The organism is Pseudomonas sp. PGPPP1 (assembly GCF_002255865.1).
GTDB classification, from domain to species: domain Bacteria; phylum Pseudomonadota; class Gammaproteobacteria; order Pseudomonadales; family Pseudomonadaceae; genus Aquipseudomonas; species Aquipseudomonas cremoris.
Genome location: NZ_NKIG01000019.1, coordinates 1 through 56414, shown reverse-complemented (window position 1 = coordinate 56414; position 56414 = coordinate 1). Strand labels below are relative to the sequence as shown.

The 56414-nt window shown below is 60.8% G+C and carries 53 protein-coding genes and 1 pseudogene (1 of these 54 running past the window's edge); 25 read left to right on the top strand and 29 right to left on the bottom strand.

Annotated features, from left to right (window positions below; translation table 11 throughout):
• The 4 genes from CFE47_RS20275 to aspA form a co-directional block, all read right to left on the bottom strand.
• On the bottom strand, window positions 1–3157 hold the 5' portion of the coding sequence (locus CFE47_RS20275; RefSeq protein WP_286839821.1) for a hypothetical protein. Its footprint begins 1445 nt before the window's first position; only the first 3157 of its 4602 coding nucleotides appear in the window; the start codon lies at window positions 3155–3157; its stop codon lies beyond the left edge, outside the window.
• A gap of 116 nt (window positions 3158–3273) precedes the next feature.
• Window positions 3274–4251 (bottom strand): asparaginase, encoded by a 978-nt coding sequence (locus CFE47_RS20270; RefSeq protein ID WP_286839818.1) that lies wholly within the window; start codon window positions 4249–4251, stop codon window positions 3274–3276.
• 77 nt (window positions 4252–4328) lie between these two features.
• Window positions 4329–5774, bottom strand: a complete 1446-nt coding sequence (locus CFE47_RS20265; protein ID WP_286839815.1) for an alanine/glycine:cation symporter family protein — start codon at window positions 5772–5774, stop codon at window positions 4329–4331.
• Between the two features lie 380 nt (window positions 5775–6154).
• Window positions 6155–7579 (bottom strand): aspartate ammonia-lyase, encoded by a 1425-nt coding sequence (gene aspA / locus CFE47_RS20260; protein ID WP_017739004.1) that lies wholly within the window; start codon window positions 7577–7579, stop codon window positions 6155–6157.
• Window positions 7580–7761: 182 nt separating this feature from the next.
• Between aspA and CFE47_RS20255 the strand changes: the two genes are divergently transcribed.
• The 5 genes from CFE47_RS20255 to CFE47_RS20235 all read left to right on the top strand — a co-directional run bounded on the left by CFE47_RS20255 (window position 7762) and on the right by CFE47_RS20235 (window position 11575).
• On the top strand, window positions 7762–8670 hold the full coding sequence (locus tag CFE47_RS20255; RefSeq protein WP_286839811.1) for a LysR substrate-binding domain-containing protein: 909 nt from the start codon (window positions 7762–7764) through the stop codon (window positions 8668–8670).
• A 348-nt stretch (window positions 8671–9018) separates the two neighbouring features.
• Window positions 9019–9510 carry a 5-(carboxyamino)imidazole ribonucleotide mutase gene (gene purE / locus CFE47_RS20250; RefSeq protein ID WP_003176980.1) on the top strand — a complete coding sequence of 164 codons (492 nt, stop codon included), beginning with the start codon at window positions 9019–9021 and terminating at the stop codon, window positions 9508–9510.
• A gap of 11 nt (window positions 9511–9521) precedes the next feature.
• A complete protein-coding gene (locus CFE47_RS20245) occupies window positions 9522–10607 on the top strand; it encodes a 5-(carboxyamino)imidazole ribonucleotide synthase (RefSeq protein WP_122485249.1) in 1086 nt (361 codons plus the stop codon).
• Window positions 10608–10712: 105 nt separating this feature from the next.
• Window positions 10713–10958 (top strand): GlsB/YeaQ/YmgE family stress response membrane protein, encoded by a 246-nt coding sequence (locus CFE47_RS20240; RefSeq protein WP_017253508.1) that lies wholly within the window; start codon window positions 10713–10715, stop codon window positions 10956–10958.
• Between the two features lie 80 nt (window positions 10959–11038).
• Window positions 11039–11575: a DUF3299 domain-containing protein gene (locus CFE47_RS20235; RefSeq protein ID WP_050784921.1), complete on the top strand. Its 537-nt coding sequence runs from the start codon at window positions 11039–11041 to the stop codon at window positions 11573–11575.
• Window positions 11576–11695: 120 nt separating this feature from the next.
• Here CFE47_RS20235 and CFE47_RS20230 read toward each other — a convergent pair whose 3' ends face one another.
• Together CFE47_RS20230 and CFE47_RS20225 are read right to left on the bottom strand one after the other, a co-directional pair.
• A complete protein-coding gene (locus CFE47_RS20230; protein WP_286839804.1) occupies window positions 11696–12595 on the bottom strand; it encodes a D-hexose-6-phosphate mutarotase in 900 nt (299 codons plus the stop codon).
• Between the two features lie 57 nt (window positions 12596–12652).
• Window positions 12653–13057 carry an acyl-CoA thioesterase gene (locus tag CFE47_RS20225; RefSeq protein ID WP_003176975.1) on the bottom strand — a complete coding sequence of 135 codons (405 nt, stop codon included), beginning with the start codon at window positions 13055–13057 and terminating at the stop codon, window positions 12653–12655.
• Between the two features lie 404 nt (window positions 13058–13461).
• Here CFE47_RS20225 and CFE47_RS20220 point away from each other — a divergent pair, with 404 nt between their 5' ends.
• The 10 genes from CFE47_RS20220 (at window position 13462) to CFE47_RS20175 (ending at window position 24471) form a co-directional block, all read left to right on the top strand.
• Window positions 13462–14751 (top strand): MFS transporter, encoded by a 1290-nt coding sequence (locus CFE47_RS20220; RefSeq protein WP_286839801.1) that lies wholly within the window; start codon window positions 13462–13464, stop codon window positions 14749–14751.
• Window positions 14752–14929: 178 nt separating this feature from the next.
• Window positions 14930–15916 (top strand): phosphate ABC transporter substrate-binding protein PstS, encoded by a 987-nt coding sequence (locus CFE47_RS20215; protein WP_185710011.1) that lies wholly within the window; start codon window positions 14930–14932, stop codon window positions 15914–15916.
• A 385-nt stretch (window positions 15917–16301) separates the two neighbouring features.
• Window positions 16302–18335, top strand: a complete 2034-nt coding sequence (locus CFE47_RS20210; RefSeq protein ID WP_286839927.1) for an ABC transporter permease subunit — start codon at window positions 16302–16304, stop codon at window positions 18333–18335.
• Window positions 18336–18350: 15 nt separating this feature from the next.
• Window positions 18351–20021 (top strand): phosphate ABC transporter permease PstA, encoded by a 1671-nt coding sequence (gene pstA / locus CFE47_RS20205; protein WP_286839798.1) that lies wholly within the window; start codon window positions 18351–18353, stop codon window positions 20019–20021.
• 177 nt (window positions 20022–20198) lie between these two features.
• Entirely contained in the window at window positions 20199–21032 is an 834-nt protein-coding gene (gene pstB, locus CFE47_RS20200; RefSeq protein WP_185710009.1) for a phosphate ABC transporter ATP-binding protein PstB, read from the top strand.
• 70 nt (window positions 21033–21102) lie between these two features.
• Window positions 21103–21864 (top strand): phosphate signaling complex protein PhoU, encoded by a 762-nt coding sequence (gene phoU, locus CFE47_RS20195; RefSeq protein WP_010207581.1) that lies wholly within the window; start codon window positions 21103–21105, stop codon window positions 21862–21864.
• 166 nt (window positions 21865–22030) lie between these two features.
• Complete coding sequence (locus CFE47_RS20190; protein ID WP_185710008.1) at window positions 22031–22939, top strand: response regulator; 909 nt, start codon at window positions 22031–22033, stop codon at window positions 22937–22939.
• A 186-nt stretch (window positions 22940–23125) separates the two neighbouring features.
• Window positions 23126–23449 (top strand): type II toxin-antitoxin system RelE/ParE family toxin, encoded by a 324-nt coding sequence (locus CFE47_RS20185; protein ID WP_286839793.1) that lies wholly within the window; start codon window positions 23126–23128, stop codon window positions 23447–23449.
• A gap of 4 nt (window positions 23450–23453) precedes the next feature.
• Window positions 23454–23753: a helix-turn-helix domain-containing protein gene (locus tag CFE47_RS20180; RefSeq protein WP_286839790.1), complete on the top strand. Its 300-nt coding sequence runs from the start codon at window positions 23454–23456 to the stop codon at window positions 23751–23753.
• A 55-nt stretch (window positions 23754–23808) separates the two neighbouring features.
• Window positions 23809–24471 (top strand): M23 family metallopeptidase, encoded by a 663-nt coding sequence (locus tag CFE47_RS20175; protein ID WP_286839787.1) that lies wholly within the window; start codon window positions 23809–23811, stop codon window positions 24469–24471.
• Window positions 24472–24474: 3 nt separating this feature from the next.
• Here CFE47_RS20175 and CFE47_RS20170 read toward each other — a convergent pair whose 3' ends face one another.
• From CFE47_RS20170 to phoB, 3 genes are all read right to left on the bottom strand, one after another.
• Window positions 24475–25815, bottom strand: a complete 1341-nt coding sequence (locus CFE47_RS20170) for a hemolysin family protein (RefSeq protein WP_185710004.1) — start codon at window positions 25813–25815, stop codon at window positions 24475–24477.
• Between the two features lie 169 nt (window positions 25816–25984).
• Window positions 25985–27271 (bottom strand): phosphate regulon sensor histidine kinase PhoR, encoded by a 1287-nt coding sequence (gene phoR, locus CFE47_RS20165; RefSeq protein WP_198913737.1) that lies wholly within the window; start codon window positions 27269–27271, stop codon window positions 25985–25987.
• 93 nt (window positions 27272–27364) lie between these two features.
• Window positions 27365–28054 (bottom strand): phosphate regulon transcriptional regulator PhoB, encoded by a 690-nt coding sequence (phoB, locus tag CFE47_RS20160; protein ID WP_003176964.1) that lies wholly within the window; start codon window positions 28052–28054, stop codon window positions 27365–27367.
• 153 nt (window positions 28055–28207) lie between these two features.
• Here phoB and CFE47_RS20155 point away from each other — a divergent pair, with 153 nt between their 5' ends.
• Window positions 28208–28585 (top strand): COG4315 family predicted lipoprotein, encoded by a 378-nt coding sequence (locus CFE47_RS20155; protein ID WP_286839781.1) that lies wholly within the window; start codon window positions 28208–28210, stop codon window positions 28583–28585.
• Window positions 28586–28704: 119 nt separating this feature from the next.
• Here CFE47_RS20155 and ubiA read toward each other — a convergent pair whose 3' ends face one another.
• Together ubiA and CFE47_RS20145 are read right to left on the bottom strand one after the other, a co-directional pair.
• On the bottom strand, window positions 28705–29595 hold the full coding sequence (gene ubiA, locus CFE47_RS20150) for a 4-hydroxybenzoate octaprenyltransferase (RefSeq protein ID WP_185710001.1): 891 nt from the start codon (window positions 29593–29595) through the stop codon (window positions 28705–28707).
• Window positions 29595–30158 (bottom strand): chorismate--pyruvate lyase family protein, encoded by a 564-nt coding sequence (locus CFE47_RS20145; RefSeq protein ID WP_286839779.1) that lies wholly within the window; start codon window positions 30156–30158, stop codon window positions 29595–29597. Before CFE47_RS20145 ends, ubiA begins: the two co-directional genes overlap by 1 nt.
• A gap of 198 nt (window positions 30159–30356) precedes the next feature.
• Here CFE47_RS20145 and CFE47_RS20140 point away from each other — a divergent pair, with 198 nt between their 5' ends.
• From CFE47_RS20140 to CFE47_RS20125, 4 genes are all read left to right on the top strand, one after another.
• The gene (locus CFE47_RS20140; protein ID WP_003213373.1) at window positions 30357–30524 is read left to right on the top strand and encodes a rubredoxin; all 168 of its coding nucleotides are present in this window, start codon (window positions 30357–30359) and stop codon (window positions 30522–30524) included.
• A gap of 37 nt (window positions 30525–30561) precedes the next feature.
• On the top strand, window positions 30562–31710 hold the full coding sequence (locus tag CFE47_RS20135; RefSeq protein ID WP_286839776.1) for an NAD(P)/FAD-dependent oxidoreductase: 1149 nt from the start codon (window positions 30562–30564) through the stop codon (window positions 31708–31710).
• A gap of 191 nt (window positions 31711–31901) precedes the next feature.
• On the top strand, window positions 31902–32177 hold the full coding sequence (locus CFE47_RS20130; RefSeq protein ID WP_095014020.1) for an HU family DNA-binding protein: 276 nt from the start codon (window positions 31902–31904) through the stop codon (window positions 32175–32177).
• 261 nt (window positions 32178–32438) lie between these two features.
• The gene (locus CFE47_RS20125; RefSeq protein WP_010207528.1) at window positions 32439–32813 is read left to right on the top strand and encodes a hypothetical protein; all 375 of its coding nucleotides are present in this window, start codon (window positions 32439–32441) and stop codon (window positions 32811–32813) included.
• Window positions 32814–32942: 129 nt separating this feature from the next.
• Here the strand turns inward: CFE47_RS20125 and CFE47_RS20120 are convergent, their stop codons facing one another.
• From CFE47_RS20120 to exbB, 6 genes are all read right to left on the bottom strand, one after another.
• A complete protein-coding gene (locus CFE47_RS20120; RefSeq protein WP_286839770.1) occupies window positions 32943–34343 on the bottom strand; it encodes an aminoacyl-tRNA deacylase and HDOD domain-containing protein in 1401 nt (466 codons plus the stop codon).
• Window positions 34344–34420: 77 nt separating this feature from the next.
• Window positions 34421–36496 (bottom strand): ATP-dependent DNA helicase RecG, encoded by a 2076-nt coding sequence (gene recG, locus CFE47_RS20115; protein ID WP_185709997.1) that lies wholly within the window; start codon window positions 36494–36496, stop codon window positions 34421–34423.
• A gap of 8 nt (window positions 36497–36504) precedes the next feature.
• Window positions 36505–37425: a hydrogen peroxide-inducible genes activator gene (locus CFE47_RS20110; RefSeq protein ID WP_286839768.1), complete on the bottom strand. Its 921-nt coding sequence runs from the start codon at window positions 37423–37425 to the stop codon at window positions 36505–36507.
• A 230-nt stretch (window positions 37426–37655) separates the two neighbouring features.
• Window positions 37656–38405, bottom strand: a complete 750-nt coding sequence (locus tag CFE47_RS20105; protein WP_286839766.1) for a TonB family protein — start codon at window positions 38403–38405, stop codon at window positions 37656–37658.
• Window positions 38402–38827: a TonB system transport protein ExbD gene (exbD, locus tag CFE47_RS20100; RefSeq protein WP_135289310.1), complete on the bottom strand. Its 426-nt coding sequence runs from the start codon at window positions 38825–38827 to the stop codon at window positions 38402–38404. Before exbD ends, CFE47_RS20105 begins: the two co-directional genes overlap by 4 nt.
• Window positions 38828–38833: 6 nt before the next feature.
• Window positions 38834–39793: a tonB-system energizer ExbB gene (gene exbB / locus CFE47_RS20095; protein WP_286839764.1), complete on the bottom strand. Its 960-nt coding sequence runs from the start codon at window positions 39791–39793 to the stop codon at window positions 38834–38836.
• Between the two features lie 188 nt (window positions 39794–39981).
• Here exbB and CFE47_RS20090 point away from each other — a divergent pair, with 188 nt between their 5' ends.
• Window positions 39982–40833 (top strand): SDR family oxidoreductase, encoded by an 852-nt coding sequence (locus CFE47_RS20090; protein WP_286839761.1) that lies wholly within the window; start codon window positions 39982–39984, stop codon window positions 40831–40833.
• 160 nt (window positions 40834–40993) lie between these two features.
• Here CFE47_RS20090 and CFE47_RS20085 read toward each other — a convergent pair whose 3' ends face one another.
• The 6 genes from CFE47_RS20085 to CFE47_RS20060 all read right to left on the bottom strand — a co-directional run bounded on the left by CFE47_RS20085 (window position 40994) and on the right by CFE47_RS20060 (window position 46291).
• Window positions 40994–41737 (bottom strand): hypothetical protein, encoded by a 744-nt coding sequence (locus CFE47_RS20085; protein WP_185709993.1) that lies wholly within the window; start codon window positions 41735–41737, stop codon window positions 40994–40996.
• Window positions 41738–41794: 57 nt separating this feature from the next.
• A complete protein-coding gene (gene ridA, locus CFE47_RS20080) occupies window positions 41795–42175 on the bottom strand; it encodes a deaminase RidA (protein WP_003176922.1) in 381 nt (126 codons plus the stop codon).
• A gap of 24 nt (window positions 42176–42199) precedes the next feature.
• The gene (gene spoT, locus CFE47_RS20075) at window positions 42200–44305 is read right to left on the bottom strand and encodes a bifunctional GTP diphosphokinase/guanosine-3',5'-bis pyrophosphate 3'-pyrophosphohydrolase (RefSeq protein WP_058424246.1); all 2106 of its coding nucleotides are present in this window, start codon (window positions 44303–44305) and stop codon (window positions 42200–42202) included.
• Window positions 44306–44365: 60 nt separating this feature from the next.
• Window positions 44366–44629: a DNA-directed RNA polymerase subunit omega gene (gene rpoZ / locus CFE47_RS20070; protein WP_003176920.1), complete on the bottom strand. Its 264-nt coding sequence runs from the start codon at window positions 44627–44629 to the stop codon at window positions 44366–44368.
• Between the two features lie 167 nt (window positions 44630–44796).
• On the bottom strand, window positions 44797–45417 hold the full coding sequence (gmk, locus tag CFE47_RS20065; RefSeq protein WP_185709992.1) for a guanylate kinase: 621 nt from the start codon (window positions 45415–45417) through the stop codon (window positions 44797–44799).
• Between the two features lie 10 nt (window positions 45418–45427).
• Window positions 45428–46291 carry a YicC/YloC family endoribonuclease gene (locus CFE47_RS20060; RefSeq protein WP_185709991.1) on the bottom strand — a complete coding sequence of 288 codons (864 nt, stop codon included), beginning with the start codon at window positions 46289–46291 and terminating at the stop codon, window positions 45428–45430.
• Window positions 46292–46488: 197 nt separating this feature from the next.
• Between CFE47_RS20060 and rph the strand changes: the two genes are divergently transcribed.
• Together rph and CFE47_RS20050 are read left to right on the top strand one after the other, a co-directional pair.
• Complete coding sequence (gene rph, locus CFE47_RS20055) at window positions 46489–47211, top strand: ribonuclease PH (protein ID WP_017735760.1); 723 nt, start codon at window positions 46489–46491, stop codon at window positions 47209–47211.
• A 22-nt stretch (window positions 47212–47233) separates the two neighbouring features.
• Window positions 47234–47602 carry a DUF4870 domain-containing protein gene (locus tag CFE47_RS20050; protein ID WP_286839754.1) on the top strand — a complete coding sequence of 123 codons (369 nt, stop codon included), beginning with the start codon at window positions 47234–47236 and terminating at the stop codon, window positions 47600–47602.
• A gap of 58 nt (window positions 47603–47660) precedes the next feature.
• Here CFE47_RS20050 and crc read toward each other — a convergent pair whose 3' ends face one another.
• Window positions 47661–48440 (bottom strand): catabolite repression control protein Crc, encoded by a 780-nt coding sequence (crc, locus tag CFE47_RS20045; RefSeq protein WP_003195493.1) that lies wholly within the window; start codon window positions 48438–48440, stop codon window positions 47661–47663.
• Window positions 48441–48522: 82 nt separating this feature from the next.
• On the opposite strand from crc, the gene pyrE reads away from it, so the two are divergent.
• Entirely contained in the window at window positions 48523–49167 is a 645-nt protein-coding gene (gene pyrE / locus CFE47_RS20040) for an orotate phosphoribosyltransferase (RefSeq protein WP_003195489.1), read from the top strand.
• Between the two features lie 100 nt (window positions 49168–49267).
• On the opposite strand, the gene argB is transcribed toward pyrE, so the two are convergent.
• The 4 genes and pseudogenes from argB to coaBC form a co-directional block, all read right to left on the bottom strand.
• Complete coding sequence (gene argB, locus CFE47_RS20035) at window positions 49268–50173, bottom strand: acetylglutamate kinase (RefSeq protein WP_016975925.1); 906 nt, start codon at window positions 50171–50173, stop codon at window positions 49268–49270.
• 19 nt (window positions 50174–50192) lie between these two features.
• Window positions 50193–51614: pseudogene (locus CFE47_RS20030) on the bottom strand (phosphomannomutase/phosphoglucomutase); the annotation flags it as partial.
• Between the two features lie 240 nt (window positions 51615–51854).
• Window positions 51855–52310 (bottom strand): dUTP diphosphatase, encoded by a 456-nt coding sequence (gene dut, locus CFE47_RS20025; RefSeq protein ID WP_110620471.1) that lies wholly within the window; start codon window positions 52308–52310, stop codon window positions 51855–51857.
• A 5-nt stretch (window positions 52311–52315) separates the two neighbouring features.
• Entirely contained in the window at window positions 52316–53524 is a 1209-nt protein-coding gene (coaBC, locus tag CFE47_RS20020) for a bifunctional phosphopantothenoylcysteine decarboxylase/phosphopantothenate--cysteine ligase CoaBC (protein ID WP_016970585.1), read from the bottom strand.
• Window positions 53525–53676: 152 nt separating this feature from the next.
• On the opposite strand from coaBC, the gene radC reads away from it, so the two are divergent.
• Window positions 53677–54351 carry a RadC family protein gene (radC, locus tag CFE47_RS20015; protein ID WP_286839748.1) on the top strand — a complete coding sequence of 225 codons (675 nt, stop codon included), beginning with the start codon at window positions 53677–53679 and terminating at the stop codon, window positions 54349–54351.
• 50 nt (window positions 54352–54401) lie between these two features.
• Here radC and CFE47_RS20010 read toward each other — a convergent pair whose 3' ends face one another.
• Complete coding sequence (locus tag CFE47_RS20010) at window positions 54402–55994, bottom strand: ABC transporter substrate-binding protein (protein WP_286839745.1); 1593 nt, start codon at window positions 55992–55994, stop codon at window positions 54402–54404.
• Between the last annotated feature and the right edge of the window lie 420 nt (window positions 55995–56414).

Below are 56414 nucleotides of genomic sequence, written 5' to 3'. Positions count from 1 at the left end.
GCGGCTTTTGCGCCTGGCGTTGCATCTGTTCATGCACGGTGCGCCATTTGGGTGTGAAGCGGGAGAGAATCTCGCTCAGCGTGGCTTGGGTCAATTTGGCCTGGGCCTTGATGTAGCCCAAGGCCTTTGGCGCGTACTCCGCACTGGGCTCGTGCACATTCATTTCCTTGAGCATCTGCAGCGCCGACTCAAATTCCGTGCGCTGGTTTTGCAGCGTCTGGAGGTAGACCTGGCGGTTGGCGTCAATCGACGTAGAGGGCCCTGTATCCATCGTCTGGCGCGCGTGGTGCAGTGCTTCCTGGTTGGCTTTTTTCTGGTGTTCGAACGCTTCCAGTTTCCTGCGCAACTTTTCTGCCTCCTGCCGCGCCAGCGCCCGGGCCTTAGTGGTCATGACCTTGGGGCCACCTCCACGCAGGCGAAGGCGTATGTCGATAAACCATTGACCCTTAAGGTTGTGAATCAGCGGCGGGCCGGTGCGCGAAGGGCGTTGGGAGTCGACGATGACCACGGTTTCATTTTCATCCACCGTGACCTGAAACCAGCGGTCTCCCACCGGCGCATACCAATGCTGCCCGTCGCGATACAGGTCTTGCCACGGGCCGACTTCGCCATTGGCTTCTCCCAGCGTGTCGGGTTTGTTCACCTTGAAGCTGTCCAGTACGGTCGCCAGGCTAAGCGGTGTGCGGTTGATGGCACCACTGACGTGCAGAGGCTGCTCATGTGTGACCTGCGCGTTCGAGGAAATGGTCTCCAGTTGGCTGATCGTCACGGTTTCAGGGCGAGTCGGAGGTTCTGGCGAAGGCAATGGTTTGCTTCGTGGGGCCTGACGCGGTGCGCTGCGGCTGATGCTGTGCAGGGTGATTGCCATACCGATGTTCAGTAACAGGTCTGCGAGTGCGGCCCAGGGTGAGTCCTGTTCGGGGTGGGCCTGGGCGTCGGCCACTCGATCCAGCTGATCCATGATCTGCCAGATCCAGGCGGCGATGCCGGTCGTACGCCCCAGAAAGGGCAACGCCAGGTTGAAGATCAACCAGCCGGTGCGTTTGAAGGTGGCCCAGCGTGCCTCGGCGTTGGACACCGATTGCCGGTCGGCCAGGGTCACCAGGGCACTGGCATTGGCGTTGTAGAGTGCGTTGAACAGCTCGCCCGCGACCGGCTTTTGACTGAGTAGCAGCGGCCCACCCATCGTCCATACCTTGAAGGGGTCGGCCAGAAACTCCACCGCTGCCCAGGGCGAAGGCAGGTTCGCGGGGAACACATAGTGGGCGTAATCATCGCGCACGTCGTCGGGTAGCCAGGCCAGTACCGATTCGCGCAGGCTTATTGATTGCTGCAAGGCGTAGAGCAAATTGCTTGGCGCAGGGAACTGCGACAAGGGCTTGTCTAGCAATGGTCGGTACAGCAAGCATGGGCCCGCGGTCGGGTCCTGAGGGCCGATCACAAACATATTGGCCACCACGTCCGGCGTGTTGCCCTTGCGACGGGTCGGCACAAAGCCCAGTGGGCGCATGATGATCGGTTGGCCTTGTACTTGCCGATCATCGGGATCGGCCTGCATGGCCGCCCTCACATAGGCGTAGCCCTGTTCATCAATTGCGCCTTCGTCGAGCAACTTGCACTGCAGCGCCAGGAGCGGGAGTTGGATACGCAAGTGCTCGGCATAGAGTCGCTGACGGCGTTCGGTTTCCTGTGGGGTGCCTAGCAACGTTGTCTTGATCAATGCCGGGTAAGTATTGCCGATATCCACACGGCTGATCAGGCTCTCCAGGTAGTCGACGGTAAGCCATGGCGGCAGTGTGTGTTGGGCATTCTTGCCTATCGACTTGTTTCCCAGAGGCAAGGCGATCAAGTTTTGCAGGGCTAGCTCCGTCAGGCTGAACACCGTGGTCTCGATTTTTCCCGGTACTGTGAACAAGCCCCATATCACGGGGCTACGTACCACGATGTCAAGATCATCCAGCAGCCGAGCCTGTGCGTCGGGGTGGTCCTTGAGCATTTCGGCTGTCAGCCGTTCAAGGGTGTATGACCGGAGGGAGCTGATACCGTCGTCATAACTGCGGCCTTCATTGACACTGTGCAGGGTCGCCAGGTCCTTGAGATGGCGCGAGTACGCATCCTGGTCCGGCGCCGAGGCGTTGGTCAGCCAATCGGGGAGAGTGTGTATGTACATCTGCAAGGAAGGCGCATCGCGCTTGGTCCGAGGCGTTGGCGGTTGCGCCAGTCTGTGCTGAGACGCATCCGGCTCGTGCTGGCCGGAAAAGTCGATGGCGCCGATGTCCTTGATCTGGGAGCCGATAAAGGCGCTGGCCAGGTAATCGAAAAAATCACCTTCGGGCTCGATCAGGCGCCACTGCTGCTTTCCGTGTACCGACAGCAGCGGCAAGGCGTGGCCCAATTGGTCGAGGGATGAGTATTTTTTGAATCCTGTGAACAATGACTGGGTAATGATCACCTCATGGGCACCCTGTTTTCCGATCAGGACGCTGATCAGGTAACCATCAATGTGGTTGATCTTGCCAGTGGCATCGATGTAGTCGATATCGACCACGTAGGCGCGGGGGGCCTCAGGTCCCGTGAGCTTACGTGTCGAGGCGTCCGGCGTGAGAAACAGCTGACGTGCCATAAGGCAATCGTCCTGGGTCAGACCAGGCATTTGGTTCACGTCCCAGAAGTTGCGCAGCGCCTTCGACAGGGCATGCCAGCGTGGGCCGCTATCACCCTCGGCACCGTTCCAGTAATCAAGTTGCGCTTGTTGGTACGCCCGCAACATCACGGGGGCCAGAATGTTCAAGGCGTTGGCGATGTCGAGGATACGTACCGGCAGATGCACCGCCGGCTCAACGATTGGCAACTGGCTTAGAAAATGCTGGCCTTCAATGTACAACGCCGGCACTGCGGTCACGGCCTGCACGGCGAGGATATTGGTGAGCACTTGATAATCACGGCCGACAGGTACGACCTGGTCTTCGTGAATGTCCCACAGCGGAATGCCGACCACGACGGTGTTTGGGTCGATTTCAAGGGCGGGATAGAGCGCCTGCAAACGCTCACGTAACAACGTCGCGGCCACTTCGCGAAAGGCGGGGCCGATAGACATTTGCGCCATCAGCGCGTCAGTGAGGTTGGGTTGGGGGTCGGTGGTAGAGGATGTGGTCATGGCGCGTCCTGACAAGCGAAAGAATGGCAACGACCCCAGGGCAAACCTGGGGGGTTGTCATGCTAGGAAGCGTCGAGTCGGGAACGGTGGTGCTTATATAGAGTGGGCAGCAGCCTTCAGCGCAGCTCGCCGCACAGGTCGAGCTCTACCAGGCGGCGGACTTCCTGAGTACCGAGTCCCGCACCGATCAGTGCGTTGAGCTTGCCGAACGCCGCTTCGCGGGTCATGCCGCCACCGGACAGTACCCCGACGCCGCGCAGGCGGCTGCCGGCTTCGTACACGTCCAGCTCCACGCCGCCTTCATGGCATTGGGTGATCGCCACCACGGCAATCCCTTTGTCCTGCGCATGCTGCAGGCTGGCGAGAAATTCCGGGTTGTCGCTCGGCCCGGTGCCGCTGCCGAAGCATTCGAGGATCAGAGCCTGGATGCCACTGCCGATCACAGCGTCCAACTGTGCAGCGCCAATGCCCGGCACCAGCGGCAGTACACCGACATTGGCCAGGGCTTTGGGCTGGCGATAGTCCAAGGCTTGGGGAATGGCTTCGGCACGGGCTACGCCGCCCTGGCGGTTCAACGCCGCAAAAGGGTTGCGACCAAAACTGCGGACCTTCGCGCAGCGTGTCGGCGCGATCAATGCGCCGTGGAAGTGCAGGTGCACACCGGGCGCCAGGCCGTCGCCCAATGCGGCGAGCGCGCCGCTGACGTTTTCCCAGGCATCACTGTCAGGCACGCCAGCGGGCAGCATAGAGCCAGTGAACACCACCGGTGTCGGCAGGCCCAGCAGCTGGAAACTCATGGCCGCCGCGCTGTAGGCCAGGGTGTCGGTACCGTGCAGGATCAGCACGCCATCGCAGCCTTGGTCCACGGCGTCGATCACCGCCGTACGCAGGCGCTGCCAGTAGGCGGGGGTCATGTTGGCGCTGTCGATCAGCGGCGCCATTTCCTGGAATTTCCACGCGGGCAATGGCTGGTTGGCAAGTTGTTCGCGCATGCGCGCTTCGAAGCCGGACGCGGGGGCCAGGCCGTTGGCGCTGGCCTGCATGCCGATGGTGCCGCCGGTGTAGAGCACCATCACGTTGTTAGCTGATTGCATCGAGAAATCTCCTGAACGAAAAACGCCGCCGGGCCCAGAGCATGCCCAAGGCCGGGCGGCGTGTCATCTATCGATGTTTAGCGTTGTACTTGGGCGTTCAGCTCAGCCGAAGGAGCGGCTTGCGGCTTTACCGGATTGGCCGGCCAGGCCTTGCGGTCCAGGTCCAGGTCAGGGAACTGGCTGGAGTCGAACACCGGCGTCTTGATGCCTGCAGCGCGCTGGTTGTCGTAGTCGTTCAGGATGCGCATGGCGATCTTGAACAGGAACGCCAGGGCGAACAGGTTGACGAACGCCAACAGGGTCATGGTGATGTCGGCAAAGGCGAACACGGTGCTCAGGTTCTCGATGGAACCCCAGAAAATCAACGCCAGCACCAGCGCGCGGTAGCCCATCAGCACCTTGCGGTTGTTGCCGACCAGGAAACGCAGGTTGCTCTCGCCGAGGTAGTAGTTGTACATGATCGAGGTGAACACGAACAACGCCAGCGCCACCGAGATGAACATGCGGCCCCAGTCGCCAACTACAGCTGCCAGGGAGTTCTGGGTGAGGGCAATGCCGTCGCCTTCGAAGCCTGGGGTGTAGAAGCCGGAAAGCAGGATCAGCAATGCGGTGCAGGTGCAGATCACAAAGGTGTCGAGGAACACGCTGAACGCCTGCACTACGCCCTGGGCAATCGGGTGTTCTACGGAGGCCACCGCTGCCACGTTAGGCGCACTGCCCAAACCGGCTTCGTTGGCGAACACGCCGCGCTTCACACCCATGATGATCGCGCTGCCCACCAGGCCACCGAAGGCTTGGTCGAGGCCAAAGGCACTCTTGACGATGGTCGCGAGCATGGCCGGCACGTGGTCGAATTGCAGCACGATCACGTACAGGGTCACGGCGATGTAGACCAGGGTCTTGACCGGTACCAGCAGGTCGGCAATCGAGGCGATACGCTTGATCCCGCCGATGAACACCAGGCCCAGCAATACCGCCAGCGCCAAGCCGGTGTAGGTGGTATCCAGGCCGAAGGCGTTGTTCAGCGAGTGTGTCACGGCGTGGGCTTGCAGGCCGTTGAAGGCGAAACCGAAGGTCACCAGCAGCAGGAAGGCCATGACCATCCCCAGCCAGCGCTTGTGCAGGCCGTGCTGGATGTAATACGCCGGGCCGCCACGGAAGGTGCCTTCCGCGTCAGTGCGCTTGTACAGCTGGCCGAGGGAGCATTCGATAAAGCTCGACGACATGCCCACCAATGCGGTGACCCACATCCAGAACACGGCACCCGGGCCACCCAAGGTGACGGCGATACCGACACCGGCGATGTTGCCGGCACCCACGCGGCCGGCCAGGCTGAGCATCAGCGCCTGGAACGAACTGAGCTGATCGGAACTGTTTTTCAGGCTGTCGCGGAATACCGAGAACATGTGGAAAAAGTGACGCAGCTGTACGAAACGCGAGCGAATCGTGAAATAACCGCCGAGCCCGACAATGAGCACGATCAGTACTTTCCCTGAGAGGAAGTCGTTGATGACTTCGAGCATGGAGTGTTCCTCGCTGATTTTTCTAATGGCAAACGCAGGACGGTTCGACGCCATCGCTTAGCACCAGGCAGTGCGCGACAGTTCGACCCCAATCCTTTTGCGGGTTGTTATTCATGCGGTTTCGCGTGTGTATCCGGGCCTCGTTACCGACGGCCGCAGCGCGAAGAGGGGCGGCACTATACCTAGGCGAACGTGATCCGTCTGCCTGGGGCGATTAAAGGTTTCAGCAGGGTGGCGGGCTTGCAGGGCGATATTGGATTTTTTATGGGCTTCATTTCACAACCTTGAGGCAAAAAAAAGGGCCTGAAGAACGAGCCTTCAGGCCCTCAAAAGGTGAGAGGTGTCTAGTCCCTCAACCTGGTGAGCGGTGCAACAAACGCTTAGGCCTTGAGCGGGACCAAACGTGGGGCAATCATGTTTTCGGGGCGCAGGATGTCGTCGAGCATGGCGTCGTCGAGCAAGCCTTCTTCGCGCACCAGTTCCAGCACGCCACGGCCGCTTTCAAGGGCGATACGTGCGATGCGGGTGGCGTTTTCATAGCCGATGTACGGGTTCAGTGCGGTGACCAGGCCGATGGAGTGCTCCACCAGTTCGCGGCAGCGCGCTTCGTTGGCGGTGATGCCGACGATGCAGTGCTCGCGCAGCATGTCCATGGCGCGTTGCAGCAGGCGGATCGAGTCGAAGATCTTGAAGGCGATCAGCGGCTCCATCACGTTCAACTGCAGTTGGCCGCCTTCGGCTGCCATGGTCAGCGCCAGGTCGTTGCCGATCACTTGGAACGCAACCTGGTTAACGGCTTCCGGGATCACCGGGTTGACCTTGCCGGGCATGATCGAGCTGCCTGGCTGACGCGCCGGCAGGTTGATCTCGTTGATCCCGGTACGTGGGCCGCTGGACAGCAGGCGCAGGTCGTTGCAAATCTTCGACAGTTTTACGGCAGTACGCTTGAGCATGCCGGAGAACAGCACGAAGGCGCCCATGTCGGAGGTGGCTTCGATCAGGTCGGCAGCCGGTACCAGCGGCTGGCCGCTGATGGTGGCCAGGCGTTGTACGGCCAGGGCCTGGTAACGTGGGTCGGCGTTGATGCCGGTACCGATGGCGGTGCCGCCCAGGTTCACTTCGGTCAACAGCTCCGGTGCCAGGGTTTTCAAGCGGGCCAGGTCTTCACCGAGGGTGGTGGCGAAGGCGCGGAATTCCTGGCCGAGGGTCATCGGCACGGCGTCTTGCAACTGGGTGCGGCCCATTTTCAGCACGTGGCCGAACTCGACGCCCTTGGCGGCGAAGGCTTGGATCAGGCTGTCGAGGCTGGCCAGCAGCGCGTCATGGCCCAGCAGCAGACCCAGGCGGATCGCGGTTGGGTACGCGTCGTTGGTCGACTGCGCCATGTTCACGTCGTTGTTCGGGTGCAGGTACTGGTATTCGCCTTTCTGGTGACCCATGGCCTCCAGTGCAATGTTGGCGATGACTTCGTTGGCATTCATGTTGGTTGAAGTGCCAGCGCCGCCTTGAATCATGTCCACCACGAACTCTTCGTGGAAATCGCCGCGGATCAGACGGGCACAGGCTTCGCTGATGGCAGCGTGCTTGGCTTCACTGAGCTGACCCAGCTCGCGGTTGGCGTCTGCCGCCGCTTGCTTGACCATTGCCAGACCGACCACCAATTTCGGGTAATGCGAAATCGGAACGCCCGAGAGGCGGAAGTTGTTCACCGCTCGCAGGGTCTGGATGCCGTAATACGCTTGTGCAGGTACTTCGAGTACGCCAAGCAGGTCTTTTTCGGTACGGAAAGATGCAGCGGAGGACATGACGGAAATCATCTCGATATGGACCCGGAACTGGCCGGAACGCTGCGAATGCTAGGCTTGTGAGAGTTTTTGGGCCAATGCTGTTAAGCACTGGCCTATGCATAAACGGCATAATGTGCGTGTGACCCGGCTATCATGGCGGGCGTGTGTGCCAAAATGGTGCGTACCCGTGGGAGGAAGTAATGAACCTTGAGAGCAAATGGCTGGAAGACTTCAGCGCCCTGGCGGCTACCCGCAGCTTTTCCCAGGCGGCGGAACGGCGCTTTGTCACTCAGCCTGCATTTAGCCGACGCATCCGCAGTTTGGAAGCCGCGTTGGGCCTGACTCTGGTCAATCGCTCGCGCACGCCGGTCGAACTGACGGCGGCAGGGCAGTTGTTCCTGGTCACTGCGCGCACAGTGGTCGAACAGCTGGGTGAGGTGCTGCGCCATTTGCATCACTTGGAAGGCGGGCAGGGCGAAGTCATGCAAGTGGCCGCCGCGCACTCCCTGGCGCTGGGCTTTTTTCCACGCTGGATCGCGCAACTGCGTAACGAAGGCCTGAATATCGCGACCCGATTGGTCGCCACCAACGTCGGTGATGCAGTGCACGCCTTGCGCGAAGGCGGTTGTGATTTGATGCTGGCGTTCTATGACCCGGACGCGGCGATGCAGATGGATGCGGAAATCTTCCCGTCGCTGCACCTGGGCAACACCGAAATGCTCCCGGTGTGCGCCGCCGATGCCGATGGCAGGCCGCTGTTTGATCTGGAAGGCGAGGGCAGTGTGCCGCTGCTGGCGTACAGCGCTGGCGCGTTCCTTGGCCGCTCGGTACACCTGCTGCTGCGCCAACGCGCGCTGCGCTTTACCACCGTGTATGAAACCGCCATGGCTGACAGCCTTAAAAGCATGGCGCTGGAAGGTTTGGGCATTGCCTGGGTGCCGCAGTTGAGTGTGCGGGCGGAACTGGCGCGCGGTGAATTAGTGGTCTGCGGCGGGCCGCAGTGGCACGTGCCGTTGGAGATTCGTTTGTATCGCTGCGCATTGGTGCGCAAGGCGAACGTGCGGTTGTTGTGGCGCAAGTTGGAAGGTGGGGCGGCACAGAGCACCTGAGCGCGACGAAGTTCAAATGTGGGAGCTGGCTTGCCTGCGATGCAGACACCTCGATACATCAGGCCGTTTGAGGTGATGCTATCGCAGGCAAGCCAGCTCCCACATTGACCCAGTTTCCATGGGGAATGGGTGTTGGTTTCGCTGACCTGAAAGTCAATAAAACCGCCACTTTGACCCGCTAGACAGATGGTCATCCAAGGGGCTGTTTATCTGGATTATTACGGTATACTGCGCGGCCTTCGGCCGGTTCAACCGGCCTTAATTCGTACAACAAGCCACGCCGGATTTCCCGCGTGGCTTGTTGTTTTTTGACGCGCCTGCGGGCGCCCAGAGAGAAGAGGCACGACGATGAGTGCATTGGTTGGCGTGATCATGGGCTCCAAGTCCGATTGGTCCACCCTTAGCCACACCGCCGATATGCTGGAAAAACTCGGCATTCCGTATGAAGTGAAAGTGGTCTCTGCCCACCGCACCCCGGATTTGCTGTTCCAGTATGCCGATGAAGCAGAATCCCGTGGCATCGAGGTGATCATCGCCGGTGCCGGCGGTGCAGCGCATTTGCCTGGTATGTGTGCGGCCAAGACCCACCTGCCGGTGCTCGGCGTGCCGGTGCAGTCGGCGATGCTCTCGGGCGTGGATTCGCTGTTGTCCATCGTGCAGATGCCGGCCGGTATCCCGGTGGCCACCCTGGCGATCGGCAAGGCCGGCGCGATCAACGCCGCCCTGCTGTCCGCCAGCATCCTGGGCGCCAAGCACCCGCAGTTCCACGCGGTGCTGAAAAAATTCCGTGCTGAGCAGACAGACAGCGTGCTGGACAATCCAGACCCACGCATCGCCTGAGGTTGTTGACGATGAAAATCGGTGTAATCGGTGGCGGCCAACTGGGCCGCATGCTGGCCCTGGCGGGAACCCCGCTGGGGATGAACTTCGCTTTCCTGGACCCGGCGCCAGACGCCTGCGCAGCCGCGTTGGGTGAGCACTTGCGTGCTGACTACAGCGACCCGGACCACCTGCGTCAACTGGCTGACGAAGTCGACCTGGTGACCTTCGAGTTCGAAAGCGTTCCAGCCGAAACCGTGGCGTTCCTGTCGCAGTTCGTGCCGGTGTACCCGAGCGCGGAGGCCTTGCGCATCGCTCGCGACCGCTGGTTCGAGAAAAGCATGTTCAAGGACCTGGGCATTCCCACACCGGCCTTCGCCGATATCCAGTCCCAGGCGGACCTGGACGCGGCCGTCGCCAGCATCGGCCTGCCGGCCGTGCTGAAAACCCGCACCCTGGGTTACGACGGCAAGGGCCAGAAAGTCCTGCGTACTGCGGCTGACGTGGTGGGCACCTTCGCCGAACTGGGCAGCGTTGCCTGCCTGCTGGAAGGCTTCGTGCCGTTCACCGGCGAAGTCTCGCTGATCGCAGTGCGTGCCCGTGATGGCGAAACCCGCTTTTACCCGTTGGTGCACAACACCCACGACAGCGGCATTCTCAAGCTGTCCGTGGCCAGCACCGACCATCCTTTGCAGGCCCTGGCGGAAGATTATTCCAGCCGTGTGCTCAAGCAGCTGGATTACGTCGGCGTGATGGCGTTCGAGTTCTTTGAAGTTGACGGCGGCCTCAAGGCCAACGAAATCGCCCCGCGCGTGCATAACTCCGGGCACTGGACCACCGAAGGCGCCGAGTGCAGCCAGTTCGAAAACCACCTGCGGGCGGTTGCGGGCTTGCCGTTGGGCTCAACGGCCAAGGTGGGCGAGAGCGCCATGCTCAACTTCATCGGCGTGGTGCCAGCGGTTGAAAAAGTCATCGCCATCGACGACTGCCACCTGCACCACTACGGCAAGGCCTTCAAGGCCGGGCGCAAGGTCGGCCATGCCAACCTGCGCTGCAAGGACCGCGCAACGCTTGAAGCGCAGATCCTTAAGGTTGAAGCGCTGATCGCCGAGCAATAAGCCTGGGATCGGCGGGAACCATTCGGTAACCGCCATCCTCTGATTGCAGGATGCCAAAGCCTGACTAGGCTTTGGCATAGCTCACTTCATTCAGAGGGAAATGCCATGGGTATCATCGGAACCATCTTTATCGGCCTGATCGTCGGCCTGCTGGCGCGTTTCCTCAAGCCCGGCGACGACAGCATGGGCTGGATCATGACCATCCTGCTGGGTATCGCAGGTTCCTTGGTCGCCACCTATGGTGGCCAGGCCCTGGGCATCTACCAGGCGGGCCAGGGCGCAGGCTTTATCGGTGCACTGATCGGCGCCATCGTGCTGCTGGTAATCTACGGCCTGATCAAAAAGAAATGATCTAAGCGACAAAGCCCTCTGCGCTGCGCAGGCGCAGAGGGCTAGAATGCCGGCACTGTTTCCTTGCTGAGCTGCTCCCCATGCGTCGTCTTCTGTTGACTCTTCTTTTGCTGGGCTCCGGCCTTGCGCACGCCGGCGAATTGCCGGAAACCGACTGGCTCGACTTGATGCCGCTTTCTGACCAGAAAGCCCTCGAAGCCATGCCCGAAATCGACCACAACTCCCCCGAAGCCCAGGGCACCTTTACTGACAAGGGCGGGCTCAAGCAGAGCAAAGGCCTGCCGGCGGTGATGTATTCCACCAAGACCGTGGCCGCCATGAACGGCAAGAACATCCGCATCGGCGGTTACCCGGTGCCACTGGAAACCGACGCCAAGGGTCGTAGTACGTTGTTCTTCCTGGTGCCGTACCCAGGGGCTTGCATCCATGTGCCGCCACCGCCACCTAACCAACTGGTGCTGGTGCGTTATCCCAAGGGTTTGAAGCTGGATGATATCTACACGCCGCTGTGGGTTACGGGCACGTTGAAGGTGGAGAAGGTCAACAATGACCTGGCGGACGCGGCGTATGCGCTGGATGCGGGAAAGGTGAGGGTAGTGAAAGAGTCAGATCTCTAAAGTCTAGTAAAGATCAAATGTGGGAGCGGGCTTGCTCGCGAATGCGGTGGGTCAGCCAGCTCATCTGGTTCTGATACACCGCATTCGCGAGCAAGCCCGCTCCCACATTTTTAATTGGGTTTACAGGCCAGTACTTGTGATGCTCACACCCAGGGTATGGCTTTCACCCGGCGCCAACGCCACCACATCATCCAGCACATTCGCCGTCTCGATGCACAGCATGCCCGTCCAACCATCGTCTGCCATGTCATCGAAGGCCTTTGCGCGTTCGGTCCAAGGGTTCCAGATTACCGTGGACTTCGAGCCCTGGCTGGTGAGCTGGATACGGCGCTGCCAGTCCTGATCGATGATATTCAGTTGCGCTGGCGTGTCGAGGTAGATGCGGTCCGTCTCGGCAGTGAAGCTCAGCAGCCCAGCCTGTTGCTTGGTCGCCCAGCCATCGGCGGTATCGATGTAGGATCCACCGTCCAGCCCGTCAACCTGTACGTTGCGCACATCGCTCACGGCGAAGTAGCTATGCAGCGCCTGGCTGAGGGTGACGGTGTCGTTGCCACGGTTATGGCTGGTCAGGCGGATATGCAGCTGGTCGTCCAGCAGCAGGCTCAGGGTCAGATCGACCTGATGGGGCCAGCCGGGGAATCCACCTGCCGGCACAGGCAACACCAGGTCGATGCGCAAGGCATCGCCTTCAAGCTCGGTTCCGGCCAACTCCCATAGCGCAGTGCGTACAAAACCGTGGGCACCCGCCGGTTGTTCGCTTTGGCGCATCGCCTTGACGCTTTGCGGGTTGCGATCAAACACGCCAAACCACGGCCAGCACACCGGCACGCCGGTGCGAATGCCTTTGCCTTTCTTGAACACCGCTTCAGGGTTAGGCCAGATCAGCGGCTGCTCGCCATCACGCTGGTAACTGAAGATATGCGCACCCTGTTGGGCCACTTTCAATTCGGCGCCGTTGTGGCGGATACGCCAGCAGTCCAGCTCGTCGATTTTCACGGTTTCAACGTGGGGCGTAGGCATGGCAACACTCTTCAATGGCAGGCAATGGGGCAATTGACCGTCAAAACCCGGCGAGGTTTAACGTGCGCGCGACGGTACCGAACGCGTGCGGCCACTGCCATCGATGGCGACGAATACGAACACCGCCTCGGTGACCTTGCGCCATTCGCTGGACAGCGGATCGTCGCTCCACACTTCGACCATCATCTGGATCGAGCTGCGGCCGATTTCCAGGGCCTGAGTATAAAAGGAAAGCTGCGCGCCCACTGCTACCGGTACCAGGAACGCCATGCGATCAATGGCCACAGTGGCGACACGCCCGCCTGCGACCTTGCTCGCCATGGCGGTGCCGGCCAAGTCCATCTGCGCGACCAGCCAGCCGCCGAAGATGTCACCGAAACCATTGGTTTCGCGCGGAAGCGCGGTGATTTGCAAGGCGAGATCGCCTTGCGGGATAGGATCTTCTTGTTCGAGTTCGATCATGCCGAGGGTGCCTCTGACCCGTGACGCTTCATGGGTATTTCAAGTGGATAGCCGTCTTTGGAAAAACGTTTCAGCACCAACATACACCGCGTGATACGTTTCTCGTAAGGCGTACTAAAAGGGAAACTCTGCCAAATCGGCTGGATGGCACCCAACAGCGTTTTGGCACAGCAGCCCCTCAAGACTGGGGTTCTAGCGCTTGCAAGGGCCGAGTATATCGAGACCCTGGCGCCACGACGACCTCCTGAGGCTCATTTGGTCGGCATTTGGCCGCTGTATCGCGGCTTTTTATGGCAACTGTGCTTCTGATGTGCTTTTGCAAGCGATTTGCTATCTTGCCCAACCCGCTATGGCCCTGCCAACACCTCGGGCTTGCCGTTCTGACTAATAAGAGAAGCCTTGCCATGTCCTCCGTGCCTGCAAGCAGTGCGCAACCGTCGCGCCCGCTGACCCGCAACGACTACAAAACCCTGTCGCTGTCTGCCTTGGGCGGGGCGCTGGAATTTTATGATTTCATCATTTTCGTGTTTTTCGCCACCGTGGTCGGAAAACTCTTTTTCCCGGTGGATATGCCTGAATGGCTGCGCATGATGCAGACCTTCGGCATCTTCGCCGCAGGCTACCTGGCACGCCCACTGGGCGGCATCATCATGGCGCACTTCGGCGACCTGCTGGGCCGCAAGAAGATGTTCACCCTGAGCATCTTCATGATGGCCGTGCCGACCCTGATCATGGGCCTGCTGCCGACCTACGCGCAGATCGGCCTATGGGCGCCGATCTTGTTGCTGGTGATGCGCGTCATCCAGGGCGCAGCGATTGGCGGCGAAGTACCGGGCGCCTGGGTGTTCGTCTCCGAGCACGTGCCGCCACGTCATATCGGCTACGCCTGCGGCACCCTGACCAGCGGCCTCACCGCCGGCATCCTGCTGGGTTCGCTGGTGGCCACCGCGATCAACACGCTGTACACCCCAGCGGAAGTTTCGGACTACGCCTGGCGCATCCCATTCTTGCTGGGTGGCGTGTTCGGCCTGCTGTCGGTGTACCTGCGCCGCTGGCTGCATGAAACCCCGATCTTTGCCGAGATGCAGCAACGCAAGACCCTGGCCGCCGAGCTGCCATTGCGTGCGGTACTGCGCGACCACCGTGGCGCTATCGTGCTGTCGATGCTGCTGACCTGGCTACTGTCGGCCGGCATCGTCGTTGTCATCCTGATGACCCCGACCGTGCTGCAGACCGTCTACCACTTCACGCCGACTATTGCCCTGCAGGCCAACAGCCTGGCCATCGTCACCCTGAGCCTGGGTTGCATTGCGTCCGGTGCCCTGGCCGACCGATTCGGTGCTGGCCGCGTGCTGGTGGTGGGTTGCCTGCTGTTGCTGTGCAGTTCGTGGACCCTGTATCACAGCCTCATCGAACACCCGCAGTGGCTGTTCCCGCTCTACGCCCTGACCGGTTTGTTCGTCGGTACCATTGGCGTAGTGCCGTACGTCATGGTCAAAGCCTTCCCACCGGTGGTGCGTTTCAGCGGGCTGTCGTTCTCCTACAACGTCGCCTACGCCATTTTCGGTGGCCTGACGCCGTTGGCAGTGTCGCTGCTGATGAAGGAAAGCCCGATGGGCCCTGCCTACTATGTCGCTGCGCTGTGCCTCATGGGGATGGTCGTCGGCGGCTACTTGTGGAAGCGCTCCCGCTAGGTTTTTGATGATGATCGCTCCCGCGCCCTGCGTGGGAGCGATGGCAATTCCCCGCTTTATCCCTTCTCCCGCCGATAGTGGCCTTTCATCTAACTGTCACATTGCGGACATAGAGTGTTCACACGGCCTCCCGATACTTGGCCCCGATCCAACTATCCCTATCTGCTAGGAGCAAGGCATGAAACTGAAACGTTTGATGGCGGCAATGACTTTTGTCGCTGCTGGCGTTGCGACCGCCAACGCGGTGGCCGCTGGTGTTGACCCGGCAATTCCGGCTTACGTTAAGACCACTGGTGTGTCGGGCAACTTGTCCAGCGTCGGTTCCGATACCCTGGCTAACCTGATGACCCTGTGGGCTGAGGGTTACAAAAAGGAATACCCGAACGTCAACATCCAGATTCAGGCCGCTGGCTCCGCCACTGCACCTCCTGCACTGACTGAAGGCACCTCCAACCTGGGCCCGATGAGCCGCAAGATGAAGGACACCGAACTGGCAGCCTTCGAGCAGAAGTACGGTTACAAGCCTACCGCCATCCCGGTTGCCGTGGATGCCCTGGCTGTGTTCGTACACAAGGACAACCCGATCCAGCACCTGACCATGGAACAAGTCGACGCGATCTTCTCCTCGACTCGCCTGTGCGGTGGCAAAGCCGACGTAAAAACCTGGGGTGACCTGGGTGTGACCGGCGACCTGGCCAACAAGCCAGTACAGCTGTTTGGTCGTAACTCGGTATCCGGCACCTACGGCTACTTCAAAGAAGAAGCCCTGTGCAAAGGCGACTACAAAGCCAACGTGAACGAACAACCAGGCTCGGCTTCGGTCGTGCAGTCCATCAGCTCCTCGCTGAACGGCATCGGTTACTCGGGCATCGGCTACAAGACCGCCAGCGTGAAGACCGTTGCTCTGGCTAAAAAGGGCAGCACTGACTTCATCGAAGACAGCGAAGAAAACGCCCTGAACGGTAAATACCCGCTGTCGCGTTTCCTCTACGTTTACGTCAACAAAGCCCCGAACAAGCCTCTGGCCCCGCTGGAAGCTGAGTTCGTGAAACTGGTTCTGTCCAAACAGGGTCAGGAAGTTGTAGTGAAAGACGGCTACATCCCACTGCCAGCCAAAGTTGCCGCCAAGGCCCTGGCTGACCTGGGTCTGAAAGAAGGCAACTAAGTTGCCTGGGCGAGGCCGGTAAACCGGCCTCGCATCCCCCTTTTTTCACCCGCTGCCAGCTCTGCTACGCGGCGGCTTTGTTGCGTCACTGCATTGTCATCTTTCTGTCATACAGGATCGCTAGGGTGTGCGCATGAATGATCTGGCCAATTCCACCATGACGACGACTTCTCCCCCCAAGCGCATTGATTTCAATACGCCTGAGCTGCAACGCAAGCGCCGTATTCGCGCGCTCAAGGATCGCCTGACGCGTTGGTACGTACTGGTTGGCGGCCTCGCCGTCCTCGGTGCCATTACCCTGATCTTCTTCTTCCTTGGTTATGTGGTTGCGCCGCTGTTCCACGGTGCCTCGCTGACCAAGGAAGACACCCTGACGCCGGCCTGGATGCAAGACGCCGGCAAGCCCTTGATGATCTCCATGGAGGAGCAGAACCAGGTCGCCATGCGGGTTTCCGACAAAGGCCAGGCCCTGTTCTTTGCAGTCGATACCGGTGCTGAGCTCAAGCGTGTCGACCTGCCGCTTCCCGCCGGCGTGAGCGTTGCCTCCATCGGTGAAGACCAGCCGGGCAGCCCGCTGGTGATTCTCGGTTTGTCCAATGGCCAGTCCCTGGTGTTCCGTCACACCTATAAGGTGTCCTACCCGGACGGCAAGAAAACCATCACCCCGGCGATCGAATATCCCTACGGCGAAACGCCGATCGTGCTGGATGACGCCGGTCGCCCGTTGGAGCATGTCGCTCTCAACGCCACCGATTCCTCCCTGGTGGTCGCCGGTTCCGCCGGGTCGCACTTGAACGTGCTGTCGCTGACCCGCGAAGAAAACATGATGACTGGCGAGGTCACCAGCGAGCAAAAGCGCATCGACCTGCCGCAAATGACTGAACCGGTGAAGGCGATCTTCATCGACCCACGCCAGCAATGGCTGTACGTGATTAACGGTCGCGCCCTGGCAGACGTGTTCAGCCTGCGCGACAAGAGCCTCAATGGTCGCTACAAACTGCTGGAAGACGGCACTGCCGAAATCACCGCCAGCACCCAGCTGGTGGGCGGCATCTCGCTGATTGTCGGTAACTCCAAGGGCGGCCTGGCCCAGTGGTTCATGGCCCGCGACCCGGATGGTGAACAGCGCTTCAAGCAGATTCGTACCTTCCAGATGGGCAGCGCACCGATCGTGGAGATCACAGCCGAACAGCGCCGCAAAGGCTTCACCGCCCTCGATGCTTCCGGCAACTTCGGCGTGTTCCACAGCACCGCCCACCGCACGCTGCTGGTAGAACCGGTGGTCGACGGCCAAGGTGTGTTCGGCCTTTCGCCACGGGCCAACCGCGTGATCGTGGAAGCCGGTGGCAAGCTGCAACCGTTGCTGCTGGACAACCCGCACCCGGAAGTGTCCTGGAGCGCGTTGTGGAGCAAGGTCTGGTACGAGAACTACGACGAGCCTAAATACGTCTGGCAATCGACCGCTGCCAACACCGACTTCGAACCCAAGATGAGCCTGGCCCCGCTGACCTTCGGCACCTTGAAGGCCGCGTTCTACGCCATGCTGCTCGCCGCACCCCTGGCGGTTGCCGCTGCAATTTATACTGCGTACTTCATGGCCCCGAGCCTGCGCCGCAAGGTCAAGCCGGTGATCGAACTGATGGAAGCCATGCCGACGGTGATCCTCGGCTTCTTCGCTGGCCTGTTCTTGGCGCCTTATGTCGAAGGGCATCTGCCGGGTATTTTCAGCCTGCTGATGCTGTTGCCGATTGGCATCCTGGTGGCGGGTTTCACCTTCAGTCGTCTGCCTGAGTCGATTCGCCTGCGCATTCCCGATGGCTGGGAAAGCGCGATCCTGATCCCGGTGATCCTGTTTGTGGGCTGGCTCTCGCTGTACATGAGCCCGTACCTGGAAACCTGGTTCTTCGGCGGCGACATGCGCATGTGGATCTCCCATGACTTAGGGATTACCTACGACCAGCGCAACGCCCTCGTGGTCGGCCTGGCGATGGGCTTCGCGGTGATCCCGAACATCTACTCCATCGCCGAAGACGCCGTGTTCAGCGTGCCGCGTGGCCTGACCCTGGGCTCCCTGGCGCTGGGCGCCACGCCGTGGCAAACCATGACCCGCGTGGTCATCCTCACGGCCAGCCCGGGGATCTTCTCGGCGCTGATGATCGGCATGGGCCGCGCCGTCGGCGAGACCATGATCGTGCTGATGGCCACCGGTAACACGCCGGTGATGGAGATGAACCTGTTCGAAGGCCTGCGAACCCTCGCGGCCAACGTCGCGGTGGAAATGCCCGAGTCGGAAGTGGGCGGCAGTCACTACCGCGTGTTGTTCCTCTCGGCGCTGGTGCTGCTGCTGTTCACTTTCATCATGAACACCCTCGCCGAGCTGATTCGTCAGCGTCTGCGCAAGAAATACTCGTCGCTTTAAGAAAGGTAGAAGTCTGTGAAACAGAACTCCCTGAATGGATGGTTCAAGAGCGGCGCTCCCGGCGTCTGGATCAGCGGTGGCGCGGTGTCCATCGCGGTCATCATGACCATTGGTTTGCTGGCGGTGATTGCCGTGCGTGGCCTGGGCCACTTCTGGCCGGCCGACCTGATCCAGGCCAACTACAACGTGCCCGGCCAGGAAAACCATATCGTCATCGGCGAAGTGGTGCAGAAGGAAGAAGTGCCGCGTGAACGCCTGAAAAGCGCTGGCCTGCCGGTGCCGGACCAAGGCCCGGAATTCATGACCCGCGAGCTGATCAAGGTCGGCAACCGCGACCTGAACGGCAACGACTTCACTTGGATCGTCGGCGAGTGGTTGAAAGACCAGACCAAGCCTGCCGACCTGATGGCCATCGAGCGGCGTGAGTGGGGCAACTTCTACGGCACGCTGGTCAACGTGAAGCAGGATGGCAAGGTCGTCGCCGAAGGCGCAGCGGCCTGGCCGGAGCTGCAAGCCCGTGTCGAACGCGTGAACAAGCTGGCTGCCCAGTTGAAGACGCTTGAGAAGTCCGACATCGGTGCGATCAACGCCGGTCTTGAACGCATCCGCCTGCACGGTCGCAAGCTGGAGCTGGAAGGCAAGCTCGACGCCGCCGCCCAAGCCGACATGGATGCCGACCGTGCCGAGCTGAACGCCCGCTACCAGGACATCGAAGCACGCCTGACCGACCTGCACACCCAGTTCAACCGCGACGCGCTCACGGCCCGTGACGGCAATGGCAAGGAAGTGGAAATCGGCATCGGCAAAGTGGTGCACGCCTACCAGCCGAACGCCATGGGCACCTTCACCAAGATCGGCTTCTACTTCAGCAAGGTCTGGGAATTCCTCAGCGACGACCCACGGGAAGCCAACACCGAAGGCGGGATTTTCCCGGCCATCTTCGGCACCGTGATGATGACCCTGATCATGGCGATGATCGTGACGCCGTTTGGCGTGCTGGCAGCGGTGTACCTGCGTGAATACGCCAAGCAGAACGCCCTGACCCGCATCATCCGCATTGCGGTGAACAACCTGGCCGGTGTACCGGCTATCGTCTACGGCGTGTTCGGCCTGGGCTTCTTCGTGTATGTACTGGGTGGCTCGGTTGACCGCCTGTTCTTTGCCGAAGCCCTGCCGGCGCCGACCTTCGGCACGCCGGGCCTGTTGTGGGCCTCGCTGACCCTGGCGCTGCTGGCGGTGCCGGTGGTGATCGTGGCCACCGAAGAAGGCCTGGCGCGCATTCCGCGCACCGTGCGTGAAGGTTCCTTGGCACTGGGTGCGACCAAGGCGGAAACGCTGTGGAAGATCGTGCTGCCCATGGCCAGCCCGGCGATGATGACCGGCATGATCCTCGCCGTGGCACGCGCCGCTGGCGAAGTGGCGCCGCTGATGCTGGTAGGTGTAGTGAAGCTGGCGCCGTCGCTGCCGCTTGACGGCAACTACCCGTACCTGCACCTGGACCAGAAGATCATGCACCTGGGCTTCCATATTTATGACGTCGGCTTCCAGAGCCCCAACGTCGAAGCGGCACGGCCATTGGTTTACGCCACTGCACTGTTGCTGGTGCTGGTAATCGCCACGCTCAACTTGTCGGCAGTGTGGATTCGTAACCACCTGCGTGAAAAATACAAAGCGTTGGACAGCTAACGCGGTCCCCTGTGGGAGCTGACTTGCCTGCGATGGCATCACCGCGGGTTGAATGGAACACCGCGCCGCCCGCATCGCAGGCAAGCCAGCTCCCACAGGGGCCAGCGTCAAACACAAAATTTGAGTAGATCGCCCCGGCGGTTCAACACAACGAATTGGTAGCACAGGGAGCATCCCATGCAACACGACACCCACACCCACGGCATCAACATGTCTGCCCTGGGTCGCGACAAGCAGAGCCTGAGCCTGGCCCAGGAAACCGTGGCCATTGAAGTGCCGGGCCTGAGCCTGTACTACGGTGAAAAGCAGGCGTTGTTCGACGTCAGCATGAACATCCCCAAGCAGCGCGTGACGGCCTTCATCGGCCCGTCGGGTTGCGGCAAGTCCACGCTGCTGCGCACCTTCAACCGTATGAACGACCTGGTAGACGGTTGCCGTGTTGAAGGTGCCATCAACCTCTACGGCACCAACATCTATCGCAAAGGCGAGGACGTAGCCGAGTTGCGTCGCCGCGTGGGCATGGTGTTCCAGAAGCCGAACCCATTCCCCAAGACCATCTACGAGAACGTGGTCTACGGCCTGCGCATCCAGGGCATCAACAAAAAGCGCATCCTCGACGAAGCCGTGGAATGGGCGCTCAAGGGCGCGGCGCTGTGGGACGAAGTAAAAGACCGCCTGCATGATTCGGCACTCGGCCTGTCCGGCGGCCAGCAGCAGCGTCTGGTGATTGCACGTACCATCGCCGTGGAGCCCGAAGTCCTGCTGCTCGACGAACCTTGCTCGGCACTCGACCCGATCTCGACGCTGAAAGTCGAAGAGCTGATCTACGAGCTCAAGTCCAAGTTCACCATCGTTATCGTGACCCACAACATGCAACAGGCGGCGCGGGTTTCCGACTACACCGCGTTCATGTACATGGGCAAGCTGGTGGAGTTTGGCGATACCGATACCCTGTTCACCAATCCGGCGAAGAAGCAGACCGAAGACTACATCACCGGTCGCTACGGCTAGGAAGCTGTGGTTCTCATTGCACTGACGCTGCGGTTCTCCGCACCTTACCGGACGCTCCAAGGACGCCAACATGATTAGCAAAGAAGGCCTTACCCATCACATCTCCGCGCAGTTCAACGCCGAGCTTGAGGAAGTGCGCAGCCACCTCCTGGCGATGGGCGGGCTGGTGGAGAAGCAAGTCAACGACGCCGTCACTGCGCTGATCGAGGCTGACTCGGGCCTGGCCCAGCAAGTGCGTGAGATCGATGACCAGATCAACCAGATGGAACGCAACATCGACGAAGAATGCCTGCGCATTCTCGCCCGTCGCCAGCCGGCGGCGTCCGACCTGCGTTTGATCATCAGCATCTCCAAGTCGGTGATCGACCTGGAACGCATCGGTGACGAAGCCACCAAGATCGCACGTCGCGCCATCCAGCTGTGCGAAGAAGGCGAGGCGCCGCGCGGTTACGTGGAAGTGCGCCATATCGGCGACCAGGTGCGCAACATGGTGCGCGACGCGCTCGACGCATTCGCCCGCTTCGACGCCGAACTGGCGTTGTCGGTGGCGCAGTACGACAAGATCATCGACCGCGAATACAAGACCGCCCTGCGTGAGTTGGCCACCTACATGATGGAAGACCCGCGCTCTATCTCGAGGGTCTTGAGCATTATCTGGGTGCTGCGTTCCCTGGAGCGGATCGGCGACCACGCACGCAATATCTCGGAACTGGTGATTTACCTGGTCCGTGGCACTGACGTACGGCACATGGGCCTCAAGCGCATGAAGGCCGAAGTTGAAGGCTCGGCCGATCTAATCCCTAATGTTCCGGGCGAATCTGACGATAAGTAAGATTGCCCGAGAAAATAACGCCCGGCCTTTGGTCGGGCGTTTTCGTTTGTGGCAGCTGATTTTGCGTCTTGGGCTAAATAAAGTCCGAACGTGACTGCAGAGTTTTTGGCAAAATGCCATCAGTCAGGCGTAGTGCGTGCCGAGGTTTTTATAGGATGAAGGGTCGATGAGCAAAGTCAGTGTATTGGTGGTGGATGACGCCTCGTTTATCCGCGATCTGGTGAAGAAGTGCCTGCGCAACTACTTCCCCGGGATCAAGCTTGAAGACGCGGTGAACGGCAAAAAGGCCCAGGCCATCCTGATGCGCGAGAGCTTCGACCTGGTGCTGTGCGACTGGGAAATGCCAGAGATGTCCGGCCTTGAGCTGTTGACCTGGTGCCGCGAGCAGCCTCACCTCAAAGCCATGCCGTTCGTGATGGTGACCAGCCGTGGCGACAAGGAAAACGTGGTGCAGGCCATCCAGGCCGGGGTTTCTGGCTACGTCAGCAAGCCGTTCACCAACGAGCAGTTGCTGAACAAGGTCAAGCAGGCCCTGCACAAGATCGGTCGCCTGGACGCTTTGGTCGCCAGCGCACCGACCAAGATGAACTCCGCGTTCGGCAACGATTCGCTGAGCGCCTTGACCGGCGGCAAGCCCGAAGCCGTCAAGTCCGCCCCTGTGGCGGCCGCTGCTCCGGCACCCAACAAAGGCCTGCTCAACAGCCCGCCCGTACAGGCACCTGCGGTATCGCCAGCGAGTGGTCGTGGCCAGGGCCAGTTGCGCCTGTCCAGCGGTAACCAGCAATGCGTGATCAAAGGCTTGAGCATCAAGGAAGCGCTGCTGGTGGTGCGTCGCGGTGAAGTCCTGCCTCAGGTACTGGAAAGCGCCGTACTCGACCTTGAGCAAGGCGACAACGCCGAAGTCGCACGTCTCAACGGCTACCTGCACGCCGTTGTGGCCTACGAGCCCAAGCCCGACAGCGACTGGCTGCAACTGACCTTTCGGTTTATCGACCAGGATGCGCAGAAGCTCGACTACATCTCCCGCCTGATCGCACGCGGTACCGCACAGAAGCATTTTGTGCCGGGTGCGTAAGCCCTGAATATCGGGAATCAACCGGCGGTCTGATTCCCGGTGCTTAGCTTGATTTATATCTGTTTCGATATAGTCTTCCGATAACGCCTCTGCGTTATCGAGCCTTTGCTATGCCTTGAAACAAAGCCCCGATGCCTGTGGTTGAATCGTCGATTACGCTTTTTCTTTCCAGGAAAGGAGAAGCCGATGCCAAGGCACAAGGATGTGGTGTTTCTAGGAAGCTCGCTCAAGGATCTGAAAGCGTTCCCGCTTGATGCCAAAAGGGCAGCAGGTTTTCAGTTGGATCTCTTGCAGCAGGGTGAGCAGCCCTTTGATTGCAAGCCGATGAAAACCATTGGGCGGGGCGTCAGTGAGATTCGGATTACAGAGGAGTCGGGAGCGTTTCGTGTGTTCTATGTGGTCAACCGGCCTGAAGCAGTTTATGTGCTGCACGCGCTGCGCAAAACCACACAGAAAACCGCAGGGCGGGATATCGAATTGGCTCGCGCCAGATTGCAGGAGTTAGAGTAATTCCATGAAAAATCAAAAAATTGAAGGCGAACGCTTCAGCAACGTTTGGGATGCTCTGGAAGAGTCACCCGAGCAAGCCGCCAATATGCGGCTGCGTTCAAAACTGCTCCGGGAATTGTGCCAGACCATTCGTAGCTGGGAGCTTTCTCAAAAAGATGCAGCGTGCAGGCTGGGCATCAGTCAGCCCCGACTAAACGACGTCCTCACTGGCAAGATCGACAAGCTCTCTCTGGATGCCCTGGTCAATCTGTCAGCGGCTGCCCAAATGGACGTGGATATTTGTTTCAACGGGCTGCCGGCCTAAAGTTGTCATCAAACCTCGCTAACCTGCCGTTCAGTCATCCCGGCAGGTTTACGCCATGCTCATGCGCTTTTCGCTGTGTTGCGCACTGGTGATCGTCGCTACCACGACCCAGGCCATGACCCTCTACAAATCCACCGATGCCAATGGCGTGGTGTTTTTCAGTGACCGGCAAACGCCCGGCGCCCAGGCGTTCGTGATCCAGGAACGCAAGGTCCAGCGGCCTGTTTTCGACCGGCCAAAACCCGCTTATCCACAGCAAGCCTACCGCTACGCCTTTCCCTGGCGCGGCGGCCCTTTCCTCCTGACCCAAGGCCCCAACGGCAGCTTCAGCCACACCGATGCCAAGAGCCGCTACGCCATGGACATCGCCATGCCCGAAGGCACGCCGATCATTGCGGCACGCAGCGGCGTGGTGGTGAAAACCGAAAATGAACAGAGTGGGCGCGGCAGTGATGCGTCAGGGAATTTCGTGCGGGTGAAGCATGATGACGGCACCGAGGGCGTGTACCTGCACCTCAAGCAAGGTTCGGTCGGTGTCAGGGTGGGGCAGCGTGTGGCGGTAGGCAGCCCGCTGGGGTTGTCGGGTAATACCGGCAACAGCAGCGGGCCTCATTTGCATTTTGTGGTACAGCGCGCCACCGAGGCGGGGCTGGTGTCGATCCCGTATGAGTTCAACCAACCGGTGGGGGCACTGCCCAACTTTGCGTTGGGCAATTAAAGGTCAGTTCAGCAGCAGGACTTTGGCCAATACGATCTTCGGCCCTTTCATCTTCTTGATGATGATGCGCAAGCCTTCCACTTCCAGCACTTCCTCCTCTTCCGGCACCCGTTTCAGGGTTTCGTAGATCAGCCCGGCCAGGGTCTCGGCTTCGATGTGGTCCAGGTCGATGCCCAGCAGGCGCTCCACCTTGAACAGCGGCGTGTCGCCACGCACCAGCAGCTTGCCCGGCTGATAGGCCAGGATGCCGCGCTCGGCCTTGCGGTGTTCGTCCTGGATATCGCCCACCAGCACTTCCAGCACGTCTTCCATGGTCAGGTAGCCGATGACCTTGCCGTCGGCTTCTTCCACCAGGGCAAAGTGCGCGCCGCCTTTGCGGAATTGCTCCAGCAACTGCGACAACGGCATATGCCGCGACACGCGCTCCAGCGGGCGGGTCAGCTCGGCGAGGTTGAACGATTCGGGGATGTGATCCAGGGCCGCCAGTTCCAACAGCAGGTCCTTGATGTGCAGCAGGCCCACGAACTCGTTACGCACCGCGTCATACACCGGGTAGCGGCTGAATTTGTGACGGCGGAACAGCGCGAGGATTTCCTTGAGCGGGGCGTTGAAGTCCAGGGTCACCAGGTCTTCCCGGGAGTTGGCCCAGTCCACCACTTCCAGCTCGCCCATTTCCACGGCCGAAGCCAGTACACGCATGCCTTGGTCGCTCGGGTCCTGGCCACGGCTGGAGTGCAGGATCAGCTTGAGCTCTTCGCGGCTGTAATGGTGCTCGTGGTGCGGGCCAGGCTCGCCTTGGCCGGCAATGCGCAGGATGGCGTTGGCACTGGCGTTGAGCAGGTAGATGGCCGGGTACATGGCCCAGTAGAACAGGTACAGCGGCACAGCGGTCCACAGCGACAGCAGTTCGGGCTTGCGAATAGCCCAAGACTTGGGCGCCAGTTCACCAACCACGATGTGCAGGTAGGAAATCACGAAGAACGCCGCGAAGAACGACACGCCCTTGATCACCTCGGGCGATTCGACGCCCACGGCACCCAGCAACGGCTCAAGGATGTGCGCAAAGGCCGGCTCACCGACCCAACCCAGACCCAGGGAGGCGAGGGTGATACCCAGCTGGCAGGCCGACAGGTAGGCGTCGAGCTGGCTGTGTACGGTGCGCAGGATCTGCCCGCGCCAGCCGTTGGTGTGGGCAATGGCCTCGACCCGGGTGGAGCGCAGTTTGACCATGGCAAATTCCGCCGCAACGAAGAAACCGTTGAGCAGTACCAGGATCAGTGCAAAAAGAATCATGCCGAAATCGGCGAAGAGTGTAGCGAGGGTAATACCAGGGGAAGGGTCCATGATGGGGTTTTGCAGGTTCCGTGTGTTCAATAAGGGGTGACAGGAGGGCCTGAAAGGCAGGCGCAAGTCGGCCAATGTAGCGGCTGATGGGGCGCTTGCCTAGTGCCCACTGCTGGGCGGAGACAGCAAAGTATCAGCAGCCCCCACATTGGGTCGTCGTCACTTCAGGTTATTCATCATTCCCGACCAGCCGTGTGCGCGTCACCTGAGCTGGCGGAAAATGGCAGGTGAACGTACTGCCATGGCCCAGCACACTGCTGATTTCCAAGCGCGCGCGGTGGCGCAGCAGTACATGCTTGACGATGGCCAGGCCCAGCCCGGTGCCGCCGGTGTTGGAGTTGCGGCTGGAGTCGACGCGGTAGAAACGCTCGGTCAGGCGCGGCAGGTGCTTGGCGTCGATGCCGATGCCGGAGTCCTGCACGCTCAAGTGCGCGCCGTGTTCGTCGGCCCACCAGCGGATGCGGATATTGCCCTTGTCCTGGGTGTACTTCACTGCGTTGAACACCAGGTTGGAGAACGCGCTGCGTAACTCGCCCTCGCTGCCCTTGAGCAACACCTGTGGGTCGGCTTCCAGGGTGATCTGCTGGCCGCGCTGGCCGGAGAGGGCCTGGGCGTCGTTCTTGATGGTCTGCAACAGGCTTTGCACGGTCACCGGATGGTTGTCCGACGGGTAGTCCGTGGCTTCCAGCTTGGCCAGCAACAACAGGTCATTGAGCAGGGTTTGCATGCGTGAGCCCTGTTGCTGCATCTGCTGCAGGGCACGGCTCCAGCGTGGGTTGATCTCTTCGACGTTGTCCAGCAGGGTTTCCAGGTAGCCGCAGATCACCGTCAATGGCGTGCGCAACTCATGGGAGACGTTGGCGACGAAGTCTTTGCGCATCTGTTCCAACTGATGGATGCGGGTGACATCGCGTACCAGCATCAGGTGTTCATTGTTGCCGTAGCGCGTCAGGTATAGCTGGATGCGTACGCGGTCGTTGGTGGGCGAGGGAATTTCCAGCGCTTCTTCGTAGTTCTCCTGTTCGAAGTACTCCTTGAAGCGTGGGTGACGCACCAGGTTGGTCACCGGCTGGCCGCTGTCCTGGGGCGTCTTGAGGCCCAGCAGGGTCTCGGCGGCGCGGTTCCACCATTCCAGGTTGCCATCGCTGTCGAGCATGATCACCGCGTCTTTCAGCGCGGCGGTGGACTCTTGCACCCGGTCGATCACCGCTTGCAGGCGCCCGCGCACCCGTTGGTCGCGGCGCTGCAAGTGGTAGATGCTGTCGAACACCTCGCCCCACAGGCCGTAGCCGTCAGGTGGCGCTTCATCGGGTTTGTGCTGGCGCAGCCATTCGTGCAGGCGTAGTAGCTGCTTGAGGGTCCAGCCCAGGTACAGGCCGATGCCGATGGCCAGGCTCCAGCCGTAGTAGCCGCTGATCAGGCCTACCAGCAGGCAGCCGGTGATCAGCAAAAGCATGTGGCGGATCAGGGTGCCATGCCAGTTTTGGTTCACTTGAACACGCGTCCTTTCAGCTGTTAAGTCAGGCTCTTAAATCAGGAGGCGGCTGGCTCAGCCCTTGGTGGAGAATCTGTAGCCAGTGCCGCGCACGGTTTGTACCAGATTCTCGTAGGCATCGCCCAAGGCTTTGCGCAGGCGACGGATATGCACGTCCACGGTGCGTTCTTCTACGTACACGTTGCCGCCCCAGACCTGGTCCAGCAACTGCCCACGGGTGTAGGCGCGTTCCTGGTGGGTCATGAAAAATTGCAGCAGGCGGTATTCGGTAGGGCCCATTTCGGCTGGCTTGCCGTCGATGGTCACGCGGTGGCTGATGGGGTCGAGCAGCAGGCCGCCGACTTCAATCGGCGCTTCGCCATCGGTAGGACCCGCGCGGCGCAAGACGGCTTTCAGGCGGGCCACCAATTCGCGTGGGGAAAACGGCTTGGTGATGTAGTCATCGGCGCCGACTTCCAGGCCCTGGATCTTGTTGTCTTCTTCGCCCTTGGCGGTAAGCATGATGATCGGGATATCCCCGGTCAGTTCGTCACGCTTGAGACGGCGGGCCAATTCGATACCGGAGGTGCCGGGCAGCATCCAGTCCAGCAGGATCAGGTCCGGTTTACGGTCGACGATAATGGCATGGGCCTGCTGGGAGTTTTCCGCCTCCAGGCAGTCATAGCCGGCCATTTCCAACGCGACGGCGATCATCTCGCGAATGGGCGCTTCGTCGTCAACGATCAGAATGCTCCTGCCAACCATGCCTAAATCCTCTTGTCATTTAACTGTCTTGCGCCGCATTAGATAACGGAATTATTGCAGTCGTGTGACAGTAATTTAGTCGCTTAGGCAATTCACGCCTCTGTGGACTACGCTTTGGGTCCGAATCCTTACAACCAAAAAAGGAAGGTTCCGATGACTCACTTCACTGTTTCCTGGAAAGCCCTGCTGGTCACGGCAGCGTTGACGCTGCCGGCCCTGGCGTTCGCGGCCGAGCCCGCCATGACGCAAGACGGGATCTTGGTGGATCACAAGGGCCTGACCCTCTACACCTTCGACAAGGACGCCGACGGCAAGTCTGTGTGCAAGGACCAATGCGCGACGAACTGGCCGCCGCTGAAGGCTGAGTCTACCGACAAACCTGCGGGCGACTGGACCGTCATTACCCGCGATGACCAGACCAGCCAATGGGCCTACAAAGGCAAGCCGGTGTACACCTACAAGGATGACAAGAAGGCCGGGGACAAGACGGGTGATGGCAAGGGTGGGGCGTGGCATGTGATCAAGCCTTGAACCTGATTCGCCGCTAAAAGCATCGCGGGCAAGCCCGCTCCCACATTCGAATGTATTCACAAATCAAAATGTGGGAGGGGGCTTGCCCCCGATGGCGGCAGCCCAGCCACCACAAAAACTCAGCGCAACGCGTAATCCAACACAATCCCCACAAAAATCGCCAACCCTGCCCAATGGTTATGCAGGAACGCCTTGAAGCACTTCATCCGATCCTTGTCCCGCGTATACCAGAACTCCCAGGCAAAACACCCCGCTGCCGCCAACAGCCCCAAGTGGAACCAGCCACCGAGTTCAAACCGCGACCCTGCCAGCAACAGGCACACCAGCGATAGCCCTTGCAGGGTCAGGATGATCACGCGGTCCGCATCGCCAAACAGAATGGCGGTGGACTTCACGCCGATCTTCAAGTCGTCGTCACGGTCGGTCATGGCGTAATAGGTGTCATACCCCACCGTCCACAACAGGTTGGCGATATACAGCAGCCACGCAGCGGCGGGCAGGCTGCCGGTCTCGGCGGTGAACGCCATCGGCATGCCCCAGGAAAACGCCGCGCCCAGCACCACCTGCGGGTAATAGGTGTAGCGCTTCATGAACGGGTAGCTCGCCGCCAGCGCCAAACCGCCCAGGGATAGCAGGATGGTGGTCGCGTTGGTCAGCAGCACCAGCAGGAAACTGATGCCCATCAGCACCGCAAAAAACACCAGCGCCTCTTTCGAGCTGATCTTGCCGCTCACCAATGGGCGTTGCTCCGTGCGCTTCACGTGGCCGTCGACCTTGCGGTCGGCCCAGTCATTGATCACGCAGCCGCCGGCACGGGTCAGCACCACGCCGAGCACGAAAATCAGGATGTTGATGAGTGAGGGCGAGCCCTTGCCAGCAATCCACAACGCCCACAGCGTCGGCCACAGCAGCAGGTAGATGCCGATGGGTTTGTCCATGCGCGTCAACTGAATGAAATCCCAGGCCCTGGGGTTCAGACGGTTCAAGGACTTGAGCAGACGTTGATACATCAGCAGTTCTCCGGGTGGTCGTGCAGCGCGTGCCAAAAGCTCGGCAGGAAGATCTCGGCGACCAGCACGCTCAGCGCTCCGCGATCAAAGCGCGAGCGACGGCCCCACAGCCCGTCGGCCTGGTCCGCCGTGGGCAACCACTGTCGCGGGTAATGGCACACTTCGATTGCCTGGCGGGTGAACGCCTGGTCACAGAACAGCAACTCCCCCAAGGAGCGGCTGCCCAGTTCATCCATGTGCAAGCCATCACCCTGCAACGCACTGCGGGACGCCACGCTGCGGGCGAACACCCACGGCTGGCCATGCCCGCGCAAATACACCTCGCGTACCCAGCCGACAGTGGCTGGTGCCAGGTTCAGGGCGGCGCATTCGTCGTCTCGCAGCGGCTGCCAACCTTCAAACAGCGGCGTCACGCTGAAACCGTCGTTGGACAGCCAGGTCAGCCGCCGCGTCAACGAGTCTTCATTGAACAGCCAATTGAGGGTCAGAGGCGCGGGCGCGGGGGCCAGAAGGCTCTGGGTCAGCCATTGGCAAGCAGCGGGAAGGGCGGTTGAGTGCGGCACAGTGAGTCAATATTGGCAGCAAAAGAGGCGGCGAGCTTACCATGTCGCCCCGGGCTTTTGCCGGGGCGACCCCGCCGTTTGCGTCGATCGTGCTTGCATCTGCACGCCCCGATCAGTACAAAACGCCCTGAGCCGTACGGCAACGCTGGATCTATCGACTGTCGGCCAAGATGCCTGGACTCCCTGAGGAAGCAAGTAATGAAGAAGTGGCAATGTGTAGTCTGCGGCCTGATCTATGACGAAAAAGACGGCTGGCCGGATGACGGAATCGCTCCAGGCACCCTGTGGCAAGACGTTCCCGAAGACTGGCTGTGCCCGGACTGCGGCGTGGGCAAGATGGATTTCGAAATGATCGAAATCGGCTGATCTGAATTTTTAAGAAACGTACTACAAGGAGAAAGGAATGAACGCACCTGTCGTGATCATCGGCACAGGACTGGCCGGTTACAACGTAGCCCGGGAGTTTCGCAAGCTCGACAGCGAGACCCCATTGCTGCTGATCACCGCGGATGACGGGCGCTCCTACTCCAAGCCCATGCTCTCCACCGGCTTTGGCAAAAACAAGGAAGCCGATGGCCTGAGCATGGCTGAACCCGGTGCCATGGCCGAGCAACTCAAGGCTGAGGTGCGTACCCACACCCGCGTCAGCGGCATCGACCCTGGCCACAAGCGCCTGTGGATTGGCGAGGAGGCCGTGGCATACCGCGACCTGATCCTGGCGTGGGGCGCGGAGACCGTGCGCGTACCGGTGGAAGGTGATGCGGCTGAGCTGATTTTCCCGATTAACGACCTCGAAGACTACGCGCGCTTTCGCGCCGCCGCAGCGGGTAAGCGACGCGTGCTGTTGCTCGGCGCGGGCCTGATCGGCTGCGAATTTGCCAACGACCTGATCCTTGGCGGCTATGAAATCGACCTGGTGGCGCCGTGCGAGCAAGTCATGCCGACCCTGCTGCATCCGGCGGCTGCTGCTGCGGTCCAGGCTGGGCTGGAAGGCCTCGGCGCGCGCTTCCACTTGGGCCCAGTGCTCAATCGCCTGCAACGCACCGCCGATGGCTTGGAAGCGCATTTGTCGGACGGTGAAGTGATCCACTGCGACCTGGTGGTCTCGGCCATCGGTCTGCGCCCACGTGTTGACCTGGCCGCCGCCGCTGGCCTGCAGACCAACCGTGGCGTCACCGTGGACCGCCACCTCAAGACGTCCCACGCCAATATCTACGCCCTGGGCGACTGCGCCGAGGTCGACGGCCTGAACCTGTTGTACGTGATGCCGCTGATGAGCTGCGCCCGCGCTCTGGCCCAGACCTTGGCCGGCAACGCCACGGCTGTCAGCTACGGCCCGATGCCGGTCACCGTGAAAACCCCGATTTGCCCACTGGTCGTCTCGCCACCCCCACGCGGTACCGAAGGCGTGTGGAGCGTCGACGGTCAAGGCGCCGACATCAAGGCCCTGTGCCGCGACGCCAGCGGTCGCCTGCTGGGCTACGCGCTGACCGGCACTGCAGTGATGGAAAAACTGGCCCTCAACAAAGAACTTCCGCCGCTGCTGGCGTAAATACCGGTCGTTCTGTCGGAATAAGCACGTTTTTGCCTCCAGAAAGGTCGCCGCGAGACTGGCGCAGCGCCTGAGGGCATGCCATCCTCACTCCCGTCTGCCGCAGAGTAGAGCCTGCGGCGCCTTGGGCGCTGCTCCGTAAGAGAGCAGCACGGACATAACAACAAAAAACCGTCAAAGAGGCTTCACTCATGCGTAAACCAGAACTCGCAGCCGCCATCGCTGAAAAAGCGGATCTCACCAAAGAACAGGCAAACCGCGTCCTTAACGCCGTTCTCGAAGAAATCACCGGCGCCCTGCACCGCAAGGACAGCGTCACCCTGGTTGGCTTCGGCACCTTCCTGCAGCGCCACCGTGGCGCCCGCACCGGCAAAAACCCGCAAACCGGCGAGCCGGTGAAAATCAAGGCAAGCAACACCGTTGCATTCAAACCGGGCAAATCGTTGAAAGATACTGTTAACGAGTAACCGGTAGTACCGTCTCGAAAGGGGGCGGGGCGGTAGAAAAGATGGGCACGCCAACTGGGTTGGGTGCCCATTTTTTGTGGAGCTGAGAACGACTCGGCCTAGGGCATTGGGCGGCTATTGGGGGGCGCACGGTTTAAGTAACATGCCGCTATAAGCGTCAAACGCCAGTCGATCTTCCGCCAATGCGCAAGATCGGTGGCGTTCTTTTAGCAAATCGTTACACTGCTGCGGCCACTCAATAATTACACCGAGGCCGTGTGCATGAAATTTCGTCTTCTCCTCTGGGTGCTGGGCCTGATGATGGGCAAAGCCAGCCGCACCAATCCTGCCTTCCAGCAACAGCTGGGTGACAAAGACCTGGCGTTCCAGTTGCAGACCCTCGACGGCAAGGTCGCTCGTCACTTCATCGTCAAAGACCAACGCATCACCAGCCGTTCGGGTGTTCACCCGTCGCCTGCCTTTGCGATCGCGTTCAAGGACGCCGCCTACGGCTTCGCCACGATGCAGGCGAAAAACAAGCAACTGGCGTTCATGACGGGGATTCAGGACAAGTCGATCCAGATCAAGGGCAACCCGGCGCTGGTGATCTGGTTCCAGGGGCTGACCAAGTATTTGAAGCCGAAGAAAAAGAAGTAGGCTTTCAGGCAGACAGGGGTGGATTCATCTCAGGCGAGCCAGCTCCCACTTCGACCGAGTTCCAGCGTTGGAATGCGGTCAACTGTGGGAGCTGGCTTGCCTGCGTTAGCGGTCTAACAGGCTATACAATCAGTTCTGGCTGAACTGCGAGGCCAGCTCGCGCAACAACACCTCGGCATCCAGCACCTTACCCACCACTTCCTCAGCCTTTTCACGGCTCAGCCCCAGGCGCTCAAGCAGGGCGTCCGGGATGGCTTCGTCCGGCCCGGAGCCAATGCCACGGCTGCGCAGCAGGCGCACGGCCAGGCACACCAGGTTCGGGTACTCAGCGTATTGGCCGTCGTAGGTCGGGTCATGCTGGAAGCGCAGGGCTGTGGATAACTCATCCGGCATGTCCCAGTAGCGCATCAGCCACGCACCGATCTGCTCGCGGCTGATGCCCAGCAGGTGTTGTTCCACGTAGCTGTGGCACAGGTGCGGGTTGACCTCCAGGTGGCGGCAGATCAGCGAGAAATGCGGCGGGAATACGTGGGCCAGTAGCAAGTAGCCGAAGTTGTGCAGCAGGCCGGCCAGGTAAGTGAGGCCGGCTTCTGGGCGCTGGGCGCGCGGCATCGCACGGGTGAGGCCTTCGATTACTGCGGCGGTGTAGATCGACTGGTGCCAGTATGGCGTGGCCTGGTGCGGGTGGTCCTTGGGCAGGCTCAAGGTTTTGCCCAAGGCCAGGCCGAGGGCAAGGTTGATCACCAGGTCGAAGCCCAGTACGCGCACGATGGCGTCTTCCACTGAACGAATCTTGCCCGGCGAGGCGTAGTACGGCGATGCAGCCCAGCTCACTACCTGGGCAGCGAGGGCCGGGTCGGTTTCCACTACACCGGTAATGTCGTCGATGGTGGCGTTGGGGTCGACCCGCAGCTTGATGATCTTCTGCGCGGTATCGGCCAGCGGTGGGATCTCGATGGTCGCTTCCAGGCGCTGCTGGATGCGGCGGGCGGTGAATGCCTGCATCGCTTGGGTGATTTCCTCGCGGTCATCGTTGGGACGGTCGAGGTTGGGGCGGATGTTGCTCAGTGGCTCGCCAAAGTGGCCGGCGCTGGCCTTGGTGAGCATGGTCTTGAAATCGGCGCTGGAAATTTCCAGCAGCAACCCGGCTTCGCCAGAGTGCACCAACAGGCTCGGCTCGTTGAGCAGGCTGCCTTCGTACAGGCAGGGCGAACTGGTAAGGGCTGGCAAGCCTGGCAGCAGGCTCAGGTCGTGCTTGCCGAGCATGCGCTCGACGCGGTCCGGCGATACAGCTGTGAGGCGGCGCCCAGTGAGTTCGGCGAGGCGGTTAAGGTCGAGCAGTTGGTTCTGCGGGAACAACACCATCAGTGCGCCCACCGCATCTTCCAGCAACACAGCCTGCACCTTTCGTGCGGGATTCAGGCCAGGTTGTTCGGCGACTTCCGTGTAGCTGATGGCGAGTTTTGCGAGCAGAGCCCGAATAACCGGCGGGGCGGTCAGTGGGGCTGTAGCGAGGGCAACTTCTGACATGGCCTGATCCAATTTCCTACAATCACCGAAGTATAACCAGCTTGATACATATGTTGGTCGACTAAGTGAGTCAGGCGTCACACTTGGCCGTATTGCTGCCCGTGCCTTAGCCAGCGATCCAGCAAGGGGCTGACATGCTCCGGCCAGCGCTCCAGCAGCGCTTGGGCGGCATCGCGTACAGCGGGCAGAAGGTCGGCGTCACGCATGAGGTCGGCGACCTTGAATTGCAGCAAGCCGGTCTGGCGGGTACCGAGCATTTCTCCGGGGCCGCGCAGTTCCAGGTCCTTTTCGGCAATGACAAAACCGTCGTTGGTCTCGCGCATGATGCCCAGGCGTTGACGGCCAATCTGCGACAACGGCGGATGATACAGCAGCACGCAATGGCTGGCGGCACTGCCCCGGCCGACGCGGCCGCGCAACTGGTGCAGTTGGGCCAGGCCCAGGCGCTCGGGGTTTTCGATGATCATCAGGCTGGCGTTGGGCACGTCCACGCCGACTTCGATCACGGTGGTGGCCACCAGCAACTGCAGGTTGCCAGCCTTGAACTCGGCCATCACCGCGGCTTTTTCCGCAGGCTTCATGCGCCCGTGGATCAGGCCGACCTTGAGCTCGCCCAGGGCGCTGGTGAGGTCCTCATAGGTCGTCTCGGCGGCCTGGCAGGTCAGTTCTTCAGACTCTTCGATCAGCGTGCATACCCAGTAGGCCTGGCGTCCTTCAGCACAGGCGCCGCGCACCCGCTCGATCACTTCGACACGCCGGGTGTCGGTCACCAGCACCGTATTGACCGGGGTACGGCCAGGGGGCAGTTCGTCGAGGATCGAGGTGTCGAGGTCGGCGTAGGCGCTCATGGCCAGAGTGCGTGGGATCGGCGTGGCGGTCATGATCAGCTGGTGCGGGTTCATGCGCCCACCCACGCCTTTCTGGCGCAGGGCCAGGCGTTGTTGCACGCCGAAACGGTGTTGTTCGTCGATGATCACCAGGGCCAGGTTCTTGAACCTGACTTCGTCCTGGAACAATGCATGGGTGCCCACCACCATCGGGGCGCCGCCGGCGATCTGTTCCAGCGCGGCAACGCGGTTCTTGCCCTTGAGCTTGCCGGCCAGCCACGCCACTTCCAGGCCCAGCGGTTCGAGCCAGCGCTTGAACGTGATGAAGTGCTGTTCGGCGAGGATTTCGGTGGGGGCCATCAGGGCTACTTGGTAGCCCGCCTCCAGCGCCTGCAAGGCGGCGAGGGCGGCAACCACGGTCTTGCCGGCGCCTACGTCACCTTGGATCAGGCGCAGCATCGGTTCTTGCTGGCTGAGATCGTAGGCAATTTCATTGCCCACGCGCTGTTGGGCGCCAGTAGGCGCAAAGCCGAGGTTGGCCAGGTACTGCGCCGGTAACCGCGTGGCCTTGGGCATCGCGGGCGCGCGCAGCGAGCGCATGCTTTCGCGCAGGCGTTGCTGGGACAGTTGGTGGGTCAGCAGCTCTTCGAAGGCCAGGCGGTGCTGGGCCCAGTGATGACCCAGGGCCAATTCGTCCACGTCGGCATCGGCCGGTGGGTGATGCAGGTAGCGGATTGCGTCGTCCAGCGGCGCGAGCTGGTAGTCGCGAGCCAACTCCAGCGGCAGCCAGTCGGGCAGGCTTTTCGGGCCGAGCATCGTCAGGGTTTGTGTGCACAGTTGGCGCAGGCGCTGTTGGGTCAGGCCTTCGGTGAGCGGGTAGATCGGTGTCAGGGTGGTGTCTACCGGTGGCGGTTCGTCGCCGGTGATGGCACGGTATTCCGGGTGGTAGATCTCCAGGCCCGACGCGCCTGGGCGTGCTTCGCCGTAGCAACGTACGCGGGTGCCGCGCTTGAGGCCTTCCTTCTGCGCATTGCTGAAATGGTAGAAGCGCAGGCTCAGGCCGCCGGTGCCATCTTGCAGGCGCACCACCAGGCTGCGGCGCTTGCCCATTACCACATCGGCGCCGCTGACGGTGCCTTCGACCACCGCGTCCTGCCCGGGGCGCAACTGGCCGATGGGCACCACGCGGGTGCGGTCCTGATAGCGCAGGGGCAGGTGGAACAACACGTCCTGAAGATTCTCCAGGCCGACCTTGGCCAATTTCTCGGCCATGGCTTCACCGACACCCTTGAGTGCCGTCACCGACACCTGTGACAGCTCAGTCATACGTCTACTTAGCTCGCAGCGGGCGGCTTGGCCACCGAACACAGGCGGATCGAGTCGGCGAGGATCTCAATGGCTTTCGGCCGTGGGAAACTGGCGCGCCAGGCGATGGCCACGGTACGGAACGGCACCGGCGGCGTCAGCGGACGCACTTCGATCACGCCAGGGGCGTAGTGATGGCTGTCGACTGCCGACAGCGGCAGGATCGAAATGCCCAGACCGGACGCGACCATGTGGCGGATGGTTTCCAGGGAGCTGGATTCCACGGTGGTGTGCTTGGCGCCGTCGTTGCCCTTGGTCAGGGTCGGGCAGGCTTCGAGTACCTGGTCGCGGAAGCAATGGCCTTCACCCAGCAGCAGCAGGCTCTTGTCGTTGAGCAAACCGGCGTCGATGGTGTCTTTTTGCGTCCACGGGTGGGTGGCGGGCATCAGCACGTAGAACGGCTCGTCGTAGAGCGGCAGGGTGAGTACGTCCGCTTCGTTGAACGGCAGGGCGATGATGATCGCGTCCAGCTCGCCGTTGCGCAGTTTGTCGCGCAGTACGTGGGTGAAGTTTTCTTCGATATACAGCGGCATCTGTGGTGCGACGCGATGCAGTTGTGGGATCAGGTGCGGGAACAGGTAAGGGCCGACGGTGTAGATGGCGCCGACTTTCAGCGGAGCCGTCAGCTGATTCTTGCCGGCCTGGGCCAGCTCGCGAATGCTTTGCGCTTGTTCCAAGACCTTCTGGGCCTGGGCAACGATGCCTTCACCCACGGGGGTGAGGCGCACGGCGCTTTTGCTGCGCTCGAAAATCAGCACACCGAGTTCGTCTTCAAGCTTCTTCACGCCCACCGACAGCGTCGGTTGGCTGACGTGGCAACGCTCGGCCGCATGGCCGAAGTGCTGCTCTTGGGCGAGGGTAACGATGTAGCGTAATTCTGTAAGAGTCATAGCGGGCGTCCATGAGGTTGCGAGCCAAGCATACCGGCTGCAATCGATAGACGCACGTTATCAGAACTTTGTTGGGGATTGAGCGGGGAATGCTGGGGGATTTTGCTGATGCAAGAAGACCAATGTGGGAGCGGGCTTGCCCGCGATGCAGGCACCTCGGTCTATCAGTTGCACCGAGGTGATGCTATCGCAGGCAAGCCAGCTCCCACACAAGCTGGCTCCTGCAATCCTTAGCGGCGACGCTTCTCGATGTTGTACACAAACGGTGCAACGATCTCGATGCTGCCACCCTTGAGCATGTCGGCCGGCGGCTTGGGCAGCGGCTGGGCACGACGGATCATGTCCAGGGTGGCGCGGTCCAGGTCGGCGTTGCCGGAGCGGCCCACCAACTCGTAGGACAGCACGTTGCCGTCAGCATCTACCACGAACCGCAGGCGGTTCAGGCCTTCCTTGCCACGGGCCTGGGCACCTGGCGGGTACTTCTTGTACTTCTGCAAGTGCGCCAGCAGGGTGCCTTCCCAGGAGGCCTTGGCGGCGACCTGTTGCGGCGAGGGGCCGGGTACGGGCTGGGCCGATTTTTCAGCGGGCACGTTGGTCGGCGGAGCGTCGCTCGGCGGGTCCTCGGAAGGTTTCTCCTTGGGCGGCTCGATCTTCTTCTCTACCGGCTTGGGCGGCTGTGGTTTCGGCTTGGGCTTGACCGGCTTGGGCACCTGGATCGTCGGTTTGGGCGCCTCTGCCAGCTTCGGCAGGGGCAGCTCTTCGACCGGCGTCGGCGGTTGCGGCGGCGTGATCACCTTGGGCGGTGCCGGCGGCGGTGGCGCTGGCATCGGCGCCAGGTCGATGACCATGGCAGCCGGCGGCAACTGCACCGTGTGCGGCGCTGACCAATGAAGCGCGATAGCAATCGCGACGGCATGCACGCCCAGCACGACGGCGAGGCTGGTGCCATAACGCGTCAGTTTGTGGCGCGTCGTGATCATTTCTTGGCTGCCGTCTCAAGTCCGACCAGGCCTACCTTGAGGTAGCCGGCTGCCCGCAGGGCATCCATCACGCTCATCAGGTCGCCGTAGTCCACGCCCTTGTCGGCCTGGAAGAAGATCGTCGTGTCTTTCTTGCCTTGGGTCTTGGCGTCCAGCACCTGGCCCAGGGTCTCGGATTTGACTTCTTCTTCGCCCAGGAACAGACGTTGGTCCGCCTTGACGCTGAGGAACACCGGTTTCTCTGGCCGCGGCGCCGGCTTGGCGGTGGAGGCGGGCAGGTCGACCTTGATGTCCACGGTTGCCAGCGGAGCGGCCACCATGAAGATGATCAGCAGCACCAGCATCACGTCGATAAACGGCGTGACGTTGATTTCGTGGTTCTCGACGAGTTCGTCGTCGCCTTGATTCAAATGCAGGCCCATGGCCGATTACCCCACTTTCACCATGTGCGGTTGCGAGCTGCGCTCGGTAGGCAGGTGATCGAGGTCGCGGCTGACCAGCAGCAGGACTTCTGCCGACGCGTCCGATACCTGGGCTTTGTAGCCGGCGATCGAACGGGCGAAGACGTTGTAGATCACCACTGCAGGAATGGCCGCAACCAGGCCCAGGGCCGTTGCCAGCAGGGCTTCGGCGATGCCTGGGGCAACGACGGCGAGGTTGGTGGTCTGGGTTTTGGCGATGCCGATGAAGCTGTTCATGATGCCCCACACGGTACCGAACAGGCCGACGAACGGCGCGGTGGAACCGATGGTTGCCAGCACGCCGGTGCCGCTGCTCATGTTACGACCGCAGGCCGCAACCAGGCGCTCCAGGCGGAAAGCCACACGCTCCTTGATGCCTTCTTTTTCGCGGGTGTTAGCCGACAGGCGCATTTCTTCCAGCGCATCGTGCACCAGGGTATTGGCCAGGGTGCCCTTCTTGGTCGCGGTTTCGCTCGCTTCCTTGAGGGTGGTGGCCTTTTTCAGGTGGACGATTTCAGTGCGCAGGCGGCGCTTGGCGCCCAGCAGCTCAAAGCCTTTGGCGATCCAGATGGTCCAGGTGATGATCGAGGCGATGGCCAGGCCGATCATCACGGCTTTTACCACCACGTCAGCGTTCTGGTACATGCCCCATGGCGACAGGTCATGGGCCATGCCCAGGGTGTTGTCTTCTTCCAGGACTACGCCGGTCTCGTCAGCGGAGGCCGGGTCGGCAGCCAAGGCTGGGTCGGTAGCGGCTGGAGCAGCGGCCGGGGCTGCAGTGCTGTGCTCGGCAGCAGCCGGGGTAGCCGGGGCGGTGGCGTCAGCGAAAGCGGCGGTCGGCGCCAGCAGCACGCTGAACAGCACTACGGCAATCGCGCGCCAGGCGCGGAATGTGGTTGGCGAAGCGGGGTTTGTATTACGTGTCATGCTGGCCGGACCTGAGAGGAAAAAATGAGTGATCGTCCTTCCAGACCTGGGAGGCCGAGGACAAATGGGCGGTTATTATTGCAAGTAATTCTTGTTAACAGAAGTAATACAGTTACTTTATTTGCCCTTTTTCTGGCCGCCTGTCATCTGCGACGGCTAATCTAGACCTTTAAGTACGGAGTTTTGTGATGTCTGCGCCTTCTGTTGTGATTGCCGGATGTGGCGATGTGGGTAGTCGGCTGGCTAGCCAATTGCTCGCCTCGGAATGGGAGGTCCACGGCCTGCGGCGTGATATTTCGCGCCTTCCCGAAGGGGTCATCGGCATTGCTGGCGACCTGTTCAACAAGGATTGCCCTGACACTTGGCCGATAGGTGGGGTGGATTACCTGGTGTATTGCGCGGCGGCAACTGATCACGACGAGGCCGGGTATCGCGCGGCTTACGTACAAGGGCTGAAACACGTGCTGGAGTGGTTGGGCGATTACGGTCAGGAGCCCAAGCATCTGATATTTGTGTCCAGCAGCAGTGTCTATGGGCAACAGAATGGAGAGTGGGTCGACGAAACGTCGCAGACCCAGGCGAAGGGCTATTCCGGGCAGGTAATGCTGGAGGCTGAGCAAGTGGCGCTCAATAGCGGCATCCCGGCCAGCATCGTGCGTCTCACCGGCATTTATGGACCTGGCCGCGAGTGGCTGCTGACCCAGGTTCGCCAAGGCTACCGCGTGGCGATTGACCCACCGTTATATGGCAATCGCATTCATGCGGATGACGCTGCGGGGTTGCTGGCGTTTCTGCTGCGGCATGTGGAAAAGGGCGCTTCGTTGGACAAGATTTACATCGGCGTCGACGATGCGCCCGCGCCGTTGGCCGAGGTGGTAGGTTGGTTGCGTGAGTATCTGGGCGTGACCGAGTGGGCTGAGGATGCCAGTGTACGGCGGGCTGGGAGCAAGCAATGCAGTAATGCGCGGGCTAAAGCGCTGGGTTGGGTGCCGACCTATCCGACCTTCCGCGAAGGGTACGCTGCAATTCTAAAGGGCTGAAACGCGGTTAAAAAATGCCGGAGGTGGCTTGCTGTAGTGAGGGGGCTTGTCCCCCGACGGGTTCACTGTAGATCCAATGGGGCTGCTTCGCAGCCCAGCGCGAGGCAAGCCCGCTCACTACAGCAAGCCCGCTCCTACATTTGGATCTCTGTTTGGGTGGTTATTGCTTTTCAAGCAACCATTGGCGAGGGCCAGGGGTGAACTGAGGCACCTCATCCGTCTGCGCTGTGTTGACCGCTTGGAAAATCTCCAGCTGCTTGCCCTTGCGCACAAAGATCCACGGGTTGCCCTGGCCATTCAGTTGCAGCCAGATACTGTCATAGCCGCCGCTCATGGACGCGCAATCACCTGCCAGGCACAGCGAGTACTGGTCAACATTGGGCAGGCCGGCAACTTTGCCGTTGGCCTGGAACTGCACAATGGCGCCGCTGCCGAAGCCGTCGGTGATCTTCCAGTCGCCGCCCATGTAGGCCGCATACAGTGCACGCTCGAAGTTGGCACCCAGCGGCGCGCCTTCCGGCGCTGGCTCTTTAGGGCGTGCAAACAGCTGCTCGGGCTCGTTGTCGTTGGCCACTTGCAGCAGTTGTTTGCCCTTGCGCTTGAGTTCGGTGGCGGAGCTGCCGTAGAAGTCCACGCTCCAGGCGCCGGATTTTTCACCCAGCAACTTGCCTTCCGCTACTTCAAAACCGTTGTAGTAGCGCGCCTGCGATGCCTTGGGGTTGACCTCCCATTCGAGGTTTGGGCCAAAGCTTTGCAGGGCTTCACGCAAAGGGCCGCCTTTGGCAGCCGCATCGATGGCGACCTGGTTGATCCAGGTGCCGCTCACGTCCAGGTCGGCGGGGTTGCTGGCGCAGCCGCCGAGCAGCAGGGTGAGCAATGATGAGGCTACAAGCGCTTTGCGCATTACGAAATCCTTCTGAAACAGAGTCGGCGCAGCCTGGGGAAAGCTGCGCCGGGTGTTTTACTCGATGACCAGAATCGCGTCCATCTCAACCTGTGCGCCCTTTGGCAGGGCAGCAACGCCGATGGCGGCGCGGGCTGGGTATGGCTGTTCGAAGTACTTGCCCATGATCTCGTTGACCTTGGCGAAGTGGCTCAGGTCGGTGAGGAAGATGTTCAGTTTGACGATGTCCTTGAACGAACCGCCGGCAGCTTCAGCCACAGACTTGAGGTTCTCGAAGACCTGTACGGTCTGGGCTTCGAAGCCTTCCACCAGTTCCATGGTCTTTGGGTCCAGCGGGATCTGGCCGGACATGTAGACGGTGTTGCCCGCCTTGATGGCCTGGGAGTAGGTGCCGATGGCGGCCGGGGCCTTGTCGCTGGTGATAACAGTCTTGGTCATGAATGACTCCTTGTAATGGATCGGCTATGCACGCATGCGGGTGATGCGGATCACACCGGTCAAGGCGCGCAGTTTCTTGATCACGCGGGCCAGGTGCACACGGTCGTGCACGCTGACCACCAGTTGGACGACGCTGATTCGACCATCGCGTTCGTCCATGCTGATTTTCTCGATATTGCCGTCGGCCGCGTTCACGCTGCTGGCCAGCAGGGCGATCAGGCCGCGCTGGTGTTCCAGCTCCACACGCAGCTCGACGTTGAATTCGCCGGTGACATCCTTGGCCCACGAGAGCTGGATGCATTTTTCCGGGTTGTGGCGGATTTCGGTGATGTTGCGGCAGTTGTCCAAGTGCACCACCATGCCTTTGCCTGCGGACAGGTGGCCAACAATCGGGTCGCCTGGAATCGGCGTGCAGCACTTGGCGTAGCTGAGTACCAGGCCTTCGGTGCCGCGAATCGCCAGCGGGCCTTCGGGGCTTGGCAGCTGTTCGCCTTCGCCCAGCAGGCGGCGGGCGACCACGTAGGCCATGCGGTTGCCCAGGCCGATATCTTCCAGCAGGTCTTCGATGGTTTCCTGGCGGTACTCGTGGAGCATCGCTTGCACGCGCTCCTGCGGGATCTTGTCCAGGGCGCTGTCGAAACCGTTGAGCACTTTGTTCAGCAGGCGTTCGCCCAGGCTGATGGACTCGGAACGGCGCTGCAGTTTCAGGGCGTGACGGATGTGCGTACGCGCCTTGCCGGTGACTACGAAGTTAAGCCAAGCCGGGTTCGGACGTGCGCCCGGTGCACTGACGATCTCCACCGTGGAGCCGCTTTGCAGCGGCTCGGACAGCGGCGCGAGACGGCGATTGATCCGGCAGGCGATGCAGCTGTTGCCCACGTCGGTGTGCACCGCGTAGGCAAAGTCGACCGCCGTGGAGCCTTTGGGCAGCTCCATGATCCGGCCTTTGGGCGTGAACACGTAGACCTCGTCCGGGAACAGGTCGATCTTCACGCTCTCGATAAATTCGAGGGAGTTGCCGGCACGTTGCTGCATTTCCAGCACGCCCTTGACCCACTGGCGTGCGCGGGCGTGGGTGCCCTTGGGCTGCTCGTCGCCGCTGGACTTGTACAGCCAATGGGCGGCGATGCCGTTGTTGGCCATCTCTTCCATTTCGCGGGTGCGGATCTGGATCTCGATCGGCACCCCGTGCATACCAAATAGCGTGGTATGCAGCGACTGATAGCCGTTGGCCTTGGGAATGGCGATGTAATCTTTGAAGCGGCCCGGAAGAGGTTTGTACAAATTATGCACAGCGCCCAGCACGCGGTAGCAGGTGTCGACCTTGTCGACGATGATCCGGAACGCGTACACGTCCATGATCTCGTTGAAGGCCCGGCGCTTGCCGCGCATCTTCTTGTAGATGCCGTAGATATGCTTCTGTCGGCCGCTGACTTCACCTTCGATCTCATCGATCGCCAGGCAATGGCTCAGGGACTCTTCGATCTTGTTGACGATTTCCTTGCGGTTGCCCCGGGCGCGCTTGACCGCTTGATAGATGCGCGCCGAACGCATCGGGTGCATGGCCTTGAAACCGAGGTCTTCAAATTCGATGCGAATGGCGTGCATGCCCAGCCGGTTGGCGATGGGCGCGTAGATTTCCAGGGTTTCCTTGGCGATGCGCCGGCGCTTTTCGCCGGACAGCACTTCCAGCGTGCGCATGTTGTGCAGCCGGTCAGCCAGCTTGACCAGGATCACGCGAATATCGCGGGCCATGGCCATGGCCATCTTCTGGAAGTTTTCCGCCTGGGCTTCGGCCTTGGTCTCGAAGTTCATCTGGGTCAGTTTGCTGACCCCGTCGACCAATTCGGCCACGGTTTCGCCAAATTGCGCACTGAGCGCTTCCTTGGCGATTCCGGTGTCTTCGATCACGTCATGCAGCATCGCGGCCATCAGGCTCTGATGGTCCATGTGCATGTCGGCAAGAATATTGGCCACCGCAAGAGGATGGGTGACGTACGCCTCGCCACTGCGGCGGCGTTGGCCGTCGTGGGCTTGTTCGGCGTAGAAATACGCTCGGCGGACCAGGTTGACCTGGTCTGGGCCGAGGTAGGCCGATAAGCGATCGGCGAGGGCGTCTATGCTCGGCATAGGATTGACTCCTGCCGCATGCGTTGACCCCGCGCCGTGCTACGTCGACCAGGCATAGGCTTAGACGGCCTCGTTGGACTCGTCCTCGAACGCTGCAAACAGCGGTTCGTCTTCAACGATTTCGGCGTTGGCGATGAACTCGTAGCTCATCAGGCCTTCAGCGATTTCACGCAGGGCTACAACGGTAGGCTTGTCGTTTTCCCACTGGACCAGGGGCTCTTTGCCGCCAGTGGCCAGTTGACGGGCACGCTTGGTAGAGAGCATGACCAGCTCAAAGCGGTTATCCACGTGTTCTAGGCAGTCTTCAACGGTTACGCGGGCCATGGTATTCCTCGGAGCGAATGCAAGATGCGCGCTGCCCGGTTGGGCGAGCGGACTAAACAGTTTAAAAAATCACCAGCGTTTAGGGAAGCGCTGATTTTCCGCGAGCCCTCGTCAAACCGCTGCAAGCACCAATGTAAAGCGCTTGCAGCGGTTTTGGGAAGAGCCAATCAGCCCAGCAATTCGGCGAGCAATTTGCCAAAACGCTGCTGTTGACGCTTTTGCTGGAGCTGATTGGTGCGGAAAATCGCCTTCAGATCATCCAGGGCGTGGGCGAAATCGTCGTTGATGATCAGGTAGTCGTAGTCGACGTAGTGGCTCATTTCGCTGACGGCTTCGCGCATGCGGCCTTCGATGATCTCGTCGCTGTCCTGGCCACGGTTGGTCAGGCGCTGATGCAACGCTTCAAGCGATGGCGGCAGGATGAAGATCGAACGCGCCTTTGGCATCAACTGGCGCACTTGTTCGGCGCCCTGCCAATCGATTTCCAGGATCAGGTCGTGGCCTTCGTCCAGGGTCTGCTGCAGGTGGCTTTGCGAGGTGCCGTAGAGGTTGCCGAACACTTCGGCGCGCTCGAGGAAGTCGCCGTGTTCGATCATCTTGACGAACTCGGTGCGCTCGACGAAGTGATAGTGCACGCCGTTCACCTCGCCCGGGCGCATGGCGCGGGTGGTGTGCGAGACCGAGATACGGATCTGGTCGTCAGCGTCGGTCAGGGCCTTGACCAGGCTGCTCTTGCCCGCGCCCGAAGGGGCGGAAATGATGTAAAGGGTGCCGGTGCTGTGGGTCATGGAAGTTGCCTTACTCAATATTCTGTACTTGTTCGCGCATCTGCTCGATCAACACCTTGAGGTTGACCGCAGCCTGGGTGCTGCGCGGGTCAAATGCCTTGGAGCCCAGTGTATTGGCTTCGCGGTTGAGTTCCTGCATCAGGAAGTCCAGGCGCCGACCGGCGGCACCGGCAGACTTGAGCACACGACGTACTTCAAGAATGTGGGTGCTCAGGCGGTCGAGCTCTTCGGCGACGTCACTCTTCTGTGCGAGTAGCACCATTTCCTGTTCAAGGCGTGTCGGGTCGAGGTCGGCCTTCATGTCGGTAAAGCGGTCGAGGACCTTCTGGCGCTGGGTGGCGAGCATCTGCGGTACCAGTTCACGCAGGGTGACCACATCCTCTTCGATGGCGGTCAGGCGTTCGTTGATCAGTCGGGCCAGTTCGGCGCCTTCGCGTTCGCGGCCAGCCTTGAGCTCCTTCAAACCCTGGTTGAACAGGGCGAGGGCTTCGGCGTTGAGGGCTTGCGGGTCGGTGGCGTCGGCCACCAGCACGCCCGGCCAGGCCAGCACTTCCAGCGGGTTCAGCGCAGCGGGCTGCTTGATCAGGCTGGCGATGGTCTCGGCGGCGGCAACCAGTTGTGCGGCGCGGTCGCGATCAATCTGCAAGGCCTTGCCGGTGGTTTCTTCGGTAAAGCGCAGGGTGCATTCCAGCTTGCCGCGGGAAATGCCCTGGCGCAGCGCTTCACGCACGGCGCCTTCGAGGTCGCGGAATGATTCCGGCAGGCGCAGGTGCGGCTCCAGGTAGCGGCTGTTGACCGAGCGCAGTTCCCAGCTCAGGGTGCCTTGGACGCCGGCTTTTTCGACGCGGGCGAAGGCGGTCATGCTGTGCACCATGGAGGTACCTCGCGTTGCAGTCCCGCAAACACGGGCTGATGGTTAAGAAGGCGCAGGATTGTAGCGCAGTGGGGCGAGCGCGCCCAAACAATGGGCGTCAGCCCGGCCATTCGTAACCGAATTTTTAGAAGTGCCCCGAATCGGCTCACGGCTCTATAATGCTCGGCAGTTTTTCGTCCTCAGTACAGGTATCCCCTATGAAACGTCCAAGTGGTCGCGTTGCCGATCAGCTCCGCTCGATCCGCATCACCCGCAACTACACCAAACACGCCGAGGGTTCTGTACTGGTCGAGTTTGGCGATACCAAGGTTATCTGCACCGTCAGCGTCGAAAATGGCGTGCCGCGCTTCCTGAAAGGCCAGGGCCAGGGCTGGTTGACCGCCGAATACGGCATGCTGCCGCGCGCGACCGGCGAGCGTAACCAGCGTGAAGCCAGCCGTGGCAAGCAAGGCGGCCGCACCCTGGAAATCCAGCGCCTGATCGGCCGCTCCCTGCGTGCAGCCTTGGACATGTCCAAGCTGGGCGACGTGACCCTGTACGTCGACTGCGACGTGATCCAGGCAGACGGCGGTACCCGTACCGCGTCCATCACCGGCGCCATGGTGGCCCTGGTTGACGCGCTGAAAGTGATCAAGAAGCGTGGCGGCCTCAAAGGCGGTGACCCGCTCAAGCAAATGATCGCCGCCGTTTCGGTGGGTATGTACCAGGGCGAGCCTGTGCTGGACCTGGACTACCTGGAAGACTCGGCCGCCGAGACCGACCTGAACGTGGTAATGACCAGCACCGGTGGTTTCATCGAAGTGCAGGGCACCGCCGAAGGCGCGCCATTCCAGCCGGCCGAACTGAACGCCATGCTGGCACTGGCCCAGAAGGGCATGACCGAGATCTTCGAACTGCAGAACGCCGCACTGGCCGACTGAACCGGCTTCAAGGAGAAACGCCATGAGTGACAGCCAATTGCCTGTGTCTACGCCTTCCTATGAAGCGCGCCAGGGTGCGATGTTGTGTCACTTCGCGGCGTTTCTGGGGTTTGTATTCCCCTTCGGCAGCGTTGTTGGGCCGCTGATTCTGTGGCAGCTCAAGAAGGAAAAAGATGCGTTCATTGACGACCAGGGCAAGGAAGCGCTGAACTTCCAGATCACCGTGGCCATCGCCTGGATGGCCTGCGTGGTACTGGCGTTTGCCGTGGTGGGTTTTTTCCTGATGATCGCCCTGGTGATCGCAACCTTGGTGTTGACGATCATTGGCGGCATCAAGGCCAATAAAGGGATCGCTTATCGCTATCCCTTTACCTGGCGTCCGGTCAAATAACGGGCGCCCACAAAAAAACCGACAGCGATGTCGGTTTTTTTGTACCTGGAAAAAGACCTTAGATGGTCAGTGTCCAGTCGTAGTCCACGATCAGCGGCGCGTGCTGCGAGAAACGTGGCTGGCGCGGCAAGCGTGCACTGCGAACGAACCGGCGCAGACCTGGGGTCAGCAACTGGTAGTCGAAACGCCAGCCCAGGTTGAGCATCTCAGCCTGTTCGTTATCCGGCCACCAGCTGTACTGGTCGCCTTCGCGGCTGACTTCGCGCAGGGCATCCACATAACCCATGTTGCCGACAATCTCGTCCATCCAGGCCCGTTCTGGCGCCAGGAAACCCGGGGATTGCTGGCTGTCGCGCCAGTTCTTGATATCCAGCTTCTGTTGCGCCACGTACAGCGAGCCACAATAAATGTACTCGCGACGTTTGCGTCGCTGTTTATCCAGGTAACGGGCGAAATCGTCCATTAGCTTGAACTTCTGGTTCAAGTCTTCATCGCCGTTCTGCCCCGAAGGAAGCAGCAAGGTCGCGATGCTGACCTTATCGAAATCGGCTTGCAGGTAGCGCCCGTAGCGGTCGGCTGTCTCGAAGCCGAGGCCGCTGATGACCGCCTTGGGTTGCAACCGCGAATACAAAGCCACGCCACCTTGGGTGGGCACTTCGGCATCGCAGGCATAAAGGAAGTAGCCATCCAGTTGGAAGGCTGGGTCGTCCAGTTCAAAGGCGGAGGCGCGGGTATCCTGCAGGCAGATGACGTCGGCATTCTGGGCTTGCAGCCAACTGAGCAAACCACGCTCGACTGCAGCCTGAATACCATTAACGTTCACACTGATGATCCGCATAAATGGCCCCAAAAATCGCGTGCGTGTATGATACACGCCGTCTACCTAATTAGCTAAATCCGTGGTATCTGAGGCTTTTTTCATGCAGGCGTATCAACGCGATTTCATTCGTTTTGCCATCGATCGCGGCGTTTTGCGCTTCGGTGAGTTCACTCTCAAGTCCGGGCGCACCAGCCCGTACTTCTTCAATGCGGGCTTGTTCAACTCGGGTTCGGCCCTGGCTCAGCTGGGTCGTTTCTACGCGGCAGCCATCGTTGAAAGCGGTATTTCCTTCGACGTGTTGTTCGGTCCGGCCTACAAGGGCATTCCCCTGGCGGCAGCGACGGCCGTGGCGTTGGCCGAGCATCATGGGCAGGATCTGCCGTGGTGTTTCAACCGCAAGGAAGCCAAGGCCCATGGCGAAGGCGGTAGCCTCGTGGGCGCGCCGCTCACTGGCGATGTGCTGATCATCGACGACGTGATCACCGCTGGCACCGCGATTCGTGAAGTGATGCAGATCATTGCTTCCCAGGACGGCGCCAAGGCAGCGGGCGTGCTGATTGCGCTGAACCGCCAGGAGCGCGGCAACGGTGAGTTGTCGGCCATCCAGGAAGTGGAGCGTGATTTCGGCATTCCGGTGGTGAGTATCGTGTCGTTGAACCAGGTGTTGCAGTTCCTGGAAGATGATCCGCAGCTCAAGCAGCATTTGCCGGCTGTTCGCGCATACCGCGAGCAATTTGGCGTCTGACCCACATCCTCTGTGGGAATCTCTATTTTTCTGCAGAGCCAATGTGCATAAAAAAGGCCCCGTTCAATCAGATTGAGCGGGGCCTTTTTGTTTGCAGCGGTTAAGGACGCTTGCGATTACTGATCAACGTGCCCATGCCGGTATCGGTGAAGATTTCCAGCAATACTGCATTCGGTACGCGGCCGTCGATGATCAGCGAGCTGCCAACGCCGCCTTGCACCGCTTCCAGTGCGCAACGGATCTTCGGCAGCATGCCGCCGTAGATGGTGCCGTCGGCAATCAGCTCGTCCACTTGTTGAGTGGTCAGGCCAGTCAGTACCTTGCCTTCCTTGTCCATCAGCCCGGCGATGTTGGTCAGCAGCATCAGCTTTTCAGCCTTCAGTGCCTCGGCCACCTTGCCGGCCACCAGGTCGGCGTTGATGTTGTAGGACTCACCGTTGGCGCCCACGCCGATCGGCGCGATCACCGGGATGAAGTCACCTTTGACCAGCAGGTTCAGCAGGTCGGTGTTCACGCCCACCACTTCGCCCACCTGGCCGATGTCGATGATTTCCGGCTGGGTCATTTCCGGCGTCTGACGGGTCACTGTCAGTTTTTTCGCGCGAATCAGCTCCGCGTCCTTGCCAGTCAGGCCGATGGCGCTGCCGCCGTGGCGGTTGATCAAGTTGACGATGTCCTTGTTGACCTGGCCGCCGAGGACCATCTCCACCACGTCCATGGTTTGCGCGTCCGTGACGCGCATGCCATCGATGAAGTGACTCTCGATCGACAAGCGCTTGAGCAGGTCGCCGATTTGCGGGCCGCCACCGTGCACTACCACCGGGTTGATCCCTACGGCTTTCATCAACACGATGTCGCGGGCAAAGCCGGTTTTCAGCTCGTCGCTTTCCATGGCATTGCCGCCGTATTTGATCACCAGCGTCTTGCCGACGTAGCGTCGAATGTAGGGCAACGCTTCGGAAAGGACCTTGGCGGTGTTGGCAGCGGCTTCGCGTTCGAGGGTCATTCAGGGCTCCGGTAAAAAATCAGAACGGTAATTGGAGATCAGGGGCAACACGTTTCAACTGGGCGTGGAACACGTCCTTGATGCGCTGCAACTCAGCCTCGGTATCCGCCTCGAAGCGCAGGACCAGCACCGGTGTGGTGTTGGACGCGCGCACCAGGCCCCAGCCTTTGGCGTAATCGACTCGCACACCATCAATGAGGGTCAGATCGGCGCCTTCGCCCCATTGCGCATCGTGCAGTGCGTCAATGATGCTGAATTTGCTCTCCTCGGTCACATGGATATTGATCTCTGGCGTAGAAATATCATTCGGGAAGGTCTGAAACAGCTCTTCGGCGGTGGATTTTTCCTTGCTGAGGATCTCCAGCAGACGAGCGGCACTGTAAATGCCGTCATCAAAGCCGAACCAGCGTTCCTTGAAGAACACGTGACCGCTCATTTCGCCGGCCAACAGGGCGCCGGTTTCCTTCATTTTCTTTTTGATCAACGAGTGACCGGTCTTCCACATTAGCGGACGACCGCCATATTCCTTGATCAGCGGGGTGAGGCGGCGGGTGCACTTCACGTCGAAGATGATCTCGGCGTTGGCGTTGCGCGCCACCACGTCACGGGCGAACAGCATCAGCAGGCGATCCGGGAACACGATCTCGCCGGTTTCGGTCACCACGCCCACACGGTCGCCGTCACCGTCGAAGGCCAGGCCGACGTCAGCCCCGGTTTCCTTGACCTTGGCGATCAGATCCACCAGGTTTTCAGGCTTGCCCGGGTCCGGGTGATGGTTGGGGAAGTGGCCATCAACGTCGCAGAACAGCGGGATGACTTCGCAATTCAGGGCTTCGAGCAGTTGCGGGGCGATCACACCAGCCGCGCCGTTGCCGCAGTCCACCACCACCTTGAGGCGGCGCGCGAGTTTGACGTCGCGGGTGATCTCATCGGAATAGCGCTGCAGGATGTCGACCTTGGTGATGCTGCCTTTGCCGCTGGTCAGGTCGTTGGTTTTCAAGCGGTCGTGCAGGGCCTGGATCTGCTCGTTGGCGAGGGTGTCGCCGGCGATGACGATCTTGAAGCCGTTGTAGTCCGACGGGTTGTGGCTACCCGTGAGCATCACCCCGGATTTGCCGGCCAGGACGTTGGCGGCGTAGTACAGCGCAGGCGTAGGCACCAGGCCGACGTCGCTGACGTGGCAGCCGCTGTCGGCCAAGCCCTGGATCAATTGCTCCACCAACTCGGGGCCGGAAAGCCGACCGTCACGACCGACCGATACGTTCGGCTCGTCCTGCGCCAGGCTTTGGGAGCCGATGGCGCGGCCAATCCAGTAGGCAGTTTCGGCGGTCAGGGTCTTGGGCACCACGCCACGGATGTCATAGGCGCGAAAGATGCTGTCGGGGAATGTCGGGGCTACTCGGGCTGCGGTACTCATCGCGGGGGGAAACTCCATCTGAAGGGGGCAAAGCTGGCCTTAATGTGGCTGACCGGCAGGCTCAAACTGAAGGGTATGACGGTGTTTTCGGCAGAGAGTTCGTGGTGCAAAAATGCCATCGGAGTGTGCGCTCCGTCTTGTCGCTTGCGTAATGCATTGATTTCACTGGGGAAATCTCGCTTGTAAAATCCGCGCATTCTTCGTCCTGAAAAGCCTTGCGGTGGCGTCGAGCCGGGCAATAGCACCCGGCCAGATTCAGCTTAGTCAGTGACTGCCGGAATGCCCAAAGCCGCCTGCGCCGCGTTGGGTTTCGTCGAATTCCTGCACCAGTTCGAAGTGCGCCTGCACGACTGGCACCAGCACCAACTGGGCAATACGTTCGCCAACGGCGATGTTGAACGCGGTCTGGCCGCGGTTCCAGCACGACACCATCAACTCGCCCTGGTAGTCCGAATCGATCAGGCCCACCAGGTTACCCAGCACGATGCCGTGTTTATGGCCCAGGCCCGAGCGCGGCAGGATCAGTGCTGCCAGGCCTGGGTCGCCCACGTAGATCGACAGGCCGGTAGGAATCAGGAGGGTCTGGCCTGGTTCAAGGACGGTGTCTTCCTTGAGCATGGCGCGCAGGTCCAGGCCGGCGGAGCCTGGGGTGGCGTAGGCCGGCAGTGGGAATTCGTTGCCGATGCGGGGGTCGAGGATCTTGGCTTGCAAAGCGTGCATGGAAATTAAACCTGGTTCAGCCGTTGGGCGATAAAAGAGATCAGTTGGCGGGCAATCTTGCCCTTGCTGGTCTGGGCGAAAAGGGTGGCGTGCAGGTCACGATCGATCACGCTGCAAGCGTTTTCCTCGCTGTTGAAGCCGATGCTCGGGTTGGCGACATCATTGGCAACGATCAGGTCGAGGTTTTTGTCCTTCAATTTGCGTGCGGCGTAGTCCAGCAGGTGCTCGGTTTCGGCGGCAAAGCCGACGCTGAACGGACGGTCCGGGCGGGTGGCGATGGTGGCCAGAATGTCTGGGTTGCGCACCATTTGCAGGAGCAGGCCGTCGCCGCTCGTAGGGTCTTTCTTGAGCTTTTGCGGGGCAACGACTTCCGGACGGTAGTCCGCCACTGCGGCCGAGGCGATAAACAGGTCGCAGGGAATGGCCGCTTCACAGGCCGCGAGCATGTCGCGGGCGCTGACGACGTCGATTCGCGTGACCCGATCGGGTGTCGGCAAATGCACCGGGCCGGTGATCAGGGTGACGCGAGCGCCTGCCTCGACCGCCGCCTCCGCCAAGGCAAAGCCCATTTTTCCTGAGCTATGGTTGGTGATGTAGCGCACCGGGTCGATATTTTCCTGGGTTGGGCCGGCGGTGATCAGCACGTGCTTGCCGGTCAGGGCCAGGTGCTGGAAGCACTCGGCGGCGCACAGTGCAAGGTCGGTGGCTTCAAGCATGCGGCCCATGCCGACGTCGCCGCAGGCCTGGCTGCCGGATGCCGGGCCGAACACCTTGAGGCCACGGCTTTGCAGGAGTTGGGTGTTGGCCTGGGTGGCAGGGTCGCGCCACATGGCCTGGTTCATGGCCGGCGCAATGGCGACAGTGGCGTCGGTGGCCAGTACCAGCGTGGTCAGCAGGTCATCGGCGATGCCTTGGGCGAGGCGTGCGATCAGGTCGGCAGTGGCCGGGGCGATCAACACCAGGTCGGCCCACTTGGCCAGTTCGATATGGCCCATGGCAGCTTCGGCCGCCGGGTCCAGCAGGTCCAGGTGAACCGGGTGGCCGGACAAGGCCTGCATGGTCAGCGGTGTGATGAATTCACTGCCGCCGCGTGTCATGACCACGCGCACTTCGGCGCCTTGGTCGAGAAGCCTGCGAACCAGCTCTGCGCTCTTGTAGGCGGCAATGCCGCCGCCGACGCCGAGAACGATGCGTTTCCGATACAGACGCTGCATTGGTTTGCCTTTCCAGTTCAGTGATGCCAGTTCAATGACGCCTGCGATGCCCCCTCCCCAGGTGAAATCGCACGCAAAAAAGAGGGCCTACGATAACACAGCGCCCGCCAGGCTACAGCGGTGCGCATTGTGCACATGGAGAGGGAGGTGGGATGAGTATTCGTGATTGGCCGGCGGCAGAGCGGCCACGAGAGAAGCTGTTGGAGTGGGGCGCGACGAGCTTGTCCGACGCAGAGCTGCTGGCGATCTTCCTGCGTACCGGGGTGACCGGCAGGAGTGCGGTGGACTTGGCGCGCCACCTGTTGGCGCAATTTGGTGGCTTGCGGCCGCTGTTGGAGGCCAGTCAAACGGTGTTCAGCCAGCAGTTGGGCCTGGGGCCAGCAAAGTTTGCCCAGTTGCAGGCGGTGCTGGAAATGTCCCGGCGTCATCTGGCGGAGCGGTTGCGCGTTGATTCGGTGCTGGAAAGTCCGGTGGCCGTGCGTGATTACCTCAAGGCGCTGTTGCGTCATGAGCCCCATGAAACCTTCGGCTGCCTGTTTCTCGATTCAAAGCATCGGGTGTTGGGGTTTGAGGCCTTGTTCCAGGGCACTATCGACGGTGCCGTGGTTTACCCCCGGCAAGTGGTCAAGCGCGCGTTGGCCTACAACGCGGCGGCGCTGATCCTGTGTCACAACCATCCTTCCGGGAGCGTGGAGCCCAGCGCAGCAGATCGAAAACTGACCAAGATTCTGCAAAAAGCCTTGGACGTGGTGGATGTGCGGGTGCTTGACCACATCATCGTGGGCGACGGGGATCCCTTGTCGATGGCCGAATATGGGTGGATGTAGGGGAGGGGCAGTTGCAAGCTGCAAGCCTCAAATGGCTTGCAGCTTGCAGCTTACGGCTTGACGCTAACCTTCGAAAAATCCTGGCGTCCGAACGGGCTCACCTGGTAACCCTCGACATTCTTGCGTGCCAGGGCGAATGCCGTCGGGTGTGCCAATGGCAGCCACAGTGCCTGCTGCTGGATCTGCGCCTGGGCCTGCTGGTACAGCTTGCTGCGCACCCCTTGCTCGCTGGTGGTCTTGCCGGCACTGATCAGCTTGTCCAGCGCAGGGTCGCAGTAGCGGGCGAAGTTGGTGCCGGATTTGACTGCCGCGCACGAGAACTGCGGCGTCAGGAAGTTATCCGGGTCGCCGTTGTCGCCGGCCCAGCCCATGAACAGCAGGTCGTGCTCACCCGCCTTGGCGCGGCGGATCAACTCGCCCCATTCGATCACGCGGATCTCGGCCTGGATGCCGACCTTGGCCAGGTCCGCCTGCAACAACTGCGCGCCGAGGTTCGGGTTGGGGTTCAGCAGGCTGCCAGTGGGGCGTGTCCAGATAGTGGTCTTGAAACCGTCCTTGAGCCCGGCACGGTTCAGCAATGCCTTGGCCTTGGCCAAGTCCTGTGGATAACCCGGCAAGTCCTTGGCGTAGCTCCAGGTGTTGGGCGGGTAAGGACCGTTGGCGGCTTCGGCGGTGCCTTCAAACACGGCCTTGAGGTAGCTGGCCTTGTCGAAAGCCAGGTTGATTGCCTGGCGCACTTCGGGCTTATCCAGCGGCGGATGCTGGCTGTTGATGGCCACGAATGCCGTCATGAAAGCGGCGGTTTTTTCGACCTTGAGCGCTGCGTCTTTCTCGGCTTCGCCTACATCCAGGGGTTTTGGCGAGAGGGCGATCTGGCATTCATCGCGGTGCAATTTCTGCAAGCGTACGTTGGCGTCCGGGGTGATGGCGAAGATCAAGTTATCCACAGGTGGTTTGCCTGCGAAGTAGTCCGGGTTGGCCTTGTAGCGCACCACGGCGTCTTTCTGGAAGCGCACGAAAACGAACGGCCCGGTGCCGATGGGCTGGCTGTTGAGTTTCTCGGGCGTGCCTGCCTTGAGCAGTTTGTCGGCGTATTCCGCCGGGTAGATCGAAGCAAAGCCCATGCTCAACGCGGCGAGGAAAGTGGAGTCGGCGTGATCAAGGGTGAAGCGCACGGTCAGCGGGTCGAGCGCGTCGATTTTCTTGACCAGCGTCGGCAACTGCAGCGACTGCGCGTGGGGGAAGCCGCTCTGGGCGATCTTGTGCCAAGGATTGGCCGGGTCGAGCATGCGCTCGAAGCTGAAGCGTACGTCTTCGGCGGTCAGGGAGCGGCTTGGGGTGAAATAGTCGGTGCGATGGAATTTCACATCCGGGTGCAGCTTGAAGGTGTAGGTCAGGCCATCCGGCGACACTTCCCAGCTGTCTGCCAGGCTGGGCACTAGCTTGCCGCTGGCCGCGTCATAGTCCACCAGGCGGTTCATCAGCACATCGGCCGAGGCATTGGTGGTGGTCAGCGAATTGTATTGCACCACATCGAACCCTTCGGGGCTGGCCTCGGTGCAGACGCTCAAGTTGCTGGCGGCAGAGGCCAGCGGCGCGATAAATAGAGGGGCGAGCAACAGCGGTAGGGCAGCGAGGCGCATGTTCGGTTTCCTTTGCAGATCGAAGGCCCATCTGCGAGTGCAGTCTGGAAAAGTCCTACCGTAGTGCTCAGATTGCCAAATGACTAGCCCATTTTTGCCTGTGCTTTTGCCTCAAATGCTGTTTTGATGGCGCCTCAGCGTATTTCGCCGAGCACTTCACCGTGCGCGCAGGCGCTGTAAATCATTCTGTGCGACGAGCGGTCGGCTATTCCGGCGGCCCCTCCTGGCAACGGTTCAGGTGTGTTTTACCTAGATTTAGGTCGGTAAAAACACACGGGCTGTTGTTGCACTGGGGTCTTTCTGGTATAAAGCAGCGCTCTTTTCTAGGGGCCCGGTTCCTTCGCTTGTAGGTGTAGCCGGTAAGACCCTAAAGAAACGCGGCGCCTGGCGCCAAATGACTGAGAGATTAAGCGGCCAACC

Bases quoted from the DNA above. Each gene is read 5' to 3' on its own strand.
- CFE47_RS20140 (WP_003213373.1), top strand. From the start codon at position 30,357: ATGAAGAAGTGGCAATGTGTAGTCTGCGGCCTGATCTATGACGAAAAA.
- CFE47_RS20130 (WP_095014020.1), top strand. From the start codon at position 31,902: ATGCGTAAACCAGAACTCGCAGCCGCCATCGCTGAAAAAGCGGATCTC.
- CFE47_RS20105 (WP_286839766.1), bottom strand. From the start codon at position 38,405: ATGATCACGACGCGCCACAAACTGACGCGTTATGGCACCAGCCTCGCC.
- ridA (WP_003176922.1), bottom strand. From the start codon at position 42,175: ATGACCAAGACTGTTATCACCAGCGACAAGGCCCCGGCCGCCATCGGC.
- coaBC (WP_016970585.1), bottom strand. From the start codon at position 53,524: ATGCAGCGTCTGTATCGGAAACGCATCGTTCTCGGCGTCGGCGGCGGC.
- exbB (WP_286839764.1), bottom strand. From the start codon at position 39,793: ATGACACGTAATACAAACCCCGCTTCGCCAACCACATTCCGCGCCTGG.
- purE (WP_003176980.1), top strand. From the start codon at position 9,019: ATGAGTGCATTGGTTGGCGTGATCATGGGCTCCAAGTCCGATTGGTCC.
- CFE47_RS20220 (WP_286839801.1), top strand. From the start codon at position 13,462: ATGTCCTCCGTGCCTGCAAGCAGTGCGCAACCGTCGCGCCCGCTGACC.
- CFE47_RS20185 (WP_286839793.1), top strand. From the start codon at position 23,126: ATGCCAAGGCACAAGGATGTGGTGTTTCTAGGAAGCTCGCTCAAGGAT.
- recG (WP_185709997.1), bottom strand. From the start codon at position 36,496: ATGACTGAGCTGTCACAGGTGTCGGTGACGGCACTCAAGGGTGTCGGT.
- CFE47_RS20010 (WP_286839745.1), bottom strand. From the start codon at position 55,994: ATGCGCCTCGCTGCCCTACCGCTGTTGCTCGCCCCTCTATTTATCGCG.
- CFE47_RS20120 (WP_286839770.1), bottom strand. From the start codon at position 34,343: ATGTCAGAAGTTGCCCTCGCTACAGCCCCACTGACCGCCCCGCCGGTT.
- CFE47_RS20210 (WP_286839927.1), top strand. From the start codon at position 16,302: ATGCAAGACGCCGGCAAGCCCTTGATGATCTCCATGGAGGAGCAGAAC.
- dut (WP_110620471.1), bottom strand. From the start codon at position 52,310: ATGCACGCTTTGCAAGCCAAGATCCTCGACCCCCGCATCGGCAACGAA.
- CFE47_RS20265 (WP_286839815.1), bottom strand. From the start codon at position 5,774: ATGCTCGAAGTCATCAACGACTTCCTCTCAGGGAAAGTACTGATCGTG.
- argB (WP_016975925.1), bottom strand. From the start codon at position 50,173: ATGACCCTCGAACGCGAAGCCGCTGCCAACACCGCCAAGGTCCTTTCC.
- CFE47_RS20175 (WP_286839787.1), top strand. From the start codon at position 23,809: ATGCTCATGCGCTTTTCGCTGTGTTGCGCACTGGTGATCGTCGCTACC.
- CFE47_RS20125 (WP_010207528.1), top strand. From the start codon at position 32,439: ATGAAATTTCGTCTTCTCCTCTGGGTGCTGGGCCTGATGATGGGCAAA.
- ubiA (WP_185710001.1), bottom strand. From the start codon at position 29,595: ATGTATCAACGTCTGCTCAAGTCCTTGAACCGTCTGAACCCCAGGGCC.
- pstB (WP_185710009.1), top strand. From the start codon at position 20,199: ATGCAACACGACACCCACACCCACGGCATCAACATGTCTGCCCTGGGT.
- radC (WP_286839748.1), top strand. From the start codon at position 53,677: ATGAGTATTCGTGATTGGCCGGCGGCAGAGCGGCCACGAGAGAAGCTG.
- CFE47_RS20050 (WP_286839754.1), top strand. From the start codon at position 47,234: ATGAGTGACAGCCAATTGCCTGTGTCTACGCCTTCCTATGAAGCGCGC.
- aspA (WP_017739004.1), bottom strand. From the start codon at position 7,579: ATGTCCTCCGCTGCATCTTTCCGTACCGAAAAAGACCTGCTTGGCGTA.
- CFE47_RS20245 (WP_122485249.1), top strand. From the start codon at position 9,522: ATGAAAATCGGTGTAATCGGTGGCGGCCAACTGGGCCGCATGCTGGCC.
- CFE47_RS20190 (WP_185710008.1), top strand. From the start codon at position 22,031: ATGAGCAAAGTCAGTGTATTGGTGGTGGATGACGCCTCGTTTATCCGC.
- CFE47_RS20270 (WP_286839818.1), bottom strand. From the start codon at position 4,251: ATGCAATCAGCTAACAACGTGATGGTGCTCTACACCGGCGGCACCATC.
- exbD (WP_135289310.1), bottom strand. From the start codon at position 38,827: ATGGGCCTGCATTTGAATCAAGGCGACGACGAACTCGTCGAGAACCAC.
- CFE47_RS20110 (WP_286839768.1), bottom strand. From the start codon at position 37,425: ATGACTCTTACAGAATTACGCTACATCGTTACCCTCGCCCAAGAGCAG.
- gmk (WP_185709992.1), bottom strand. From the start codon at position 45,417: ATGACCCACAGCACCGGCACCCTTTACATCATTTCCGCCCCTTCGGGC.
- phoU (WP_010207581.1), top strand. From the start codon at position 21,103: ATGATTAGCAAAGAAGGCCTTACCCATCACATCTCCGCGCAGTTCAAC.
- spoT (WP_058424246.1), bottom strand. From the start codon at position 44,305: ATGCCGAGCATAGACGCCCTCGCCGATCGCTTATCGGCCTACCTCGGC.
- pyrE (WP_003195489.1), top strand. From the start codon at position 48,523: ATGCAGGCGTATCAACGCGATTTCATTCGTTTTGCCATCGATCGCGGC.
- phoR (WP_198913737.1), bottom strand. From the start codon at position 27,271: ATGCTTTTGCTGATCACCGGCTGCCTGCTGGTAGGCCTGATCAGCGGC.
- phoB (WP_003176964.1), bottom strand. From the start codon at position 28,054: ATGGTTGGCAGGAGCATTCTGATCGTTGACGACGAAGCGCCCATTCGC.
- CFE47_RS20090 (WP_286839761.1), top strand. From the start codon at position 39,982: ATGTCTGCGCCTTCTGTTGTGATTGCCGGATGTGGCGATGTGGGTAGT.
- rph (WP_017735760.1), top strand. From the start codon at position 46,489: ATGAAACGTCCAAGTGGTCGCGTTGCCGATCAGCTCCGCTCGATCCGC.
- CFE47_RS20170 (WP_185710004.1), bottom strand. From the start codon at position 25,815: ATGGACCCTTCCCCTGGTATTACCCTCGCTACACTCTTCGCCGATTTC.
- CFE47_RS20235 (WP_050784921.1), top strand. From the start codon at position 11,039: ATGCGTCGTCTTCTGTTGACTCTTCTTTTGCTGGGCTCCGGCCTTGCG.
- CFE47_RS20225 (WP_003176975.1), bottom strand. From the start codon at position 13,057: ATGATCGAACTCGAACAAGAAGATCCTATCCCGCAAGGCGATCTCGCC.
- CFE47_RS20240 (WP_017253508.1), top strand. From the start codon at position 10,713: ATGGGTATCATCGGAACCATCTTTATCGGCCTGATCGTCGGCCTGCTG.
- CFE47_RS20085 (WP_185709993.1), bottom strand. From the start codon at position 41,737: ATGCGCAAAGCGCTTGTAGCCTCATCATTGCTCACCCTGCTGCTCGGC.
- crc (WP_003195493.1), bottom strand. From the start codon at position 48,440: ATGCGGATCATCAGTGTGAACGTTAATGGTATTCAGGCTGCAGTCGAG.
- CFE47_RS20060 (WP_185709991.1), bottom strand. From the start codon at position 46,291: ATGGTGCACAGCATGACCGCCTTCGCCCGCGTCGAAAAAGCCGGCGTC.
- CFE47_RS20180 (WP_286839790.1), top strand. From the start codon at position 23,454: ATGAAAAATCAAAAAATTGAAGGCGAACGCTTCAGCAACGTTTGGGAT.
- CFE47_RS20155 (WP_286839781.1), top strand. From the start codon at position 28,208: ATGACTCACTTCACTGTTTCCTGGAAAGCCCTGCTGGTCACGGCAGCG.
- CFE47_RS20230 (WP_286839804.1), bottom strand. From the start codon at position 12,595: ATGCCTACGCCCCACGTTGAAACCGTGAAAATCGACGAGCTGGACTGC.
- rpoZ (WP_003176920.1), bottom strand. From the start codon at position 44,629: ATGGCCCGCGTAACCGTTGAAGACTGCCTAGAACACGTGGATAACCGC.
- CFE47_RS20255 (WP_286839811.1), top strand. From the start codon at position 7,762: ATGAACCTTGAGAGCAAATGGCTGGAAGACTTCAGCGCCCTGGCGGCT.
- CFE47_RS20135 (WP_286839776.1), top strand. From the start codon at position 30,562: ATGAACGCACCTGTCGTGATCATCGGCACAGGACTGGCCGGTTACAAC.
- CFE47_RS20215 (WP_185710011.1), top strand. From the start codon at position 14,930: ATGAAACTGAAACGTTTGATGGCGGCAATGACTTTTGTCGCTGCTGGC.